Origin of the sequence: Nonomuraea sp. NPDC049709 (genome assembly GCF_040674815.1) — a bacterium.
Lineage (GTDB): Bacteria > Actinomycetota > Actinomycetes > Streptosporangiales > Streptosporangiaceae > Nonomuraea.
Genome location: NZ_JBFANM010000041.1, coordinates 55,476 through 111,173 on the forward strand (window position 1 = coordinate 55,476; position 55,698 = coordinate 111,173).

Consider the following 55,698-nt stretch of genomic DNA (forward strand, 5'->3'; position numbering starts at 1 on the left):
CCTCGTCCCAGGCGGCGGCGCCGTCCGGCACGCCGTCCAGCACCGTCGGCGCGATGGCCCGGCCGTCGCGGTGCCCGCCCGCGAGCACGCGGGCCCCGGACGCGGCGATCCACTCCAGCACGCGGTCGGTGGCCGCCTCGTCGACGAGCGGGGCGACACGGGTGCCGGGCAGGCGGGGGTCGCCGACGGTGACGTTCTTGACGCGTCCGGCCAGCAGGGAACCGAACTCCTCGCGTACGGGCTCCTCGACCAGCACCCTCTGCACCGAGATGCACGCCTGGCCGGAGGCGTAGTAGCCGCCGCGCACGACCGCGTCCGCGGCCGCCCCGAGGTCGGCGTCGGCCGCCACCACGAGCGCCGCGTTGGAGCCGAGCTCCAGCAGCACCTTGGTGGGGGCGGCGGCGCGCGCGATGGCGTGGCCGGCGGCGGCCGAGCCGGTGAACGAGACCGCGCCGATCCGCCGGTCCTCCACCAGTGTCCGGCCGACCTCGACGTCGCCGGTGACGAGCTGCACGCCGGCCGGGGGCAGGGCGCCGGTATCGCGCAGGAGGCCCACCAGCCGGAGCGTGGCCAGCGGGGTCGCCGGGGCGGGCTTGACGATCACCGGGCAGCCGGCCGCCACCGCCGGTGCGATCTTGTGCGCGGCCAGGAGCAGGGGGTAGTTGAAGCCCGTGATGCCCACGACGACGCCGATGGGCCGGCGCGTCCAGAAGCCGATCAGACCCTCGCCGGAGGGCAGCAGGTCGAGCGGCACGGTCTCGCCGTGCAGCCGGGCGACCTCCTCGGCGGCCGTGGCCAGCGTGACCAGCGTCCTGGCCACCTCCACCCGGCAGTCCACCAGCGGCTTGCCGGTCTCCAGGACGAGGAGCCGCTCGAACTCCTCCCGCCTGGCCGCCAGCGCGTCGTGGGTCCGCATGAGGGCGGCGCGGCGGGCGTGCGAGGGCAGCGCCGCCATGGCGGGAGCCGCGGCGAGGGCCTCGTCGAGGGCCTGGCGGGCGTGCGCCGCCGTACCCAGCGGGGCCTCGGCGACCCGGGACCCGTCGTAGGGGAAGATCACGTCCGTGGTGGCCGCGGTCCTCGTCCAGCCGTCGCCGATGGGCAGGCCGGTGGGGAGGTCGCGGGGCAGGTCGGGGGCTGGTGTCATGGCCGGCTCCGGAGGGCGCTGGGGAAGACGTCGAGGTAGGCGGGCGCGCCCTCGCGGCCGGTGGCGGCCAGGACGGCGTGGGCGACGGCGCGGCTGAACACGTCTGCCGCGGCCGCCAGCACGTCCTGGAAGGCGTCGTGACCGGGGGCGGGGCGGGCGCAGGTGGCCAGGCCGAAGACGGTGTCGCCGTCGGTCATGGTGTGGGCCGGTCTGATGGCCCTGGCCAGGCCGTCGTGGGCGACCGCCGCCAGCTTGCCGCACTGGGCCTTGGTGAGGGTGAGGTCGGTGGCGACGACGCCGATGGTGGTGTTGAAGGCGGGGGTCCGGTCCGGGTTCCAGGCCGTGGCCTCCTCGGGGGAAGGGGGCCCGAGGTGGTCGAACTCGCCGGGGAGGCCGTACCTGGTGCCCGCCAGGGTGGCGTCGCGGGGGTCGAGGACGGAGCCCGCGGCGTTGACGACGGCCAGCACGGCGACCGTGGTGCCGTCGGGCAGCACGGCGCTCGCCGTGCCCACGCCGCCGGCCAGCCCGCCCGCCACCGCCCCGGTACCCGCCCCGACGGATCCGCTGACCGTCGGGGGCGCGGTCGTCTGCGCGAACCGCCCGCCGCCGTCCGGGGCCGGCGTCCCTTCGAGGGAGGGGGAAGCGAGCACGCCGCCGCCCCCGCCCGCGGTGGGGACGGACGGCTTCGCGCCGTCGGGGGTCGCGGGCGCCTCGCCGGAGGAGCCGTCCCTCCCAAAGACCTCGGGCCCGGACGACAGGAGAGGCGGCGGGCTGTCGGCGGCGGCGCCGGTGGCGGGGTCGTACGCGGGGTCGTACGCGGGGTCGTACGCGGGGTCGTACGCGGCGTCTGTGGCGGCGTCGTAGGCGGCGGCGCCCAGGGTGGCGTCGGGGACGGCGCGGAAGGTGCCGCCGCGGCCCAGGTCGAAGATGACGGCGGCCGGGACGATCGGGACCGCGCCGCCGGCCACCGGATAGCCGGCCCCGGCGTCGGCGAGCCGGTCCATCACGCCGCAGGCCGCTCCCAGCCCGAACGCGCTCCCGCCGGAGAGCACCACGGCGTGCACCCGCTCCACCAGGTTGCGCGGGTCGAGCAGCTCCGTCTCGCGCGTCCCGGGCGCGGCGCCCCGCACGTCCACCCCGGCCACGGCCCCGTCCGGCGGCGCGAGGACGACGGTCGTCCCGGTACGGTGCCCGCCCCCGACCCGCCGGGCGTGCCCAACCCGCAGCCCCGCCACGTCCACCAGTGAGTTGGTGGCCCCCGGCCGCATCGGCAGCCGCATCAGAAGTCGCCGTTCAGGAACCGCCGTGCCGCCTCGGCGAACACCCGGGTGCACCGCACGATCTCCTCGACCTCGACGAACTCGTCCGCCTGGTGGGCGATCCACTTCCCACCGGGCCCGTAGACCACCGACGGGATGCCGCCCCAATGCGTCAGCACGGTCCCGTCCGTCGAGCCCGGCACCCCGCCGTACACCGGCTCCGCCCCCGTCACCGCCCGGTGGGCGGCGGCCAGCGCGGCCACGACCGGGTCGGTCACGGGCACGTCCACCGGCGGCCGGTCCACCAGCACCGACACCTCGGCGGCGATCCCGTCGAAGCCGGCGAGGGCGGCCACCCGGTCGGCGATCTCCTTGTGCTCGACGCCGGGGATCGTGCGCACGTCGACGAAGAGGGAGGCGACCGCCGGGATCACGTTGACCTGCTCCTCGGTGCCGGCCCGGAGCACGGTCGGGGTCACGTACACCTCGCCGAGGTGCTCGTGCGCCGGATGCCGGTCCTGCAGTTCCTGCTGCAGCGACCGCAGCGCCACCAGCAGGGATCCGGCGGCCTGGATCGGGTTGCGGCCGTGCTGCGGCATCGCCCCGTGCGCCATCTTGCCGGTGAGGTCCACCCGCAGCCGCAGGGCTCCCTTGGCGACGGCGCAGATCTCGCCCGCCTCCGGCTCGGCCACGATCGCGCCGTCCACGTCGGAGGTGAGGCCCGAGGAGACGAAGTGGTGCGCGCCGATCATGAGGCCCTCCTCGTCGGCCAGCGCGCAGACCTTGATCCGCCCGGGGAAGGGGCCGGCGAGCTGCAGGGCGCGGGTGGCGTACAGGGTGGCGGCCAGGCCGGACTTCATGTCCGCGCTGCCCCGCCCCCACAGCCTGCCGTCGCGGATCTCCCCGCCGAACGGGTCCACGGTCCAGGTGGACAGGTCGCCCTCGGTCACCACGTCCGTGTGGCCCTCGAACATCAGCGTCGGCCCGGCGCCGCCGCCGCCCTCGACGACGGCGACCACGTTCGGCCGGCCGGGCGCGGCCTCGTACACGACCGGCTCCCAGCCCCATTCCCGCATCCTCGCCTCGACGAGCTCTGCGGCGGGCCGCTCGCTGCGGCCCCGCGCCGGGTCGTTGGTGCTGGGGATCCGCACGAGCGCCTGCGTGAACTCCACCACTCCATCGGCATCGACGTCGATCACAGGAATCCCTCCAGAGTCGGTACGGCCCGCAGCAGCTCCTGCGTGTACGGGTGGGCGGGCGCCGCCCAGACGTCGTCCACCGGCCCGGTCTCCACGATCTCGCCCCGGCTCATGACCGCGACCGTCTCGCACACGTGCCGCACCACGGACAGGTCGTGCGAGACGAACACGAGCGTGAGCCCCAGCTCGTCGACGAGGTCGGCCAGCAGGTTGAGTATCTGCCCGCGTACGGAGACGTCCAGCGCGCTCACCGGCTCGTCGGCGACCAGCACCTTCGGCCGGGGCGCGAGCGCGCGGGCGATGGCGATGCGCTGCCGCTGCCCGCCGGAGAACTGGTGCGGGTACCGGTCGGCCGCCTCGGCCGGCAGCCCGACCGCCTCCAGCAGCTCCGCAACCCGGTTCCCGGCCGGCAGGCCGAGGGCGGCCAGCGGCTCGGCGACGAGGTCGCGCACGCGCATGCGGGGGTCGAGCGAGCTCATCGGGTCCTGGAAGACGATCTGGAGGTTCTCGCGCAGGAAGCGCAGCCGCCGCTCGGGCAGGCCGGTGATCTCCTGGCCGTCGAAGCGGATCGAACCGCCGGTGGGCTGGTCGAGGGCGCAGAGGAGGCGCAGCAGGGTGGACTTGCCGGAGCCGGACTCGCCGACGATGCCGTACCGCTCACCGCGCCGCACGGTCAGCGAGACGTCGCGCAGGGCGTGGACGGCGGCGCCCGGCCGGGTGAGGGAGGTGCGGGGGCGGTGGTAGACGCGGCTCAGCTCCCGTACCTCGATCAGCGGGGCCTCAGTGAGCGGGGTGCCAGCATGCGTAGGCATGTCCGTCTCCTGTCAGCTCCGGCACGGTCTCGCACGCGGGGGTGGCGTGCGGGCAGCGGTTCCTGAACACGCAGCCGCCGGGGAACCGCCCGGCCGGGGGCACGCTGCCCTTGATGGTGGGCAGGCGGGTGCCGCGCGGGGTGAGCCGGGAGGCGGCCAGCAGGCCCTGCGTGTAGCGGTGGCGGGGGCGGGTGAAGACCTCGCGGATGGGGCCGGACTCGACGACGCGGCCGCCGTACATGACCAGGACGCGCTCGCAGACGGAGGCGACGACGGCGAGGTCGTGGGTGATGAACAGCAGCGCGGGCGCCACCTCGGCGATCAGCTCCAGCATCTGCTTCTGCACGGTGACGTCGAGCGCGGTCGTGGGCTCGTCGCAGATGAGCAGCCGGGGCTCGTTGGCCAGGGCGATGGCGAGCATGACGCGCTGGCGCTGGCCGCCGGAGAGCTGGTGCGGGTACGCGCGGGCGATCTGGGCGGGCTCGGGCAGGCGGACCCGGCCGAGCAGCTCCAGGGACCGCTCGCGGGCCTCCTGGCGGGAGCGGCCGTGCAGGGTCATGACCTCGGCGACCTGGGCGCCGATCCGCATGAGCGGGTTGAGCGCGGTCATGGGCTCCTGGAACACCATGGACAGGTCGCGGCCGCGCAGGTCCTTGACCCGGCTCTCCGGCACGCCGACCAGGTCCCGGTCCGCCAGCCTGGCCCGCCCGGCCGCGGTGACGCCCTCGGGCAGCAGGCCCATGAGCGACAGCGCGGTCAGCGACTTGCCGGAGCCCGACTCGCCGATCAGCCCCACCCGCTCGCCGGGCGCGATGCCGAACGACACGTCCCGGACCAGCTCGACCGGGCCGGCGCGCACGGTGAGGTCCTCAACCTTCAGCACGGATCCTCCTGAGCTTGGGGTCGAGGAAGTCGCGCAGCCCGTCGCCGAGGAGGTTGAAGCCGAGCACTGCCAGCGCGATCGCCAGGCCGGGCCACAGGGCCAGGCGCGGGGTGGAGAACAGCAGCTCCTGCGACTCCTGCAGCATCCGCCCCCACGACGGGATCGGGGGGCGGGTGCCGAAGCCGAGGAACGACAGCGCGGCCTCGGCCAGGATCGCGATGGCGAACGACACCGACGCCTGCACGATCAGCATGGAGCCGATGTTCGGCAGCACGTGCCGCACCGCGATCGCCGCGCGCCGCCGCCCGGCGGCCCTGGCGGCCAGGATGTAGTCGGTCACCATGACCTGGAGCGTGGCGGCGCGGGCCACGCGGGCGAACGCCGGCACGGTGGCCACCCCGATCGCGATCATCGCGGTGAGCGTGCCCGGCCCGTAGACGGCGCCGAGCATGACGGCCAGCAGCAGCGCGGGGAAGGCGAAGACGAGGTCGTTGACCCGCATGACCAGCTCGGAGAGCCAGCCGCGCGGCGTCATCCCGGCGAGCACGCCGAGCGGGGTGCCGATGAGGGCCGCGATGCCGACCGCCACGATGCCGACGTAGAGCGTGGTGCGGGCGCCGACCATGAGCTGGCTGAAGGTGTCGCGGCCGAACTTGTCGGCCCCGAGGAGGTAGCCGCCGCCGGGTTCGCGCAGCCGGTGCGCGGCGTCCACGAGCGTCGGGTCGTGCGGGGTCCAGAAGAACGACGCCACCGCCGCGAGGACCACGAGCCCGACGAGCGCGCCGCCGACGAGGAGCCCGGCGTTCATCCGGCCCCTCATCGCAGCCTCGGGTCGAGCAGGTGGTAGAGCACGTCCACCACGAAGTTGATCAGCAGCACGGCCGCCACCAGCACCATCACCACGCCTTGGACGAGCAGCAGGTCACGGCCGGCGACGCCGTTGAGCAGCAGGTCGCCCAGCCCGGGGATGACGAAGACCCGCTCGACCACGACCGCGCCGATCAGCAGCGTGGCCAGCTGCAGGCCGAGCACGGTCACGACGGGGATCGAGGCGTTGCGCAGCCCGTGCCGCCACAGCGCGCCGGTGCGGCCCCGGCCCTTGGCACGGGCGGTGCGCAGGTAGTCCTCGCGCATGACGTCGAGCACGGCGCTGCGCACATAGCGGGTGAGCACCGCGCCCTGGACGAGACCGAGCGACAACCAGGGCAGCAGCAGGCTGCGCAGCCACTCCCCCGGGTTCTCCGCGATCGGCACGTAGCCGCCGGACGGCAGCGCCTGGGCCTGCACCGCGAACACGAACACCAGCAGGATGCCGGCCAGGAACGCGGGGATCGCGATGCCGAGCTGGCTGGCCGCGCTGATCGCCGCGCCGAGCGGGTCGCGGTGGTGCACGGCCGCGAACGTCCCCAGCGGCACCGCCAGCACCAGCGCCACGGCCATGCCGCCGAGCACCAGCACGGCCGTGACACCGAGCCGGTCACTGATCTGCGGGCCGATGGGGGCGCTGGTGACGTACGAGGTGCCGAAGTCGCCCTGGAGGAGGCCGCCCGCCCAGTCGAGGAACTGCGCCACCGGCGCCCGGTCGGTGCCGAACTGCCGGCGCAGCTCGGCCACCGCCTCGGGGGTGGCGTTGACGCCGAGCGCGATCTCGGCCGGGTCGCCGGGCAGCAGCGCCATGAACGCGAACACCGCGACCGCGGCCACGGCGGTGCTCGCGATCAGCACCGCCGCCCGCTTGACGAAGTACAGCGTCACTGCTTGGCGAGCGCGGTGAAGTCGAAGGACTCCGCGATGGCGTTCTTCGGCAGCCCGGTGACGCCCTTCTTCGCCACGATCAGGTTCGGGAAGAGGAAGAGCCAGTCGGCCGCGGCGTCGTCGGACAGCAGCTTGGCGGCCTGCTTGAGGGTGCCGGCCTGCTCCTGCTCGGTGCCCGCGTCGGCGGCGGCGAGCAGCTTGCCGAACTCGGGGTTGTCGTAGCGGAAGTAGTACGACTTATCGGCAAAAATTCCCATATCCCGGGGTTCCACGTGGTTGATGAGCGACAGGTCGTAGTCGCCCTTGGTGAACACCTGGTCCAGCCAGCGGGCCGGGAACTCCAGCGGCTCGATCTCCGCCGTGATCCCCACCTGGGCGAGCTGGGACTTGACGACCTGCGCGCTGTTGACCGCGTACGGCAGGTTGGGGATGCGCATCTTGACGTCGTACGTCTTCCCGCCGAGCAACTCCTTGGCCTTGGCCGGGTCGTACGGGTAGTCGCCGGTGCGGTCCTCGTACCAGGGGTCGGTGGGCGGCACCATCGAGCCGATGAGCTGGCCGCGCCCGGCCCAGGCGGTGTCGAGCAGCGCCTTGTGGTCGATGGCGTGCCGGACGGCCTGCCGCACCTTCTTGTCGTCGAACGGCGGGCGGCCGTTGTTCATGGACAGCACCACCTCGCCGTTCGTGGTGCCCTCGACCGTCTCGAAGCGGTTGGGGTCGGCGAACTGCTGCAGCGACTCGGGCGCCTGCACGCTGGAGATGACGTCGATGCCGCCGGTCAGCAGCGCGTTGTTCATCGCCGTGGCGTCCTTGAAGTATTTCAGGGTGATCGCCGTCAGCGGCGGCTTCGTGCCCCAGTAGGAGGGGTTGGCGTTGAGCTGGATGGAGTCGCCGCGCCGCCACGACCCCAGCACGTACGGCCCCGTGCCGACGGGCTTGTTGGCCAGGTCGGAGACGCCCGTGCGGCTGAACATGGCGCCGAGCCTGGTGGCCATCGAGTAGAGGAAGCCGTTGCTCGGCTGCTCGAGCGTGACGACAGCGGTCGAGTCGTCCTTCTTCTCCACCTTGTCGATGACGTCGAGCTGCGACTTGATCTTGAGCTTCCAGTCCGACTTGACCCGGTCGAGCGAGAACACCACGTCGTCGGCCGTGAACGGCGCGCCGTTGGTGAACGTGACGTTCTTGCGCAGGGTGAAGGTGTAGGTCCGGCGATCGTCCGAGACGTCCCACTTCTCGGCGAGCAGCGGCACGATCTGGCCGTCCTGGCCCAGCTTGACCAGGCCCTCGTAGACATTGACGAGCAGCGCCTGCGGGATGGCGGCACCTTCGGTGGAGGTGAAGTCGAGGTTCGCGGGCTCGGCCACGAAACCGACCGACAGCGACTGGGCCTTGGGGGTGCCGCCGGCGCCGCCGCTCCCGTTGCTCGGCGCGCCGCCACCGCAGGCCGCCGTGGCCAGCAGGAGACCGCCCGCGGCGATCAAGATTCCGATTCGCCTCATGCCTTACAGCCTCCTGGCTAGTGCACTGGTCGGACCAGTAGGCTACGCACATTGCCAGTCGGCGATGGCTCGGGTCAAGGGGGCTTGCATGGGTGGTCCGCGCTTCGAGCCGGTGCGCACCGTACGCGCTTACGAGCGGGTCGTGGAGCAGGTCGAGGAGGCCATCGAGAGCGGCGCTCTCTCACCGGGGCAGCGGCTGCCGAGTGAGCGCGAGCTGATGGTGCAGTTCTCGGTCAGCCGCTCCACCGTACGCGAGGCGCTGCGGGTGCTGCAGGCCCGCGGCCTGGTGCGCTCGCGGCCGGGGGACCCCAACGGGGCGGAGGTGCTGCCGTTCTCGCCCGCCGCATTACACAAGTCGATGACCACGCTGGCCCGGGTGGACGAGCTGTCGCTGGCCGAGCTGGTGCAGTTCAGGATGGTGCTGGACGCGGCGGCCATCCTGCTGGCCGCGCGCCTGCGCACGGAGGAGCAGCTCGCCGAGATGGGCGCGGCGGTCGAGGGCATGCGGGCGGCCGTGGACGCGGGCGAGGAGACCTTCGGGGCGGCCGACGTGGCCTTCCACGACGCCGTGGTGCGCGCGAGCGGCAACAAGCTCATCGAGATCTGCACCGACGTGGTCCGGTCGATCGTGCTGAAGCTGATCGCGGAGCGGATCGCGGGCGCGCCGGACCGGCGGGCGCTGATGCGGGAAAGCATCCGGCACCACGAGGAGGTCATCGCCGCCATTCGCGCCGGGGACGGCCCGCTGGCGGCCCGGCTGTCGAGAAAGGCGATGTATGACTACTACGCCGGGTATGTCAGTGAAGGTGAGAGAAGTGCCCTAAGGGCCTTGCTGGAGTGACCTGGCCCACAGGGTGTTATGTTGCCGAGGTGGCGCGCGTGGACGGGGACGGGCTGGCGGAAGCCTTCCTGCGCGAGCCGCGCCGATACACCAGTCACCAGGTCGCCGAGATGGCGGGGGTGCCGGTCTATCGCGCGCGGCGGTTCTGGCGTGCCCTGGGGTTCGCCAACGTGCCCGACGACGCGGTGGAGTTCACCGACTCCGACGTCGAGGCGCTCAAGACACTGGTCGGCATGGTGACCTCCGGGGTCTATGACGAGGAGCACGTGCTGCTCATGGCTCGCTCGCTGGGCCGGGCCACCACCCGCCTGGCCGAGTCGCAGGCCGAGCTGGGCGTGGAGGCCCTCGACCAGGCCGGCGTGCCGCTGGCGGAGCGGCCCAGGGCCTGGCGCAGGCGGGCCGAGCGGGTGGTGCCGGACCTGGCGCGGCTGCTGGTCTACGCCTGGCAGCGCCAGCTCGCCGCCGCCGCCGGGCGCATCGCCGACCAGGACATGAGTGCCGTGCGGCTTGCCGTCGGGTTCGCCGATCTGGTCGCCTTCACCCGGCTGAGCCGGCAGATCACCGCGAGCGAGCTGGCGCGGCTGATCGACCGGTTCGAGGGGCGCTCGGCCGACATCGTGACCTCCTCCGGCGGGCGGGTGGTCAAGACGCTGGGCGACTCGGTGCTGTTCGTGACCGACAAGGCGCACGTGGCGGCGGAGATCGCGCTGCGTCTGGTGGAGACGCACGCGCGTGGCCGGGACATGCCGGAGCTGCGGGTGGGGCTGGCGTCCGGGCCGGTGATCTGGCGCATGGGTGACGTGTTCGGCACCACGGTCAACCTGGCCAGCAGGCTGACCGCGCTGTCCCTGCCGGGCACGATCCTGGCCGATCCGCAGCTCGCCGAGGAGTTGGAGGGCGACCGGGCCTTCCGGCTGCGCGAGGTCAACCGGCTGTCGGTGCGGGGGCTGGGCGAGCTGGCGCCGTTCACGGTCACGCGGGCCGAGAGCCCCTGACCGTCACGCGGGCCGGGAGCCCCTGACCGTCACGCGGGCCGGGAGCCCCTGACCGTCACCCTCACGCGGGCCGGGAGCCCCTGACCGTCACCCTCACGCGGGCCGGGACCCGACCGCCTGCCGGGGGCCTCCTTCCCGGGTAGCCGGGCGCCGGGCAACCTGGCTCGGCGGTCGATGCGTCACTACCGTCAGCCGGTTCTCACAGGAGGCGCTTCAAGTTGGCGGATAGAGCGATATTTCAGGACTTCGTGGTGACGCGGTCGGATCGGTTGTTACGCACCGCGTACCTGCTGACCCGGGACTGGGGCGTCGCGGAGGACCTGCTGCAGGAGTCGCTGGCCAAGGCGTGGTTCGCCTGGCACGGCATCGACGAGCCCGAGGCGTACGTGCGCAAGGTACTCGTGACCACGTACACGTCCTGGTGGCGGCGGCGCTGGCGCAGGGAGCTGCCCAGCGACGACCTGCCCGAGCACGTCACGCCCGACCCGTGGGACGGCGGGCGCGAGGAGCTGTGGCGGGCGGTGGGCCGCCTGCCGGCCAGGCAGCGCGCGGTGATCGTGCTGCGCTTCTACGAGGACCTGCCGGTGAACGAGGTGGCCCGGCTGCTGGGCTGCCAGGAGGGCACGGTCAAGAGCCAGACCGCCAAGGCGCTGGCCAAGCTGCGAGTGGACGAGTCGATCGTGAAGGAGCTGCGCCGATGACCGTGCAAGACCTGCGTGACGTCCTGCGGGAGCGGGCCGAGGGCCCCTCCCCCGCGAACCCCCGCCGCCACGACCAGGTCCGCGCCCGCATCCGCAGGACCCGCCTGCGCAGGCGGGCGGCGGCGGGCACCGCGCTGGTCGCGGCGGTCGCGGCCGGCATGGTCCTGCTGCCGGGGACGGCCGCGCCCCCGGCCCGCGAGACCACGACGGCGGCCCGGCTGGCGCCCACCGCGACGGCGAAGGAGCTCCCGCTGCGCTTCACCGCGCCCGACGGAACCGAGTACCGCCGCCTGGCCACGGCCGCGCTGGAGGCGGACGGCGCCAAGAAGACGTCGGTGACGATCCCGGTCTCCGGCAGGCCGCTGGACGTGGCCGCGCTGTGCGACGGCGAGTTCGGCGCGAGCGCGCCGAAGATCCTCGTGGACGGCAACCACACCGGCCCCCGCGGGTTCACCTCGTGCCCCAACGCGATGGAGCTGCAGCCGCTGGTCGTGCCGCCGGGCGCGACGCGGGTCACGGTCACGTTCGACACGACGACCACCGGCTGGGGCTGCGTCGTCAAGAAGAAGGGCGGGCCGTGCGTACGCGTCCCGGAGAAGAGGGCCGGCTGGGACCTGGCCGTCTACGAGTGGACGCCGCCCTCCCGGCCGGTCACCCCGGAGCCGGTCAAGGCCTTCCCCGACCGGGCGGGCGGCAGGCGGCTGGCCTCCATGTCGACCGGCGTCTATCCGAACGACTCCACCATCGAGCTGGAGGTGGTGAGCACCGGCGGCAGGATCGGCATCGACCAGCTCTGCTCGGGTGACCTGGCCGCGCGGATGTGGTTCACGTACAGGGTCAACGGCGGGCAGTCCCCGTCGACCGTGATGTGCGGGGTCTGGAAGGAGGGCCCGTACCCGATGGCGATGAGCGAGTTCGAGGTGCCCAAGGGCAAGAAGGTCACCATCACCGGGCGGATGGGGCTCTGGGGCGAGCACACCAACCGGCCGGTCGACTGGGCGGTCGCGGTGTACCGGAACTGATCTCGTAGGCTGGCCCGCGACGACAGGAGGTGGCCGTGGTCGAGCGGGCCGCGATCGAGGGCAGGCTGATGGACGGCGACGCGCGCTTCGCGCTGGAGTCGCGCTATGGGCACTTCACCGCCATGCAGGTCAGAGACCGCCGGGTGCGCGGGCTCGGGCTGCATTTCGAGCGTCTGGACGAGGCGAGCCGCGAGCTGTTCGGCGGCGGGGTCGACCGGTCGGCGGTGCTCGCCTCGATCCGGACCGTGCTGGGCGACGACCTGCGGGACGCGAGCGTACGGGTCTACGTCTTCGACGCCGACCCGCCGCGCGTCGTCGCCTCGGCGGCCCCTCCCCACGAGCCGCTCAAGGGGCCGCTGAGCGTCAAGTCGGTCGTCTACCAGCGTTACCTGCCGCACATCAAGCAGGCCGCCGGCTTCCAGCAGGCGCACATCAACCGGACGGCCAGGCGCGAGGGCTTCGACGAGGCGCTGCTCACCACCGAGGACGGCCTGATCAGCGAGGGCTCGATCACGAATTTGGGCGGCTTCGCCGGCGGCCGGCTGGTCTGGCCGGACGCCCCGATGTTGCGCGGGGTCACGATGCGGCTGCTGGAGCGCATGGACGTGCCGCAGGAGCGGCGCCCGCTGAAGGTGGCCGACCTGACCGGGTTCGACCAGGTGTTCCTGTGCAACTCCTGGGGCGTGATGCCGGTCGGCGCGGTGGACGGCGTGCCGCTGCCGCAGGACGCCGGGCTGGTGGCGCGGCTGCTCGGCCACTACGAGGGCATCGCCTGGGACCCGCTGGATTGATCCGGGGATCGCGGGTGTTGCACGCATACGTGACCGCCTACTCGATCCTCGACCGCTCGCTCGTCCGCCAGGGTTCCACCCCGGCCGCCGCGCTGCGCGAGACCGTACGGTTCGCGCGGCAGGCCGAGGAGCTCGGATACCACCGGTTCTGGGTGTCCGAGCACCACAGCGTGCCCGGCGTGGCGGGCTCGGCCCCGACCGTGCTGGCGGCGGCCGTGGCCGCGGCGACCTCGCGGATCCGGGTGGGCACCGGCGGCGTGATGCTGCCCAATCACCAGCCGCTGGTGGTGGCCGAGCAGTTCGGCGTGCTGGAGTCGCTCTACCCCGGCCGCGTCGACATGGGTCTGGGGCGTTCCGTGGGTTTCACGGGCGGCATCCGCAGGGCGCTCGGACACGGCAAGGACGACGCGGACGGGTTCGGCGACCGGCTCGACGAGCTGCTCGGCTATTTCACCGGCACGCAGGCGGCGCATCCCGGGGTGCACGCGCTGCCCGCGGAGGGGCTGCGGCCGCAGGTGTTCGTGCTGGCCATGGGCTCGGGGGCGGAGATCGCGGCGGCGCACGGGCTGCCGATGGTGATCGGGGCCGGCGCGCGGATGGTGGACGCCGTGGCCCGGTACCGTGCCGGGTTCCGGCCGTCCGGGTGGGCGGCGCGGCCGTACGTGGTGATCGCGGTGAACGTCGCGGTCGGCGCGACGCGCGCGGAGGCGGCCATGCTGCAGTTGCCCGAGGCGTGGGCCACGGCGCTCTCGCGGACCAGCGGGGCCTTCCCGCCGCTCGTGCCGGCCGAGGAGGTCGCCCGGCTGGAGATGGGCACGCGGGAGCGGGCCTACCTGGAGGAGTCGCTCAAGGGGCAGATCCACGGGACCGGGCCCGAGGTCGCGGTGGCGCTCGGCTCGCTGGTCGAGGCGAGCGGGGCGGACGAGGTGCTGGTCACGATGAACACCTACGACCTGGACCGGCGGCTGGACTCCTACCGGCGGCTCGCGGCGGTCCTCACGGGTTAGGATCACCCGAACATCGTTCTGCGCGAATGAAGGGTGCCCGCATGATCCGCCAGCACGCCATCGGTGACCTCCTGCGGCGCACGGCCGCCCGCCACCCCGTGAAGACCGCCATCGTGTACGGCGACCTGCGGCAGAGCTACGCCGACCTCGACGTGGCGGTGAACAGGACGGCCAACGCGCTGGCCGCCCGGGGCGTGGGCAAGGGCGACCGGTTCGCCGTCTTCAGCCACAACAACCACGCGTTCGTGGTGACGTACTTCGCCTTGGCGCGGCTGGGGGCGATCTCCGTGCCGGTCAACTTCATGCTGGGGGCCGGGGAGGTGGCGTACGTCCTGGATCATTCCGGCGCGACCGGGATGCTGGCCGAGGAGGCGCTGCTGCCGGTGGCCGCCGCGGCGGTCACCGAGCGGGTCACGGTGCGCGGCGTGATCGGCGCGGCGCCGGAGGGCTGGGAGCCGTTCACCGCGTGGTCGTCCCATGACGACGCGTCGGAGCCCCGGGTGGAGATCGCCGACGACGACCCGATCCAGCTCATGTACACCAGCGGCACCGAGTCCCGACCCAAGGGCGCCACGCTGACGAGCCGCAACCTGATCGCCCAGTACGTCACGTGCGTGGTGGACGGCGAGATGAGCCACGACGACGTCGAGGTGCACGCCCTGCCCCTCTACCACTGCGCGCAGCTGCACTGCTTCCTGACGCCGGGCATCTATCTGGGCGCCACCAACATCGTCCTGCCCGGCGCCGGCCCGGCGGCGATCCTGGCCACGATCGAGGGCGAGCGCGCCACGAAGCTGTTCTGCCCGCCCACGGTCTGGATCTCGCTGCTGCGCCACCCCGACTTCGACCGCAGGGACCTGTCGTCGCTGCGCAAGGGCTACTACGGCGCCTCGATCATGCCCGTGGAGGTGCTGAAGGAGATCGCCGCCCGCCTGCCCGAGGTACGCCTGTTCAACTTCTACGGCCAGACCGAGATGGCCCCCGTCGCCACGATCCTCGGCCCGGAGGAGCAGCTGACCCGGCTCGGCTCGGCCGGGCGGCCCGCGCTGAACGTCGAGACCCGCATCGTCGACGACCGCGACGAGCCCGTGCCGCCCGGCGTGGTGGGCGAGATCGTGCACCGCAGCCCGCACGCCATGCTCGGCTACTGGAACGACCCGGAGAAGACGGCCGAGGCGTTCCGCGGCGGCTGGTTCCACAGCGGCGACCTGGGCGTCATGGACGCCGACGGCTACCTGTCCGTGGTGGACAGGAAGAAGGACATGATCAAGTCGGGCGGCGAGAACGTGGCCGGCCGCGAGGTGGAGGAGGCCATCTACCAGCATCCGGCGGTCGCGGAGGCGGCCGTGTTCGGGGTGCCGGACGAGAAGTGGATCGAGGCGGTGACGGCCGCGGTGGTGCTGCGCGAGGGTGCGGGGCTGACCGCGGACGAGCTGGTCGGATTCCTGCGGGGGCGGCTGGCGGCGTTCAAGACGCCCAAGCGGGTGGTGTTCGTGGACGCGCTGCCGAAGAACGCCTCCGGCAAGGTGCTCAAGCGGGAGCTGCGCGACACCCTGTCATGATCGGATCGTGACCAGGCGTCAGCCACGCCAATAGCGGGCATCCCCTCTCGGCGACGACTTCACCTCAAGCCCCGGGACAACTCCTCCGTCTCGACCGAGAGAGGCCGCATGCCAAGCCTGCCCGAGCTCATGCACCGCACGTTCTTCCGGACGCTGTCCCTGCTGTCGCCGGGGGCCCAGGGGACGATCCTGCGCCGCTACTTCGAGTGGCGGCACCGGATCCCCGACCCCTGGAAGCTGGCGACCGACAGCTACGAGCAGCACAAATACCACACCACGCTCAAGCACCTGCCGCCGCGGCCCTACCGGCGCATCATCGAGGTCGGATGCGCCGAGGGCGTCTTCACCGGCGCGCTCGCGCGGGCCTACCCCGACGCGGAGATCACGGGGGTGGACGTGTCCGCGCGGGCGCTGGAGCGGGCGCGGGCCCGCGTGCCGGAGAACGGCCGGGTGCGCTTCGTCCAGGCCGACATCCTCACCCACCGGCCCGAGCCCCGCTTCGACCTGGTGTTCTGCTCGGAGACCCTCTACTACCTGGGCCGCCACGACCGCCTGCGCCTGGCCTCGGCGCAGCTCAGCGGCCTGCTCGTGCCGGACGGCGTGCTGGTGGCGGTGCACCCCTGGCCCGAGGCCACCCGGCTGCACGGCTATCTGGACGCGCACGGGTCGCTGCACCGGCTCGGCGAGCAGGTCTACACGGCCCCGCCGCGGCCGTTCGCCATCACGATCTACGGGACGAAACCCGGCTAGCCCTTGCCCAGCAGGTCGGCGGCGATCTGGCGGACCACCACGCGCTGGATCTTGCCGGTCGCCGTCTTGGGCAGCTCGTCGAGGACCAGCACCTCGCGCGGGCGCTTGAACGAGGCCAGCCCGTCCCGGCAGAAGCCGATGAGCTCCCCGGCGTCCACCGTGCGACCCGGGGCGGGCACCACGCAGGCCACCGGCTTCTCCAGCCCCTCCCCGTCGAGGTAGGCCACGACCGCGCACTCCCCCACCGACTCGTGCTGGAGCAGCCGGGCCTCGACCTCCATCGGCGACACCCAGATCCCGCCCGCCTTGATCATGTCGTTGGAGCGGCCGAGGCAGCGGTAGAAGCCGTCCGCCTCGCGGACGTAGGTGTCTCCCGTACGCAGCCACTCGCCCTGGAACACCTGGCGGGTGGTGGCGGTGCGGCACCAGTAGCCGGTGGCGATCGAGTCGCCGCGGACGTACAGGTGGCCGGGCTCGCCGTCCCCGACGGGGACGCCGCGGTCGTCGAGGAGGCGGGCCTCGTAGCCGGGGACGACCGTTCCCGAGCTGCCCGGCCGTACCTGGCCGGGATGATTCGAGATGAAGATGTGCAGCGCCTCGGTGGAGCCGAGCCCGTCGATGACGTCCACGCCGAACCGCTCGGTGAAGCGCCGGTAGATCTCGGCGGGCAGCGCCTCGCCCGCCGAGACGCCCAGCCGTACGGACGCGAACGCGTCGTCGGGCGCGCCCCCGGAGTCATGGGCGGCGAGCAGGGCGGCGAAGAACGTGGGGCCGGCGAAGAACAGCGTGGGGCGCTCCTCCCTCACCCGGGCGACCACGCCCGCGGGGGTGGGCCGGGCCGGGTCGAGGATCGCGGTGGCCCCGGCGGCCAGGGGGAAGAACAGGGAGTTGCCGATGCCGTACGCGAAGAACAGCCGCGCCACCGACAGGCACCGGTCCTCCTGGCGGATGCCGAGCACCTGGCGGCCGTAGGTCTCGTAGACGTCCCGGATCGCGCCGTGGCGGTGCATGGCCGCCTTGGGGGCGCCGGTGGTGCCGGAGGTGTAGAGCCACAGGGCGGGCGAGTCGCGCCAGCTCTCGTACGGGGGCTCGGCCGGCCGGCCGGCGGCCAGCACCTCGGCCCAGGAGCGGGCCGGCGCGACCGCCTCGCCCACGAGGACGAGCGTCTCCACCTCGGGGGCGCCGTCCAGGGCCGCGCGCACGACCGGCTCGAACTCGGGGGTGGCCACGACCACCCGCGCCCGGGAGTCCCTGACGAGGGCGCCCAGCTCGGGCCCGTTGTACATGGTGGACACCGGCACCGCGACCGCGCCCATCCGCATGACGGCCAGGATGGTGATCGCGGTCTCCGGCCGGTCCGACATGACGAGCAGGACGCGCTCCTCCGGCCGCACGCCCAGCTTCCGCAGCCCGGTGGCCAGCTCGGCGACGTGCGCGGCGAGCTGGGCGTAGGTGAGGGTGCCCGCCGGGCCGGTGATCGCGAGGTGGTCGCCCCGGCCCGCTTCGACCTGGCGGTCGGTGAGAAAGACGCTGGCGTTGAACGACTCGGACGTCATGACCGTCCCCCATCCGCAGGCGGGCAATAGTAGCTGAATCTTCCACACGGAATCTGGAGCCCGTCAATGACGTGTAGAACTTCACGGTCGGCGGTCGAGCGCCTGCGCCCACTTGACGGCCACCGCCGCCACCTGGATGAGCTCGGCCCGCAGCCGCTCCGGGTCCGACTCGGCGAACGCCTCCCGTACCTCCTCCTCCAGGATGTGCCGCCAGGTCAGCCCGCCGGCCTCGGCCGCCTTGTCGGTCAGCCGCCGGGCCAGCTCCGACTCTGCCGCCATGCCCTCGCCTCCGGTGCCGTCCGGCAGCACCTGCATGCCGAACTTCGCGTCCTGGGCCGCCCGCTCGGCCGCCACCTCGCCCAGCACCCGCGCCAACGAACCCGCCACGCCCGCGTCACCGTCGTGTGTCATGATCCCCAGTCTCGCGCAGGTCATGGGACCGGGGAGCCGGGTGGGGCCGGCGGAAGGCGGGGCCGAGGTCGGTGCGGCCCGAGCAGACGTGGTCGCGGAACGAGCGGGCGGCCGGGGTGAGCCGCTCGCCGGCCGGCCAGGACACGCCCACCGTCCTGAACAGCGGTGGTGACAGCGGGATCTCCACCACGCCACCGGTGGGCGCCTGGTCGGAGCGGGGCAGGACGGCGACCCCCAGGCCCGCCGCCACCAGCCCGCGCACGGTCTCCGACTCCTGCCCCTCGAACGCGATCCGCGGCTCGAACCCCGCCGCCGCGCACAGGTCGTCGGTGATCTGCCGCAGCCCGTACCCGTGTTCCAGCGTCACCAGCTCCTCCCCCGCCAGGTCGGCCGCCCGCACCCGGCTCCTGGCCGCGAAGCGGTGGGACGGCGGGGCCGAGAGCACCAGCTCCTGCTCGGCGAGCGGGCGGCTGACCAGGTCGGGGTCGTCCAGCGGCAGCGGGGCCACGAACACCAGGTCGATCTCGCCCTCGCGCAGGGCCCGCAGCATGTCCTGGCGCGAGCCCTGCGCCAGGCTGAAGCGGACCCCCGGGTTGCGCTCGCGGAAGCCACCGATGAGGGACGGCACGAGCGTGCGGCCGAGCAGGTGCAGGAAGCCGAGCACGATACGGCCGCTGCCCGGGTCGATCTCCTCGCGTACCTCCCGGGCGGCGGCGGTCACGGTGGCGAGCGCGCGGGTGGAGGCGGCGGCCAGGGTGCGGCCCGCCCTGGTCAGGCGGATGCCGCGGCCGGACGGGAGCACCAGCGGGGCACCGACGAGGTCCGAGAGGGCGGCGAGGCGGCGGCTGGCGGTGGGTTGCGGGATGCCGAGGAGCTCGGCGGCGCGTGTCACGTGGCCGGTCTCGCCGACGGCGGCCAGCAGCGCGAGGGCCGGGGCCAGGCGGGCGGCCAGCGCCTCATCGGATTCATCCATCACGGTATGAATTATCGCCTATATCCGCATTGGACGTATTTATTAGCCTTGCTTAGCGTTTGGTGGGTGGTTGTTCTCGAAGCTTCCCCTCTCGCCGACACGCGGCGGGTCAGTGCGGCCGTCGCGGCGGCCGGGCTGTCGTCGTTCGCCCTGCTGTACGCGCCGCAGCCCGTCCTGCCGCAGCTCGCGGCCGCGTACCGGCTGGATCCGGGCACCGCGTCGCTGGCGATCGGGGTGGCGACCGCCTCGCTCGCCGTGGCGGTGCTGCCGCTGGCGTGGATGGCGGGGCGGGTGGGGCGGCGCCGGGTGATCGTCTGGTCGGTGGTGGCGGCGGCGGTCCTCGGGCTGCTGCTCCCGCTGGCGCCGTCCTTTCCGGTGCTGCTGGCGATGCGCGGGGTGCAGGGGGTCGCGATCGCCGGGTTCGCGGGGGTGGCGGCGGCGTACCTGGCCGACCAGGTGGGCACGGCGCGGCTGGCCGGTGCGGTGGGAGCGATGATCGCCGGGAATTCGGTCGGAGGGATGCTGGGGCGGCTCGGGGCCGGGTTCGCCGCCGAGCCGCTGGGGTGGCACGGGGCGCTGGTGACGGTCGCCGGGGTGTCGCTGTTGTGCGCGCTGTTCGCGGTGGCGACGCTGCCCCGCGCGGAGGCAGGCACGGAGGCAGGCACGGAGGCAGGCGCGGCGGGCGGGGGCGCCGGCAGGGGACCAGGTGCGGCGGCTCGGGTGACGGTGGAGCTGGTGGTGCCCGTTCTGGTGGGGGCGCTGGGCATGGGGGCGTTCGTGGCGCTCTACAACGCGGCCGGCTTCCGGCTGGCCGCGCCGCCGCTCTCGCTCGCCCCGGCCGCCGCCTCCCTCGTCTTCCTGTCCTACGCCATGGGCGCCGCCTCCTCGGCCGCCGCCGGTCGGCTGGCCGGTCGCCTGGGCCGTACGCCGGCGCTGGTCGCGGCGCTGGTCGTCACCGTGGCGGGCTCCGTACTGACCGCCCACCCGTCGCTGCCGGTCATCGCCGTGGGCTTCGCCGTGCTGACCGCCGGATTCTTCGCCGCGCACGCCATCGCCAACGCCTGGGTCACCGCCGCGGCGCCCCCGCCCGCGCGGGGCCGGGCCGCCGGCCTCTACACGCTCTGCTACTACCTGGGCAGCGGTGCGGGCGGCACGGCGGGGGCCGTGGTGTACGGCCACGCGGGCTGGAGCTGGCTGGTGGCCATGACGTCGGCCTGGCTGCTGCTGGCCGCCCTCGCCGTCCTCCTGGCACACCGCAAGGCACCGAGAGGCACCCTCCGGAAGGGCCGGCGGATCAGGACGGCCGGCGGGTGACGTCTCGTCCGGGGGTCACGTGACGGAGCGCTCCAGGGAGTCGGTCAGCCAGGTGAGCGTCGCGCCGATCGTCGCCTTCTCGCCGCTGACCTCGCCCACGAGCCGCCAGTAACGGACCACCCTCGGGTCGCGGTCCAGCTCCACGGTGGCCAGCAGCTCCCGCCGGAACTCCGGGGTGTCCCGGCAGCCCCGGACCGTGGCGTGGGCGGCCACGAAGCGGTCCAGTTCGGGCCCCTCGCGCGGTGCCGCACCGGCGATCACCAGGGGCTCGGCCAGCATGACCGCCTCGCCGACGCCGGACATCAGCTCGTCCTCGTCGCGGATCACCCGCATGTTGGCGCGCGCCCGGTCCAGCAGGCTGCGGGTGAGCGCCCGGTCGCCGGCCAGGACGACCAGCTCGGCGTACGCGACCACCTGCGTCGGCGTCGGCTCCGGGGGCGGCGCGGGCGCGGCCATGGCCACGAACGAGGCGAACAGCTCGCCGGAGACGGGCGAGACCAGCTGCCGCCGCCAGAACTCCACCAGCACGTCGTGGGCGGCCGGGCCGCGCTCCACGGCGGCCAGCAGCTCCAGCCTGGCCGCCCGCTCGGCGGGGCCGGCCTCCTCGATGGCCCGCAGCGAGGCGCGCCGCCAGGCCAGGTTCGCGAGCTGGACGTCGAGGGCGGCCCGCTCGGCGGAGACGGCGTCGGCCACGGTGCACTCGCCGCCGAGCACGCGCGCGATCGCGGCCAGCCCGAGGCCGAGCCCGCGCAGCCGCCTGACCAGGCCGAGCCGCTCCACGGCGGCCCCGTCGAACCTGCGGTGGCCGCCGACGCTGCGCACCGACGCGATGATGCCCTCGTCGCAGTAGAAGCGGATGGTCCGCACCGGTACGCCGGTCAGCCGGGCCAGGTCACCGATCCCGAGCGTCTCGTCGCGTAACGGCACTTGAACCTCCACGGGAACTGGATGTCTCCATGACACCAATACCTTCGTCGGCCGGAAAGGCCCTTCCACGTTCATGCCGCCCGCTCTCGTCGAGAACCAGGCGCTCGCACGCTCCGGCCCTCGACAGGGCGCTTCCGCGACAGCCACGACGGGCGCAGTCCCCATCATGGAGCGCACCGTGCGAGTCCGCGTCCACATCACCGGGGGCCGGCGCGCCGCCCTGGTCGCGGTGCTCGACCGCTCCCCCGAGGAACGGGTGCGCGTCTCAGTGTTCACGGTCTCGTTCGACCTCGATAATCCGGCCGCGTGGCGATTTCCCGCGAGCCAGCCTGTACGCGGTCCAGGATCTGACCGATGTGCAGTGGGAGCCGATCGAGCCGTTACTGCCCGGGCCGAGCATCGGCGGACGTCCGGAGAAGCATCCGCGCAGATCACAGCGCGCCATGCGAAATTCGCACTTACCAACAATCGGAAGAAGCAAGATCCCAAAGTGTCGCGCAGGGTCATTTGACGGTAGTTCGTACCGCCCCCGCGCACATTGCGTGTCAAGCGGTGCCAGCCCCTGACGACGCGTGGCTGGGCGTACGAGCACGCATCGAGCACGGCGATCACCCTGATTGATCATGCAGGTGGTGCCCCGCGATGAACGCCCCAGCACAGAGCACGCTGAGCCGCATACAGCAGACGATCGCTGTGCTCGGCACCTGCTCCAACCTGTACACCTCACCCGTGGACCCAACGACGGAGGAACCGTCATTCATCGGCGGCGAGGTCGAGCCCACTCCAGCAGGGCCAGATTCTGCACACGGAGCCTCCAGCCCAACTACTGGACCTTTCGTTCTCCTGACAGCCGCAGCGCTCGGACGTACCAGTACCGTCGAGGCGTGGCCAACCAACGATGCCGAATGCTCAGCTGAGGCACGCGCGAACAACTTGCCCACCTTCCTCTGGCGGCACTTCGGCAAGCGCCTCGCCGGAGCCCATCGCATCCAGCCGCCTCTGCCACAGCGAGCCGTCGCGTTGCCGTGGTCGCAAGGTCTCAGCTCGCCGGGGCCGGCCCCACGCACGTTTCTGGTAATCGCCGCGTACTCGAGGCCGGACCTGCTGGAGGCGGGCTGCACGGTCACGAGCCGGCTCGTGACCTGGACATCAGTGCCCAGACGATCCACAAGTTCGGCTCGACAAGTGGAGCCGAACGAAACCGTCCTGGCCATGCATACCCATACGAATATCGAACCCGGCCCGGCAGCCGGACCGCGCTCCCCGAACCGGCCGGTAATCGCGCTGTCCCTGCTCAGGAGCTCTCGCTGCTCAGAGCAGATCTGCCCCAGGCAGATCGTGTCGACGCCGGTCCGGATCGCCTCACAAGATGGACGCATGAGCGAAGAATCGAAACCTCCGCTGTTCAACCCACGAATGAGACGCGAACTCTATGAGCAGCGTGTTCTCGTTCTCGACGGCCCTCTCGACGACGACAATGGGACGCTGCTGGCCACCCAGCTGATGGCACTCGCCACGCAGGATGCGTCGTCCGATATCGCCTTGTGGATTCATTCCCCAGGTGGCTCGGTCCCGTCGATGCTTGCGATCCGCGACATCATGCGCCTCATTCCCTGTGACGTATCGACCCTCGTCCTGGGTATCGCTTACAGTGCCGGGCAGTTCTTGCTGTCGTCGGGGGCCCGTGGGAAGCGCCGCGCTCTACCGCACTCACGAGTCCTGATGCACCAAGGCTCGGCGGGAATCGGTGGCACCGCGGTCGACATCGAACTGCAGGCCGGCGACCTTCGGCATACGCGCGACACGGTGCTCAGTCTGATTGCCGAGGACACAGGTCAGCCTGTCGAGCGCATATTCGAGGATTCTCTGCACGATCGTTGGTACACGGCACAGGAAGCACTGGACTACGGCTTCATCGACGCCATCGTGCAGAACTTCGACGAAATCGCGCCACAAAACCGCCCACGGCTCGGATTCGGCGTCACCCAAGGAGTCGGCCAGTGACCACATATACGATCCCGAACGTCATCGCCTCGAACCCTCGTGGCGAGCGGATCATGGATGTCTACTCGCACCTGCTCACCGAGCGGATCGTCTACCTGGGCACCGCAATCGACGCGGGCGTCGCGAATGCTCTCATCGCGCAGCTGATTTTTCTGGAATCAGACAACCCCGAGGCGGAGATCCAGTTCTATATCAACTGCGAAGGCGGAGACCCGAGCGCGATGCTCGCGATCTACGACACCATGCGCCATATCCGCCCGCGGGTTTCCACGACCTGTGTGGGACAGGCCGTCGCGGTGGGTGCCGTACTTCTCGCCGCGGGCGCCGAAGGCAAACGTGCCGCTCTCCCACACGCACGGATCATCCTGCACCAGCCGGCAGCCCAGGGGCGCGGAGCGATCCCCGATCTCATCTTGCAGGCCGACGAGGTCGTACGTGTCCGCGCGGACATCGAGCGCATACTTTCACGGCACACCGGCCAGACGGTCGAGACCCTGCGCGCCGACACCGATCACGATCGCGTGTTCACCGCTACCGCGGCCTTGGAGTACGGGCTCCTCGATCAGATCATCGAGGAGCGTTCATAGGCCCGTGGACAACCCCGGCAAGCCGCGCTACGCGGCCAGAGCATACGCCGCCGAGCAGGTGGCACCTCTCGACGCACCCTGCTGAGCAGGCCGCAAACTCTCGGCAACGGCAAGGGTCAGATCGACCAGGGTCACATCCAGCGCCCCGGCGACCGCGGCGATCATTTCGCTCGACGGCTCCTTGACGCCTCGTTCGATCTCGGAGAGATATTGCGGCGAGACTCCGGCGCGGCTTGCCGTCTCGCTCAACTTCTCGCCCCGCTCATGGCGAAGCCCTCTCAAGCGCTCACCGAGCACCTGCCGCCACAGCGGCTCGCGAGCCGGAGACGGCTCGGGGGCGGTCCGACTGATCGCTGGGCGCGACGGCATGGATGAGGCCATACCTCACCATAGGTCGATGGCGCGTTCGGGTTCTGCCGGCTTCGCGCAGAGCAGAACCGTCTCGGCTTACCCTTGCCCAGCCTCAGGCCATTCGCGCGCTCACCGAGCGGTCGTCGCGGCGGCGACCACTCGGTGAAGCCGAAGACCAGCCACGTGAGCACCGCTTACGCAGGTGGTGTTCCTCCATGATGAGGATCCGGTCGAGTCCAGCCGGAGCTTAGCCGCCGAACGCAGCAAACCCAGATCAAACCCTGTGACCCACTATTTGTCGCTTGCCAGGGAGAAGGGACCACCTGGTTGCCACGAGGAAGGGACCACCTGGTCGTGTAGTCGATCATAGTGATCTCCCTTGGTTCGTCCCCGCCGACACCCCGGTGACCGGCGCGTTCGCGGGCTGGATGGTGGGTCGCTGACGCATCCGGTAGGACTCGCCTTCGACGATGAGGACGTGTGCGGCCGAGACCAGCCGGTCGACGGCGGACTGGGCCAGCAGCGGGTCGGCCATCATCGCCAGCCACTCGCTGGGCTCGCGGTTGGAGGTCACCACGGTTGCGGCCTTGCGGTGGCGTTCCACGACGAGCTCGTAGAAGTCGGCCGTCTCGATCTGGTCCAGCCCTTTGAGCGCGAAGTCGTCGATGATGAGCAGCTGCACGTGGGCCAGGCGGCGCATCTCGGTCTCGACGCTGTTGTCGAGCCGGGCGGCCTTGAGTCGTTTGAACAGCTTGTCGGCGCGGGCCATGACGGTGCTGTAGCGGCGACGGACGGCGATATGCCCGAGCGCGGTGGCCAGGTGCGTCTTGCCGGTGCCGACCGGCCCCAAGATCAGCGCCCCGTTGCTGCCGTCGATGAAGCGCAGCGTGGTCAGCTCGCTCCAGAGCTGCCGGTCGTAGCTGACGGCGGCGCTGTCGTCCCAGGTGTCCAGGCGCATGGCGGCGTCCAGTCCGGCGGCGCGGGCGCGTAGCGCGGCCGAGCCGGTCTCCCGGCGCGAGACCTCATCGGCCAGCACCAATTCCAGGAAGTCGGCGTGGGCCAGGTGCTGCTGCTTGGCCAGTGCGAGGCGTTCGGGCAGGGTGTCGAGCATCTTGCCGAGTTTGAGCGCGCGCAAGACAGCCTTGAGGTCGGCGCTGATCGGGTCGCGAACCGACCGTCCGGCCTGGCTGCCTGCACTCGACGCCGGTGAGGCGGTGGCGGTTGTCGCCGTCATGAGGGCCGTCCCGGGGTGTCGATGGCGCTGGGCGCGGCGGCGGCCGAGATGTCAGTGGTGGCGGTGATGTCAGCGGTGTCGGCGCCGACCAGGGCCAAGTGGGCGCGGCGGGGCAGGTTGAACTCGGCGGGATCGCGGGCGAAGCGGCCCGCGGCACCCGCGGCCGGGCGCGGCGCAGGGATCGGGACGTGCTCGGTGCCGGCCGCGAGCATCGCCGAGATCTTCGATACCGACAGCACGTCCAGCTCCAGGGCCTTGCCGCAGGCGGCGTCGACAGGTTCGGCGCCGTAGCGGCGCACCAGGCCGAGCAGCCGGTAGACCTGCCGCATGCGCGTCCAGGGCAGGCTGTCATCGAAGTGCCGTTCCGCATAGATGCCCACGTTGGTGCCGGCCCGATGGGCGGAGCGGATCAGCGTGTCGATGTCGCGCATCGCATAGGTGGCCCGCTCGGCGGGCAGGTCGGCCCGGTCGGTGCTGCGGCCGCCGGCGGCCTGGCGGGGGTGGGTTTTGATCAGCCGCCCGCGGTCGAACAGCTTGACCAGCGCTCCGTCGGCGCGGGCCAGCAGGTGCCGGCCGATGTATTCGCCGGGCACCGAGTACAACGCCTTGCCGATCTCGACGTGGTAGTCCTTGTGCACCTTCACCTTCTTGAAGATCGGCACGTCATAGGAGCGTTCGGGCAGAGCCAGCAGGCAGGCGGCCTCCCGCTCGGCGAACACCTCGGCCGGACGCGCGCAGGTGGTGCCATGCAGGCGCAGTCCCGCCGTGGTGCGGCACCAGGCCTCGGCGCGGGCCTGGGCATCGGCCAGATCGGCGAAGTCCTCCCCGGCGAAGAAGTTGCCGCGCACGTACTGCACCATCCGCTCCACCTTCGGCTTGTCCTTCGGCGCGCGGACCCGCGCTGGGTCGGTGGCGAACCCGGCGTGCTGGGCGTAGTCCAGCCAGCCGGCGGTGAAGGTCGGGTTGATGGCGTCGGCATCGCAGATAACCGGGCTCAGATTGTCCGGGATGAGCACCTGGAACACCCCTCCGAAGAACCGCCACGCCTGCTCACAGCCGGCAATCACCGCCTCCAGCGTCTGGGAGAAGGTCAGCCAGATGAACATGTGCCGCGAGTAGACCGCCGTGAAGATCAGCACATGCGCGGCCCGCCGCCGCCCGGCCGCCGGGTCATAGATCAACCCGAGCCGGGCGAAGTCGACCTGGCACTCCTTGCCCGGCGCCCCGTCCAGCACTCGGACGGTGGTCTTACCCCGGCCGAACGCGCACCGCTCCACGCAGAAGCGGTGCAACGTGCGATACGGCACCTCCACGCCGAGCCGGACCAGCTTCAGACGGATCTTCTCCACCTGCAGGCCCTGCCCGACCCAGCCGCGGATCTGCTCGTGCCGGGCCTCCAGCGCCGCCCAGCTTGCGCCGTGCCGCCCATCGGTGCGCACCGGCCGCACCCGATCGACGACCTGACCGATCAGCTCATCGGTCAATTGCCCGGCGCCGCCCTCGCGGATCAGGCCTGCCATCTGCGCCGCCTCGACATACCGGCGGGCCGTCTTGCGGTCCACCCCCGCCTGCTCGGCCACCTTGCGCAGGCCGACCCCCGTCAGCCACGCCCGCAGCACCTCGCGTACCTCGATCACCGAAACCTCCCGGAACGCCATGCCCCCGAACCCCCGCCATGTCGGATGACCTGGCAGAAGTCGTAACCGGAAGGGATCAACCACCTGAACGTGACACGCCGGGTGGTCCCATCACTGGCAACCGGGTGGTCCCATGCTCGTGGCAGAAACTCCTCCCAAGTGGTCCCATGAAGCTGGCCGGCGACAACTATTCGGCTCCCACAGTCCAGAACAGTCGTTGATCTTTGAGATGCTGCGGCAGCACGCATCGCCGGGACGGGCGCTTTGCTGCTCGCCATCGCCGAATGCGTTCACTACGCCATGCCCGACGTGTTGTGCGGAGAGTCAACGCATGTGGACATGGCGAGGCAGTCCGGTGATGGTTGTCGCGGTTCTCATGGTCTGAAGGGCACTTCCCCCTGGTTGGTGATGGACGACCTGCGCAACAACGCGGTACTTCGGAGCTCTCACAGCATGCCGCTCCACCATGCTGCGGTCAGGTCGGCCGCCATGGAGACCGTCACCGGCGAATGCCGTTGCTCGAAGCACCACGACGTGGACAGGTCGACCGCTTGATCCTCCAGAGTGCGCCAGCAGAAGTCGCCGTGGTCGCCGTCGCCGAATGCGGCGGCCAGCGACGTGCGCAGGCCCAGCCGGCTCGTCGCGGTGGCCGCCCGTCTGCGCAGCCACCAGTGTTCGGGCACCTATCCTTGCTTGCATGGGTGACGTACTGAAGGGGCGAGGTTGCGCGTGGGAGTTCGAGGACGGAGGGCTGCGCATTACGCCTGAGCCGGGCAAGGCGTCGAAACTGAGCATGGAGCTCGGTGAGCGGTTCGTGCCGTACGACGCGCTGGCCGATGTCATCCTGGAGACTGGTGCACGCGGCAGGGTGGTGTTGCGGGTGGTTCCCCGGGAGGGAGCCGACCCGGTCATGTCCGCGGCAACGGGGCAGCTCCAGGAGTCGCTCGATCCGTACCGGCTGGTGCTGCCCGCCGCCACGAAGACGCTGGCCGACCAGTATGCCGACGAGATGCGCGCGGCCCTGTCCGAGCGCGGTCCGGCTGAGCGGTTCCTGATCGCCGGTCCTTCGGTGCCGCGTAGCTTCAAGGCATGGGACGGTGAGGCCGCCTTCGACGGGCAGGCTGTCACCTTCACCTGGTTCTCGTCCGGAGCTTCCCCGGCCAAGTACACGGCAGGTGACCAGCGTTACCCGATCACCGAGATCGAGGGCGTCGATTGGCATGCACTGGAGGACGCTCGCGGGTCGTTGCGGCTGCGCATCCGTGGGCACCAGGCCCTCTCCAATCCCAACAACGATCCCGCCTCCGTGGTGTTCGGCATCGGCTGGGGAGCCACGCATCACTCCCTGCCCTTCGCCGCCGCCGTGCTCGCCGCCGTACAAGGTCCCATGATCGAACAGGTCGCGGCGGAAGGCTGAGCTGCTGTCCCGTATGTAACTTTGGTGCGCGTTGGCGCCTTGGAACTCAAGGCACCCGACGGCGCGCTTCCGTCCAGGAAGAACCGCACCATCAGCACGGTCACGATGTTGGTCGTAGCGATTGACGCCTGGATAGACGTTGTTCGGGCGTTTGCCCAGGGCGAAGTGGAGGTGCGTGGGAACGCCGCCGATCCTGTCCCGCTCGAAAACACGGTTTCGTGCTCTGAACTGGGTCGAGCCCCACACGCTGGGGCCACCGGCGTATCCACGGTGAACTGGCCCGCCTCGGCCACAAGATCTCGGCTTCTGCATGAACACCGACACGACAAAGCTGAAGTTCCTGATCCGCGACCGCGGCGGCCAATTCACCGATGCCTTCGACGCGGTCTTCGCCGACGCCGCCCTGCGCGTCATCAAGAGCCCACCGCAGCGCCCGAAAGCGAACGCACACTGCGAAAGGATCATCGGCACCCTACGCCGCGAACTCCTGGACAGAGTGCTCATCCTCAACAAGCAGCATCTGCGCCGAACTCTCCCCCGCTACCTGGCGCACTACAACACGGCCCGACCTCACCGCGGCATCGGACAGCTGTCCCCATCGCAAGCCGAAACAAGCCCTCCCGTGGCGTCCGTCCACAGCTCGGGGACCGTCGCGAACCCCACGGTCTCGGGCACGGCCATCCGCGCGTACGCGATGCGGCGGGCCTCCACACCCGTCAGGAACGCCTCCGGGACCACGACGACGACGTGATCTCCCGGCGTGGGCAGTGACGCGGCGTCGCGCACAGCCGGATGCTCCTTCAGCGCGCGGACGACCGCTTCCAGGTCGGGCATCAGCGTTCTCCTCCTGGCGGATAGCGGGCCTGCCAATCTCCGTGACGTCGCCGCACGATCTTGCCGGTGGCCGTGCGGGGGATCTCGCTCAGGAAGCGGATCGCCTTCGGCACCCTGTTCGGGGTGAGGCGATCCGCGCAGTGCCGCAGGATGGCCTGCTCGCCGACCGGCTCCCGCCCGGCCACGACGTAGGCGACCGGCCGCTCCCCCCGCAGTTCGTCCGGCACCGCGGCCACCGCCACGTCCGTCACGGCCGGGTGCCCGCGGATGACCGCCTCGATCTCCGCGGGGTACACGTTCTCGCCGCCGACCAGCATGAGGTCGTCGGTACGGCCGCTCAGGTAGAGATAGCCCGCCTCGTCCAGCCGGCCGAGATCCCCCAGGCTGACGAAGCCCGTCGGCGTCGCCCGCGACGGCGATCCCCCAGAGGCCCAGCCCGCCCGGGACGCCGATCCGCCGGAAGCCCCGCCCGCCCGCGACGGCGGCCCGGCCTGGCTCCGGCGCCCCGGCACGCGCATGAACACCTCGCCCACCTCCCCGGCGGGCAGTGGCCTGAACGCGTCGTCGAGGATGCGCACCTGCGTGAACACCCCGCGGCCGACGGAGCCGGGACGGGCCAGCCATTCGTCCCCGCGGATGAGCGTGCTGCCGGTCCGCTCGGTGCCGGAGTACATCTCGAAGACGTTGCGCGGCCCGAGCAGCTCGATCCACCGGCTTTTGAGGTCCGCCGGGCATTCCGCCGCCGTGTGCAACACGGTCAGCGTGCGCGACAGGCGGGGCGGTCTGACCGAGGTGGCGTCGATGAGCCGCATGTGGGTCGGCGTGAGCAGGCACCAGTCGATCCGGCAGCGTTCGGCGGCGGTCCAGAACTCGTGCCCGATGATCTCCGGGCAGAGCATCAGCGTGTTGCCGCTGAGCAGGCCCTCGATGAAACCCATGAACCCGGCGGCGTGGTGGATCGGCATGGCCACGAGCTGCGTCTGCCGGTCGTGCCAGTTCGCGGCCCGCAGGACCGGGTTCGGCACGGTGACGGGATCGTAGACCACCGGTCCCGGCCGCGCCACGATCTTCGGCGCTCCGGTGGAGCCCCCGGTCAGCAGCAGGTACGCGGGCGCCGCCCCGCCCCCGGGGTCCGCCCGGCACCCCGCCCTCTCGCCGTCGCGTTGGCCGTCTTCGTGGTGCACGCAGTAGCCGTGTGCGGCCAGGGCGTGCGCCGGCACGTCACCGCGCGGGTCCGTGAGCAGGACCGTCACGCCCGCCCGCAGGCAGCCCAGCACGCTCACGACCGGCTCGATGTCGTTGGCCGCCCGTACCGCGATGACGCACCGGCTGCCGAGCCCGGCCAGGCCCTCGGCGCGCTGCCGCGTGAGGCGCTCCAGCTCGGCCCAGCTCAGGCGCCGCTCTCGGCGCCAGACGAGCATCGCCTGTTCCGCGCCCCGCGATCCGGCCAGCTCCCCGAGACGTGCGCCCAGCCCCGTCATGACGACTCCGCCGCGAGCCGCCCGCCCGGGCCCGTCATGGCAGCTCCGCCGCGAGCCGCCGCTCGAAGTCGCGGTAGACCGGGTGCTCGAAGAAGGTCCGCAGGGTGAGGGACACGCCGAAACGATCGTGGATCCGGCAGAGGAGCAGCACGGCCGAGACGGACGTCCCGCCCGCCAGGAAGAAGCTGGTGTCGGGCCCGATCGGGCGCTCCAGCACCTGCGCCCACATCTCCCGCAGCTCGCCGCCGTCCCTCATCGCATCCTCTCCTCATCAGCGGGCTCCTCGTCCGGCCGGACACCGTCCTGCGCCGGCACCGCGACCTGATGCGACGGCGCCATGCCCGTACCTGCCGCCCGAAGCGGCCTGGCCGCCCGCCTACCGTCCAGTCCCATCCGCGCTCTCATTCTGCGCCTGGTTCGGGAGAACCCGAGCTGGGGCTACCGGCGGATCCACGGAGAGCTCACCACGCTCGGCACCAAGGTCGCACCGTCCACGGTCTGGGAGGTCCTCAAGCAGGCTGGTCTTGACCCGGCAACCCCTTCACCTCTTCGCACTCTGAACTCCAAGGTCAAGGCCTACACCCACGCTTCGGCGGCCCGTTTCCGGCGTATTGCCAGGGCCGCACCCTAACTTGATCGATCGATGTTGATGTTATGATCAGAAACGATTAAATCATCAAAAGGTCGATACGGAGGTAGGGGATGGAGACGCCGCAGGATCCCGCAGATGGAGCGGCCAAGGGGGGCCGCTTCGTCTCCCGCCGACGGCTGCTGATCGGTGGCGCCGCCGTGGCCGGAGGCGCGGTGCTGGTCCGCTCGAGCGTCCGGGAAAGGCCGGGACGCGTCGTGATCCCCGCCGCTCCGCCGCTGCGGATCGACCATGTGACGGTCGTCGATCCACGTGACGGCAGCAGGCGGGAAGACAGGTCCGTTGTCGTCGGAGGCGGCCGGATCACCGAGGTGACCGACACGGCCGGCGGCGCCTCGGGGGAGGGCGTCAGGCGGGTCGACGGCGCGGGCAGGTTCGTCGTCCCGGGTTACAACAACATGCATTCGCACGCGCTCGGCGCCGAACGTCCCGCACTCGTACTGGCGGCCATGCTGGCCGAAGGCGTGACAGGGTTCCGGCAGATGTCCGGGTCGCCGGAAATGCTGGAGGATCGGGCGGACGGCCGTCTGCCGCTGGGTGTCCACGCGCCTGCCCTGCTGGGTATGCCGGGCGACCTGCTGATGCCGTTCAACGCCGGGTCGGCCGAGGAGGCGGAGGAGGAGGTCGCGCGGCAGAAGGAGCAGGGGGCTGACTTCATCAAACTGATCCTCGTCGAACGGCCGGTCTTCTTCGCCGCGATGGAGGCGGCCAAAGCGCGGGGACTGAAGGTCGCGGGGCATCTGCCGCCGTCGATTTCACCGCTGGAGGCGGCGCGGGCCGGCTTCGGTTCGATCGAGCACTTCGGGGCCGGGGACAACCTCTGGATTGCCTGCTCGGCGAATTTCGCGGCGTTGCAGGCCCGGGCGGACACCGGTCTGCCCGTTCCGTCGTTCGTTGTCGACATGCCGTTCGCCGAGGACGTCTTCATGTCGCGGATGGAGAAGCGTCTCATCAATCCTTCCGCCTACACCGAGCCGGAGGCGGCGGCGTTGCTGCGCGACGCGCTGGATTCCTACGACGAGGCCAGGTGCCGGGAGCTGGCGCGGGCGTTCAAGGCCTACGGGACGTGGCAGGTGCCGACTCTCGTCCGTCTGCGTACGCAGGAACTGGCGGACGCGCCAGAGTACGAGACGGACCCGTGGCTCGCGCACATGTCGGATGCGGCGGTGGCGGACTGGCGCGAAGCCACCGCCCGTTTCCGTTCCCTGCCCGCCGCGACACGCGAGACCTTCCGCCGGGCGTACGACCTGCGCCTGCGCGTCGTCGCGCTGTGGCACGAGGAAGGTGTGCCGATGCTGACCGGGACCGACGGTCAGGGGAAGGTGCCGGGGCAGACCATGCGTCAGGAGTTCGGGGAACTGGCGAAAGCGGGGCTGTCGCCGCTGGCCATCCTGCGTATGAGCACCGCGGCCGCCGCCGAATATCTCGGTCGCGCGGACCGGATGGGACTGGTCGCTCCGGGGATGGAGGCGAACTTCCTGCTGCTCGATGCGGATCCGGTGCGAGACGTCGGGAATCTCACCTGCGTCTCCGCCGTGGTGCGAGCCGGGCACTTCCTTCCGCTGCAGGAGTTGCAGGCGGTCATGTCGCAAGTCGGCAAGGGATGAGGGTCGGTCGTGGGTCACCCGACTCCCACCTGCAGCAGGTCGTCTCCGACGACGAGGCGGCCGGAGAAGCCGTTGCCCGCCGTCAGCCAGCGTTCCCGGGGATTGTCGGTCGGGGAGAGGTGGGTGAGGACGAGTGCCTTCACCCCGGCGCGTTCGGCGAGCGGGCCGACCTCGCCCACGGGGGTGTGGGACCGGATCAGGTGGTCCCGTTTGGCCTGCTGTTCCGGGGTGCGGGGGGCGGGGAGGAGCCGGTCGACCCACTGGGGGTCGATCACCTCGTGGACGAGCACGTCGGCTCCGGCCGCCAGTTGTACGAGGTTGTCGCAGGCGCTGGTATCGCCCGAGAACACAACGGATCCGTCCTCGGTGTCGAACCGGTAGCCGAAGGCGGGAAAGGCGGGCGGATGGTGGACGAGGGTGGCCCGCACCCGTACCCGATCGTCCTCGAAGACGACGAACGGGTCCATGCGCGGGGCCGGGTCGGTGTCGGGGCGGACGTCCAGGCCGTCCGGCAGCTCGATATCGCGTACGCGCAGCAGGGCGTGCGGGTCGGGTTTGAGGCTGTCGCGGATGTTGTCGTTGAGATCGGCGGCGAGGGCGCTGTAGAGGTACTCGACGGTGTCGGCGAGACCGGGGGTGGGATTCTCGCGGTTGATCACCGATGGTTCCGCGCCCGCCTCGCCCGCGAGGGGCGCCAGCGATCCCCGGCCGCCGGGGCCGAACATCGCCACCGGCCGCGCCCGGGATCCGAGCCCGTCGGTGGGGCCGAAGGCGACCAGCGGCGATAGGCCCACGACGTGGTCGGAGTGCAGGTGGGTGATGAAGACGGCGGCGAGGTTCTCCAGGCCGAGCCCGGTCCGGCGCTGTCCGAGCCCGGCCTGCAGGTAGCGGCGTCCCCACCCGTCGCCGCAGTCGACGAGGTAGACGGCGTCCCCGACCACGACGGCCGAGGAGATTCCCTGACGGTCGGATCCGCCGGACCATGAGCGGCCCGCGGCGGTGCCGAGGAGCACGAGCCTGGTCCGGGAGCGGGCGGCCGCAGTACGCGCCGTACGGGCGTCCGGTAGCGGTGGCGTGCCGGTGGACACGCAGCCCGCCAGGACGGCGGCGCCACCGGCGGCGGTGGCGGCGGCCCGCAGGAACGACCGGCGGCTGGTGGACTCCGGGCGGGTGATCACGTCGCACATCGGCTCTACTCCTCATGGACGGGGGGGTGGGACGTGCGGGAACGATGAGTGGCCAGGTCAACCGCTGCCGAGCAACGCGCGGGCGTTCGCCGTCGTCAGCCCCCGCCAGGTACGGCCGGCGACCGGTGCCCGGGCCGCGTCGATTGACGCCACCTGGGCGGCGACCACGGGCGGCGGGGTGAAGCAGAAGTCGCTGCCGTAGACGATGCGGCCGGTGCCGACGGCGTCGGCGAGCGCGGGCAATTGTGACGGGAACGGGGTGCCGGCGCTGTCGAACCAGAACTTGGCCAGCATCGCGGCCGAGTTGAAGGCACGCCCGCCGGACGACTGGGACGCGAACAGGTCGATCCGGGCGGTGAGCAGCGGCAGGACGCCGCCGCCGTGGGTGAAGATCCAGCGGATGCGGGGGAAGCGGGACAGCCGGTCCGACAGGACGAGGTCGACGGCGGCCCGGGCGGAGTCGAACAGGAACTCGATGAGCGGAAGCGGGCGTCCCCGCGCCACCGCGGCGGCGTTCGGCGGCGCGACCGGATGGACGAAGACGATGGCGGCGCGCCGGTTCAGCTCTGCCAGCAGCGGGTCCAGGGCGGTGTCGCCGGGGTAGCGGCCGGCGGCGTTGGACAGGATGGCGACCCCGTTCGCGCCGAGGTGGTCCAGCGCGTACGCAGCCTCTTCCGCGGCTCCGGCTACGTCGGGAAGCGGGAGGATGGCGAAGTGGCCGAAGCGGGAGGGATGTGCCCGGGCCACCTCCGCGGCGAACTCGTTGACCTCGCGGGCCAGGCGGCGGGCGGCGTCGTCGTCCCCGAAGTGGACTCCGGGTGACGACAGGGACAGGATCGACTTCTCGATGCGGGCCGCGTCCATGACCGCCATGTGCGCCTGGACGTTCCAGGACGGCCACGACGGCATCCCGTCGGGTGTGCGGTGCCCGGCCGCCACGGCCGCGGCCACATACGTGTCGGTCACGAAGTGCGCGTGCAGGTCGATGAGGCTCTCACCGGCGGTGGACGGCGAGGATACCGGCTGGGAGGGCGAGGACACCGGCTGGGAGGGCGTCTTGGAAAGCGGGGTGGCGCAGGCGGAGACAGCGAGCAGCGCCGCCGCCGAGGCGCCGGTCGCGGCCAGGAGACCGCGCCGCCCGAGGGCGGGCTGTTCTGTGTTCAATCGGGCTCCTTCGGTGGTCGGCGCGGGCGGTGGGGCAGGCGGCAGCAGGCGGGAGACGTCCGAGGCGCGGCGGGCGACCGCGCACACCACCCGGTCGGGACGGACGAGCACGGCGCGGGCGTTCATCCGGATGAGCCAGTGCCCGAGCGCGCTGTCGCGGCCGACGGGCACGATCCGGACCCCAGGTCGGGCGGTGCCGACCGGATTCAGGGTGACCAGGGCGAACCCGTCGCCGAGCATGTCGTCGAACCAGCCGCCGTCCCGCGTACGCGGCTGCGGGCACAGCAGCCCGACCGGCGGCCGCGTACCGGGACGCAGCCGCAGACGCGGCGACGACGCGCCGAGCACGACCCCGGAAACCCCGGGCATCCGGCACACACCACGCACCAGCGCGCGCCGCAGCGCGGCGGTGCGCCCGCCGCCTCCGGTCAGCGCCCAGCCGATGCCGATCGCGGCGCGGATCAGCCGCAGCGTGTGCGGCGCGCGTTCGGCCTGGTAGGTGTCCAGCAGGGCGTCATCGGCCTTGCCACGCAGGACCAGGTCCAGCTTCCAGGCCAGGTTGTGCGCGTCACGCAAGCCCGCGCCGAGCCCCTGGCCGATGAACGGGGGCGTCTGGTGGGCCGCGTCGCCCAGGAGGAACACGCGGCGGTCGCGCCACCGCTCGGCGATGCGGGCACGGAAGGTGTAGGCGGCGGAGCGGACGAGTTCGAATCCGGCGGCGTCGCCCCACGGCGCGAGCAGCCGTGCGATGCCCTCGGGCGTGGTGAGATCCTCGATCCGGTCGGTGTCGAGGACGCGGAACTCCCAGCGGTAGCGCTCCCCCATCAGGTGCATGAACGTCGCCGCCCGCCGCGGGTCGCAAACCTGGTGCACGCCCTCCCACATCGGCAGCGGCTCGGCGGCGCGTACGTCCACGACCAGCCAGTCCTCACTGAAGCCCAGGTCGCGCAGCGGCACGTCCAGCGCCGTCCGCACGGTGCTGCCCGCCCCGTCGCAGCCCAGGACGGCGGCGGCGGGGATCTCGTGGACGCGCCCGTCGTGGTGGTAGCGGACGGCCGCGCCGCCGGGCCGGTGCTCGACCGCCGTGACGACCCCGCCACGCAGCAGGGTGATCGCGGGTTGCCGCGCGGCGGCCTCGGTGAGCAGCCGCTCTAACTCGGGCTGGTCGAACATCGACGCCTCGGGGTGCCCGTACACGCCAACCACGTTCGCGCGCCGGAACTCGGCCATCGTCCGCAGCCGGCCGTCGACCAGGCGCAGCCCCGGCATCGGCCTGCTGACGGCGTGGAACCCGTCCGCCACGCCCGCCTCCTGCAGGATGCGCACGCCCTCGCCGTCCAGGTGCACGGCGCGCGGCAGCGGGTACGGAGCCGGGTGCCGTTCCAGCACCAGGCATGGGATGTCACGCCGGCCCAGCAGCAGCGCGGCGGTCAGCCCGACCGGCCCCGCGCCCACGATCACCACGGGAGCGCCCTCGTACGCAGTCGTCACGGCGATCCCTTTCCGCCCTGGTTCCGGGCGCTCAGGTGCGGGCCGTTCCCAGCGCTCTCCCCGATGGCGACGTGCCAGTCGATGGCGTAGTGCCCGAGCAGGTCGCGGACCCGGTCCGCCTCCTCCGCAGGGGCGACGATCCCGATCGATCCCACTCCCCGGTCTGGAGCCAGGCGGGCCCGGCCGCCGAGAGCGGCCAGTTCGCGGGCGACGAGGCGACGTGCGGCATCGTCCCGCAGCGCCAGCTTGAAGACCTTGCCCACCTCGGTGAGCGGAATCCGGTCGACCACGATCACCTCCTTCGGCGCGGCGGCGGCCTCGGGCACGCGAGCCGCGGCCCACTCGCGTAGCTCCTCCGGCGTCGGCCCGGCCGCCCGGAGAGTGACGTAGGCAACGGGGACCTCGCCGGCGTGCCGATCCGGCCTGCCGACCGCCGCTGCCGCGCTGACCTGCGGATGTGTGAGCAGAGCGGTCTCGATCACCGCCGGATCGATGTTGTGACCGCCGCGGATGATCAAATCCTTGACCCGTCCGGTCAGGTAGACATAACCGTCGTGATCGACGCTGCCGTGGTCGCCGGTGTCCAGCCAGCCGTCCCGTACGACGCCGTCCCGGCTCGGCTCGCCGTCGCGCAGGTACCCGGCGAAGACGGCGGGACCCGAGATCACCAGCAGTCCCGCCGCGCCGGCGGGCAGATCGCTCCAGTCGCCGCTCCCGGGATCCACCGCGACGGCCTTGATCCGCTGGTACGGCAGCCGCAACCCCACTGACCCAGGACGCGCCCGGCCGGCGGGCGTGACGGCGCTCGCGCAGGTCGCCTCCGTCATCCCGTAGCCCTCCAGCAGTTCGGCGCCGGTGTGGGCGGCGAACCTGTGGCGCACGGCCGCGGGCAGCGGCGCCGCCCCGACGAATGGCGCGCGCAGACTTGAGATGTCGGCGTCCACCGGCACCTGAGACAGTGCCGCGTACACGGTCGGCACCGCCGACATCGCCGTGATCCGGTAGCGCTCGACGAGCCTCCAGAAGACCGGGTAGAGACCGGGGTCGCGGTAGCCCAGCGGGGGTCCCCACACCACCGGCCGGCCCGACAGCAGCGGCGCCAGGCAGGTGACCAGCAGCGCGTTGACGTGGAACAACGGCAGCGCCGCGAACACCGGCCCGCCCTGCGTCCCGTCGCCGGAGCCGAGGTGCCCGGCGAGCGACCACGCCATCACCACCTCGTTGGCGTGGGTGTGCACGGCGATCTTCGGATCGCCCGTCGTCCCGCCGGTATGGAAGTAGGCGGCCGGCTCACTCGCCCGGGGCGGCGGCGCCACGAGCTCCTCGTGCGGTTCCCGGCCGATGAGTTCGGCCAGGTGGGCGGCGCGTGCGCCGGCCCCGCCGGGCAGTTCCGGACCGGGCCCGGTCGCGTCGTCGGGGCGCAGCGCCAGCACGGTTTCCACGCTGTGCCCGGCCGCCACGCGGGTGGCGATCGGCCACACGGCCGGGTCGAGCTCCGGCCCGGCGGCGATCACGACGCGCGCGCCCGTCGCGCCGACCAGCGCCCGGATCTTGTCCTCGGCCAGGCCGGGGTTGATCGGCGCCACCACGCCCGCGGCCTGCGCCGCCAGCATCGCGCACGCCACGTCCGCGGTGTTGGGGCTGATCACGGTGACCGCGTCGCCGCGGCCGATGCCGAGCCGGACCAGCGCGTTGGCGATGCGTGCCACCCGGGAGCGCAGGTCGGCGAAGGTGAGCGTCACCGGGGCGTCCCACCTGGCGGCCGACGGCAGCGCCAGGATCGCCGTACGGTCGGGCCACAGCGTGGCGGCACGCTCGACGAGCGCCCAGGTGTCGGCCGGGATCCCACGCTCGGCCAACGGTGTCGCCTCGATCGCGGCCAGATCCTCCGGCGTGCGGATCACGGGCAGTGGCAGTTCCGGTATCACGCCCATCACAGATGCTCCACAGGGGTGCGCTGGGTGCCGAGGTCGATCGCGCCGTCGTCGGTGGCGATGGTGGCGGTGTCCTTGGCATGCGAGCGGAAGTTCACCATCTGCGCGACCACCCGGCACGGGGTGGTGACGGGGGACTCCAGCTCCAGCCCGGCCACGTCCACCGCCTCGGCGGAGGTGGCGACGGCGGCCGCCGTCTTGTCCACGGCCTGGCGGTCGGCCAGCAGCTCGGCCGTGGTCCGGGCGGAGGTGGCGATCCGCAGGGCGCGGCCGGACCGGGGGTCTTCGGCCCACCATCGGCCTCCCGCGCGCAGCACGGTGACGGTCATGAGGACATCGCTTTCAGCAGGGCCAGCAGGCGCGACGTGGTCAGTTCGGTGTCGGCCGCGCGCAGCGCCTGGAAGGCCTCGCGGAGCCGCGCGGGGGACGGGGCGGTGCCCAGGAAGTCGCGGGTCACGGGCGGGCCCCACTGCGCCAGGCCGGAGGCCGTCATGGGCGCCCATCCCGGCTCGACCGTGCAGTCGAACAGGTCGCCGTCGGCGAAGTGCTCGACCATCAGCCGGTCAGGGTCCCGCCAATAGTCGAAGAGCTGGCTGCCCTGGATGTGCCGACCGATCCCCCAGGTCCGGCGGTAGCCGCGCTCGGCCAGATACTCCCCGCCCGCAGCGATCGCGTCGAGGTCGGTCACCTGGTAGGCGGAGTGCACGTACCCGCGTCCCGGGCTCAGGTGCATGGCGAGGGTGTGGTGGTCGGCGGGGGTGGTGCCGCGGTCGCAGCGCAGGAACGCCATGGTCGGGCCAAGATCGCGTTGCCCGGGCAGGAACAGGAAGTCGCTGACGATCATCCCGAGCGCTTCGACATACCAGTCCAGCGCCGCCGCGAACCGGGGCGTCTGGAGCACGAGGTGGCCCAGCCGCTGTACGCGGGCCGGTTCGCGGGCGGGCCGCTGGGCGGCGTTGATCCGAGCCGGTCGGGTGCCGGTGTTGAGCGGCAGCGCCACCTGCTCGGGCAGGGCGTCGTAGCTCTGCGCGCCGTACACCACGCCGACGGGGACACCGGTGGGGTCGGTGAGATCGACCACGGCTCCCGGCTGTCCGGGGCCCAGCGGGCGTACCCGCGCGCCGGTGTGCCGGGCCAGCCGCTCCAGGTCGGCGTGATCGTCGGCCTGGAACACCGGGCCGACGAACCTCGAGACGGCCCCGCGGCGGATCACGATGGCGTCGGTGCCCTCCAAGGTGCCCCGCAGGCGCAGCTCGTCGCGGGTGCGGGTGGCGACGGTGAGCCCGAAGTCGCGGGCGAATCTCTCCGCGCGGTCGAGGTCGGGCTTCTCGAAGCTCAGCCAGGCCAGGTCCCGGACCTTGATCACGGGATTGGCCGCACGACCAGGGTGCTCTCCGCGCCGGGCACCGTGTTCGCTGTGCAGGCCGCTGTGGGCGGACTGGAGCGGGCCGGGGGGTGCCGGGATCTCTGGGCTCACGCGCCATCCCCTTCCTTGTGCAAATTAATCAAGGCTGATGAAATAATCAACTCATGGTGGCACCAAGTCAAGAGCCGCTTGCTGATGAAACGGTCAGCATTGTGATCGCGTACGATATGGGTCATGTCCTCAGCTCGCGCCAGCACCGGATCCAGGACCGAGAAACGCAAGGCGCAGACCCGCCAGAAGCTCATCGGCGCGGCACGGGCCATGCTCGCGGACGGCACCGTCCAGCAGGCCAGCATCCAGGACATCACCGAGGCCGCCGACGTCGGGTTCGGCTCGTTCTACAACCACTTCACCAGCAAGTCCGAGCTGTTCGAGGCCGCGGTAGCCGACGTGCTGGAGGAAACCGGCGCACTCCTGGACGAGCTCACCGGCGACATCGACGACCCGGCGGCCGCGTTCGCACAGTCCGTCAGGCTCGCCGCCCGCCTCGCCCGGACAAGACCGGAAACCGCGAAAGTGCTAGTGCGGCACGGGATGACCTACCTCGGCTCCGACCGCGGCCTGGCTCCACGCGCCCTGCGCGACATCACCGCGGGCATCGCATCCGGCCGGTTCCAGGCGAGCAACCCCAGGCTGGCGCTGGCCGCGGTCGGCGGATCACTCCTGGCGACCCTGCACCTGATGCTCTCCGATCCCGGCGTCCCGCTCCAGAAGACCTGCGACCAGCTCGCCGAGCACTTGCTGCGCCTGCTCGGCCTCCCCGCCGACGAGGCGCGGGAGCTGTCCCTGCGCCCCCTGCCCGAGGCCGGCCCCATCGGCTGAACCCGACGTCGTATTGACGAACATCCGGCTGCCCAGGATCGACGGGATCGAGGCCACCTGTCGGCTCACCACGCTCCCAACCACCCCAAGATCCTCATCGTGACCACATTCGACCTGGATCAATACGTGTATTGCGCCCTGCCTTGTTCAGCGACCCGGCCACGGCCCTACGGCACTTGCAGGAGCTCAAGGCGGCCGACGACCAGGCGGTGGATCCGTACGGAATGGTCGATCAGCCACCTCGGATCAAGGCACCGCTGGCATTACGACGCTGGGCGGGTCGGCCTGAGCAGTTGTGACCCCCACCTATTAGATGGCCGTTCTCAGCTGTTGTCGGCGGGAGCCTGGCGCCGAGGACGATCCGATGAGACCAAGCTCCGTGCTCACGCCCGGCAGTCGGGGGTTGGCCGAGTCCAGAGCGTGAGGTCGCTGCTGGTAGCGACGGCGAGGGTGAGACCCGAGGGGGAGAATCCGGCGGCGCGAAATGTGGAGTAGTTGGAGTGGAAGATGTGCCACCAGCCTTCTCCCGGCGGGTCCTTGAAGATGTCGCCGTCCGCAGAAAGCAGGACGCGGTCGTTGGGCCATTCGGGGCTGACGACGTCGAGGGCCCAGCCGTCCGGGGTGGTGCTGTGGAGGCCGCCACCGAAGAGGCCGGCGATGTGCACTCGGGTGCCCGCGATTGGCCCGAGACCGGGGCAGGTGAGGTCTGGGGCGGCGTCGGGTGTGCTGGTGTCGGGGTCTGGATCACGGTCTCGGGCAATCTTCTCGCCGGTGACCGCGTCGAAGAGTCCGTGGCCGTCGTGGGAGACGACCATGACCAGATCTCGTCTGCTCTCTGGATGGACGGCGAAGCCGATGCCCAGCAGGCCGCCGATGGGCGTTCTGTTGTCCAGCACTGGTTGCCAGGGCGCTGGGGCCTGGACGACGGGAGCCGACAGAAGATGCTGGCGCAACCGTTGCTGGTAGTCCGAGATCAACACATCTCCCTACGTGGCCGCGATCCGTGATCAGGTACGAACCCGCCAAGTAGACCTGGGGACTTCCGCCAACTGAAGTTGGTCACTCCGGAGAATCGCGAGCTCAATCTTCCCTCAGCCGCCATCTGCAGCTGGGAGTCGCAGCAATGTCACGATGATCGGCTCCGGCTGCGCTGGCCGATTGTGTCGGGCAACTCAGGAAGGTGAGAGTGGTCCTGTGCCGTTGACGCATCGTGCCGCGAGGTCGGCGGCGTACTGGTTCAAGCGGTGACGGAGGACGGTCGATCCTGCCCTCTGGCGGCTGGGAGTCAGGAGTTGGGCGACCCGGTCGCCGACTCTGCGGGCCTCCGGACCATCGCTTTGGCGCAGGGCTTTCAGGGGTGGGCATTGCAGATGTTCTGCTTGAGTGACTTCTGACCACACAAGTGCGGTGCCGAACTCCTGCCACATCCCGTCCTCGGGGATCTGGTCTCGTAGGACCGCCTGTGTTCGCGATGCGCTTCCCTGGAGCATGCCCAGGGCGTCGGCGCTTTGGACCCAGTGGGTGCCTGAGGTCATTTCGACGAGCTTGCGGGAGGCTGCCCTGCGCAGGTGGCGTATGGTCCAGTTATTGGTGTTGATCATGCGCTCGCGCGCGCAGCAGCCGGGCCAGGTGCCGGGCTCCGGCCCTGGCGGGACCGCGTGCCGCGCTCACCCGTCGCCGGCCGGTGGGGCGATGACGATGGTGGGGTGGAAGCGGGCGGGCGGCTCGTCGATGGGACGGCCGTCCGCCTCGATCCAGGCGTGGGCGGCGAATGGGTGTACGCGTACTCCCGTACACCAGGTGGGCCAGGCCCCGTGCAGCCGGCACAGGAGCGCGGCGGCGATTGAGCGCGGCAGGCACCCCTGCCCGGCACAGAACAGGCTGACCGCGATCACCGCGTCCCGCGCCCGCTTGGCCTGAACGGCGGTGGCCGGGACGGCGCCGCGCCGGGCGAGCTCCAGCACGGCCCGGATCCGGGCCGGCGGCAGCCGGGCGATCAGGCGCGCGGCGGCCACCGCGGCCAGGGCGGGCGGACGACGGCGCCAGGACAGGCGCGGCCGCTCAGCGGGCAACATGGGAACGCTCACCGCTGCTCCTCCTCGATCAGACCGGCTTCGCGTAGCTGGGCCAGGAATGCGGCGACGTCGGCCTCGGCGGTGGGTGCGGCGGCGGGATGGGCGCGTGCCAGGTCGCCGGCCGCTCCGGCGGGGTCGCCGCCCGCCAGCAGGCTGCGCAGCACCAGCGTCGCGGTGGCGTTGAGCTGTAGGTAGCGGCCTGTGCGCTCGTCCAGCAGCACGGCGGCCTCGTCGACGGAGGTGAAGGTGACACCGGGGCGAAGTCTCATGGTCGCCTCTCATGGTCGGGGGCGGGCAGGGCGCGCAGCCAGTTCTCCATGGCGGCGAACAGCTCCAGGTCGCCGCCGGGATCGGCCTGTGCCGGGGTGCGCAGGCAGGCGCGGCGCAGCGCGGTCTCGTCGGCCAGCCCGAGCGCGGCCAGCCGGGAGCCGTCGGCGAGTGCGACGAGCTGGTCGCGGTGACGGCGCAGCCCCTCGAAGAGGGTGCTGGAGAACTCGCCCTTGGTGGTGCGGCGCAGGCACTGCTCGGGGACGCGGCCGGCCATGGCCGCGACCGTCAGAGGTTTGTAGGCGCCGGGGCGGGCGCGCTGGTCCAGGCGGGTGGCCAGGCAGGCGTCGATCACGGCGGTGTCCAGGTACGGTGCGTGCACGGCGGCTCCGTGGCGGGCGGTCAGGCGCTGCAACTGGCGCAGGTCGGCGGCGCTGTCGTGGATGACGGCGGCGATCTGGTGCTGGGCCCGCCGCCCCGCCAGTGGCCGGGCATCGGCGGCGGCCCGGCGCAGCATCGGGCCGAGGGCGGCGGCGACGTCAGGGTGGGCCCATGAGGGCAGCCGCATCGGCCCCTCCCAGCCCAGCTCCGGCCGGTACCGCAACGGATGCGGCGCGGTGAGCAGGTCGGCCTGGGAGGCCAGCCAGCCGGGATAGGAGCGGTGCTCGGCCAGCGCGGCCAGGCTGGCGGCGAGCGGCCAGCGGGCCAGCGCCCGGTACTCGCGCAACCGCGACCACCACGACAGGGGCCGCGCCCGTACCAGATCGTGCAGGTGGCACGGCGGCACGAAGGTGACCTCGTCCCCACCGTGCCCGGTCAGGTGGACGCGGGCTCCGTGATCGGCGAGCAACGCGGCCACGGCGACATCGCGCCGTACCGTGGTGATCACGCCGAGCGGCTCGTCCAGGCCTGTCACCGGTTCGGCCACGCCGGCGTACCGGCCGGGCACCGAGCCGGGGGCGAGCACCAGGTGGTCACCCGTCAGCAGGCGGGCCGCCTTGGAAGCCCACTGTTCGTCGTCGTGATCGGCTTGGTCCACGCCGGTCCGTACGGTGACCAGCCGGCCGCCGCCGTCCTGGACGGCGCTTTGGGCCAGGAAACACAGCGGGGTGGAGTCCAGCCCGCCGGACAGGTCGGCCGCGATCGTCTCCCCCGCGCGGGTACGGCAGGCCACCGCCTCGGCCAGCGCCCGCCCCACCAGCGGAGCGGCTTCCCACAGGTCCATGACGGGCTCGGGCGGACGCCACCACCGGGTCAGCCGTACCGGCCCGTTCGCGGGCAGGTCGGCGGCGTAGCCGGGCGGAACGGCGTGCACGTTCCGCCACATCGAGCCGGACAGGACGGGCGAGGTGGATTGCAGCAGGCGCACCATGAGCCGGTCGAGGTCCACCTCGGAGCCGTGCCAGACGGCCAGCAGGTCGGCCCGGTCGGCGGCCACCGCCGACGCACCGACGCTGGTGTGGAAGACCCTGCGCATTCCGGCGGCGTCGCCGCGCACACGCACTTCACCATCCACCGCCGTGACCAGGTGGAAACTGCCGGGCAGCCCGGCCACCAGCTCGTCGGCCAAGCCGAGGCCGGTGAGCCGGGCCGCCCGGCGTTCCAGGCCGGCGGCGGTGACCGGACAGCACCCGATCACCGCCACCCGGACCGGGCCGGCGACGGCGCAGACCGGCGCCCCAGCGGTGAAGGCTCCGATCAGGCACGGCCGGCCGGAGGCGTGCCGCAGCGCCACGTCCGCTCCCGGCCGCGCGGCCAGGCTGGCCGCGCAGTCCTGGGCCGCGGCGCTGTCAGGCAGCACCGCGAACCACTCACTCCCGTGAACCGGCACCGATCACACCTGGCCGTCAACCCCAGAAGCCGCGGCCACGGGAGTCCCAGCCGTAAAACCCCTCGCCACGGGTCACCTCGGCGAGGGTACCGGCTTCCTCCATGGTCGGCGGCTCGTACGGAGCCTGCTGGATCTCGTACTGATCCATGATGTTCTCCTCTCTTCGGTTTGGCGCGCCTGGTTGGCGCTCCCTGTCTTCCAACTAGCCCATCTACCTCCATAAATAACGCAAAGCGACAGTTATGTCACTCTAAGTAATGAAACGCTCACCGCTCCTGTCCAGGCAGCGCGGGCGATGGCTGAGCAGGTCCCCGGCTGACAGCCGAAGGCGTCATCGAGGCCAGCATGCAGGTGATCGAACCGGTGGCCGTAATCCTGCAGGACCTGCCGGAGCAGGACCGGCAAGTCCTTTGCCGATCTGATCAACCAGTCCTCGCAGCAGGAAACCGACCCCGACCGGCATCTGACGGCCTGGGAAGCGCTGGAAACGCTGGGGCTTCTGATCGACGATCGCGCGCGTTCATAGCCCGAAGGCTCGCTCTTGCGTGAGAACGACCTCTCAGCGCCCAGGTCCTGATGCTTCCCTGACGTCGCCCGCGGCCCGATCCGAGACGCGGAAGGTGCGCCGGTACGCCGATGGGGCGACCCCCGTCTCCGCTGCCAGGTGCCGCCGCAGCGAGGTGGCGGTGGCGAAGCCGACCTCGTGGGCGACCCGTTCCACCGGCAGGTCGCTGGACTCCAACAGGTGCCGCGCCCGCCTCAGCCGCTGCTGGGTCAGCCAGCGGCCGGGGCTCAGACCGGTCTCTTGCCGGAAGCGTCGGGCGAAGGTGCGGGTGCTCATCGCCGCGTGCGCGGCCAACTCCTCCAGCGACAGCGGCAGTTCCAGCCGCTGCAGCGCCCAGTCGCGGGTCGGTCCTGTGCCGGTTTCGCTCGCCGGCGGCAGCGGCCGCTCGATGTACTGCGCCTGCCCGCCGTCCCGGAACGGCGGCACGACGCAGCGGCGGGCGACCTGGTTGGCGACCTCGCTGCCGTGGTCCTGGCGCACCAGGTGCAGGCAGATGTCGACACCGCTCGCCGCCCCCGCGGAGGTCAGTACGTCACCGTGGTCGACGAAGAGCACGCCGGCATCCAGCTCGACCCGGGGGAACAGTTCCTGGAAAATGTCGGTGAGCTCCCAGTGGGTGGTGGCTCGGCGTCCGTCCAGGAGACCGGCGGCGGCCAGCAGGAAAGCGCCGGTGCAGATGGACACCAGGCGGGTGCCGGGGCGGACACGGGACAGGGCGGTCAGGGCCTGCGGGTCCGGGGCGGCGGCCGAGGCCGGCGAGATCCCGTACGGAGGGATGATCACGGTGTCCGCCTCGGCCAGCACCTCGGGACCGTGTCCGGGGGTGACGGTCAGGTCCGTGTCGGTACGTACGGGTTGCCCGTCCACGCTCGCGGACAGCACCTCGTAGCGGCCATCGGCGGATCCCAGGACCCGGTGCGGGATGCCGAGTTCGAAGGGGTAGACGCCGTCGAGGGCAAGGACGACGACCTTGTGCGCGCCGGGCCGCGGGGCCGGGTCCAGTTCGGCCGCGCGATCAGCGAGGTCACGGGCCCGGGCGGGCGCGGCAGACGCAGGGCGGGCGCGGGGAACGCGGTGGGCGGCAGGGTCGACGGACATGGCAAGAATGTATCGGAGGCTGACCTTCTTGCCATCGCCCCGGGCTAGACCGTAGGGCCAGGATCGAGGCATGACTCCGCCGGACACCCCTGACAATCTCAGCTCCCCGGGCCCCGCTGCCCCGCACAGCGCGCCTGTCATGCTCGCCCTGCACCAGACGGCCCTCGGCGGCCCTGAGGTTCTGCGGTTGACCGAGCTTCCGCGGCCCGCGCCCGGCCCCGGGGAGATCCTCGTCGCCGTGCACGCGGCCGGACTCAACCCCACGGACTTCAAGCACCGCGCCCTGAGCATTTTCCTGCCACCCCCGCCGCTGATCCTCGGTTGGGACGTCTCCGGCACCGTGGTGGAGACCGGCCTGGGCGTCACCCTCTTCCAGCCCGGTGACGAGGTGTTCGGCATGCTGCCCTACCCGCATGGAGCCGGCTCCCACGCCGAGTACGTGACCGGCCCCACCCGCGCCTTCGTCGCCAAGCCCACCGGGATCGACCACATCCAGGCGGCCGCTCTGCCGCTGGCCGCGCTCACCGCCTGGCAGGCCCTCGTCGAGACCGCGGGCCTGCGGGCCGGGCAGCGGGTGCTGATCCACGCCGCGGCCGGCGGTGTCGGTCACCTCGCCGTACAGATCGCCAAGGAACGCCGGGCTCATGTCACCGGGACGGCGAGCGCCCCCAAGCATGCTTTCCTGCGCGAGCTCGGCGCGGATGCCTGCATCGACCACCGCTCCGAGGACTTCACCGACACCGAGGAACGCTACGACGTCGTCCTCGACGCCCTCGGCGGGGAGACCGCCACCCGTTCCGTGGGCGTGCTCCGCCCCGGCGGCGTCCTCATCTCCCTGGTGCCGGGCACCGAGGACACCCGAGCCGCGGCCGAGAAGGCACAGGTCCGCGCCGTCGCCCTGATCGTTGAACACGACCAGGCCGGGATGCGTGCCATCGCCGACCTCGTCGACCGGGGTAGGCTCCGCGCCCACGTCTCCGCCACCTTCCCCCTCGCTGAAGGCGCCCGGGCCCACGTTCTGGGGGAGACGGGCCGCACCACGGGCAAGCTGGTCATCACCGTGCGCTGAGGCGGGATGGCTCCGGCGCAGGCGGTGGACGTGTCCCGTGCCGAGCGTGCTCCGACGGTCCGCGCCCACGCCTCAGGAGAGGAGAAGGCTCCCGACGCCTCAAGACGGCAGGGAGCTCGAACCGGACGCCCCTCCCGCGGCCGGGACTCCATCGGGCCGTCGATGTGCAGCAGCAGCGTCGCACCTGCCGGGCGTCGAGTTCGACAGCCTCGAAGTCGGCGCCACCCCATGCCCTCCACAGGGCGTACATCCAACCAACCGTAAAGGTCCAAGCTCAGCAGCGGTTTGGCGGCTCATCGCGGAGTTCTTAGCGGCACCCCAACTCAGATGCCTCTGTGAGCCACCGCAACGCGGGTCTTGCCTCCAGGCAACACGACCTCACACAACACCACGATCTTCCGGGGAACCGCTTCCTTGTCCATCGGTGTGTGCTTGCTCATGCCCGTGGCCGTACCCGACGGCGAGCCCAGTGAGGAGGCAATGTGATCAAAGACTTCGGCAAGGAGACGCCCACGGTCACGAATACGAAGGAAAGAGCCGCTCGGCGGCCACGCCCAGCGCAGCCACCTGACCGGCCTCCAACCGGGCCGGACGGCGCAGGATCCATCCGCAGACCCGGCCGGCCCGCAGCAGTGTCACGCCGGAGACGGTCAGGGTGCCCCAGCGGGGCAGGCGCGCGCCGTGCACCGCGACCACCGGCGTCACCGGCACCGTCCAGCCTGCCGCGCGCAGCAGCTCGGCGACGCGGCGCGCCTCGAACGCGGCCGCCTTCACCAGCGCGTCGGCCGGGCGCCGTCCGATCCACAGCTGGCCGTGGCGGCCGGAGATGCGGGTGTTGCGGTGCCACTGCTTGGAGTCGATCACGATCACGCCTGCTCGGCCGATGACCAGGTGGTCCAGGTTCGCCTTCGATCGCGGCAGTCTCCGGTCGTGCAGCACCGCGTACCCGGCCAACTCCAGCGAACGCAGCCGGCGGGCCGTGGCCCGCTCCCCACGCGCACCCTTGCGCCAGGCCGCCGCCGGCGAATGCACCCGCCACCGCTGGAGGGTGTCGGCCAGCGCCACCACCGCGGCGGCCGCCAGCCCCGCCTGCCAGCTCCACGCCCAGGCCACCACCGTGAAGGCGGCCGCCGACAGGGCCAGCCGGACCAGCAGCCGGCGCGGCCGCCCGGCCCGCCACTGGGCGCGGTACTGCGCCAGCGCTGAGGCGCCGGCGCCCGATGTTCCCGGACGTGCCACCCCGACCTCCCCAGGCTTGGATCGCCACGGCAAACGCCCTCACGGTACACATGCGTCACCGCCATGGTCGGCAGAAACACCAGACCCGGCATAACAGCCTGCCGAACCGGGTGTGCTAAGGGCGACGCAGAACGGCGGCGATGGCTTCCTGGACGGTGGCATGACCAGGCAGATACTCAGCGACGCCGGTGACCTCGAGCACGCGGACGGGAACACCATAGGTCGCGGCCAGATGCAGGCTCGCGCCCTCGGCGAGGCAGGTTCGATGGCAGTCCAGCAGGATGTGCAGACCGGAGCTGTCCATGAAGGACAGGTCGGCCAGGTCGGCGACCACGTGATCACCAGGGCGGCGGACCCGCTTCAGGTAGGCGGTCAGCTCGCCGCTGTTGGTGCGGTCGAGCTCGCCGGCCAGCGCGAGCACGCACACGCCGGGCAGGTACTGGTGATGCAGCAGCAACGCCGGGGTCATCGCGCGGGATCGCTGCGGCGGGGGACGGGCTGCCACGGGAGGCCCATAGGGGCAACGGTAGACCTCCAGCGCGGACGCGGACACCCCTGGTGAAAGCCGAAAGGTGCTCACGAAGTGGGGTCGCTTACCGCCCGCCGGAGGTCCCTGCGCGTGTGCCTGGCCGACCGGTCCAGCAGCACGACCGTGGCGGGCCGGCCGGACATGTGCAGGCTCAGCGGGGAGCCCAGCCCGGTCTGTTCCACGGCGACCTCATCGCACAGGTGCTGGATGATCCACAGGCCGAACCCGTGGTTGCCGGCCGGGTCGACGATGGCGGCGGCGAGGTGCTCAGGGGTCAGCCCGCCGCCGGCGTCGAGGATCTCCACGGTGACGCCGTGCTCGTGGTCGCGAGCGGTGATCAGGCCGGCCCGGCCGCCGTGGTCGAACACGTTGGTGACGGCCTCGTTGACCGCGATCGCGAGGTCGTCCAGCCGCTCGCCGGTCAGTCCGTGGTGCTGGCCGTGAATGCGGACCAGATCCCGGATGTAGCCCAGGTCAGGGCCGATAGGACAGCGCAGCTCGAACTCCGTGTTCATGGTCACTGGCCCGAACCTGGGCCGGGGATGAGGGGAAGACGAAGCACGGGACCGCTTGACCGAGTTACCAGCCAGCTGATCGTTGAACGGGGTGCCCGATCCCGCCTGGAATTGACCAGGAGCGCCTCAACCCCCTTCGGGAAAGCCGTGCACATGTTCGGTGCAGCGAGGAGTCATGGTCGATCCGCCAACGGTCACGATCGCGCCAGACCGCGGGCAGGACAGGTTGTTAGAGGGCTGTCGGCACGGTTAGGGACCAGTGGTCGAGGCCTGAGACGAGACAGGCCGTGGAAGAAGGTGATGGTTGTGCGGGTGTTCGTGGCAGGCGGCAGCGGCGTCGTCGGGCGTCGGCTGGTGCCGCAGCTCGTGGCACGGGGCCACCAGGTGCTGGCCACGACCCGGGACCCGGCGAAGGCGGGCTCGCTGGAGACGCTGGGCGCTGAACCGGTCGTGATGGACGGGCTGGACGCGGCATCGGTCGCCGAGGCTGTCTCCAGCACCCGGCCGGAGGCGATCGTGCATCAGATGACCGCCATCTCCGGCCAACAGCCCGATTTCAAGCACATGGACCAGTGGTTCGCCATGACCAACCGGCTGCGCACCGAGGGGACCGACCACCTCGTGGCTGCCGCCGAGGCCAGCGGCGTGTCCAACCTCGTGGCCCAGAGCTACGGCAACTGGAACGGAATCCGCCGGGACGGGTGGGTGAAAACCGAGCAAGAGCCGCTGGATGCGCACGAGGGTACGAGGATGCAGGCGGTGTCGGCGGCCGTGCACCACCTTGAGGATGCGGTCGTCAAGGCCGGTGGAGCGGCTCTGCGATTCGGCGGGCTGTACGGGCCGGGCGCCACCGACGAGCAGGCCGAGCTCATCCGGGCGAGGAAGTTCCCGCTCATCGGGCACGGCACCGGGTACGCCTCCTGGGTCCATGTCGACGACGCCGCCAGTGCCACCGTGCTGGCGGTGGAGCACCAGGCCAAGGGCGTGTTCAACATCGTCGATGATGAGCCGGCCCCGGCCGGCCAGTGGCTGCCCTACCTCGCCGAGGCCGTGGGCGCCAAGCCACCGATGCGGGTTCCCGCATGGCTGGCCAGGCTCCTGGCCGGCGAAGTAGCAGTGATCATGATGACCGAGGGCCGCGGCTTCTCCAACGCCAAGGCCAAGCAAGAACTCGGCTGGCGGCCACGCTACCCCTCCTGGCGCCAGGGCTTCAGGGAAGGACTGGCGTAACCCGAGCCGGGTAGGACGCTGCAAGACGGCACCGGCTAGGAGCTACGGTTCCCGCCGCGTGACGGCCGGGGTCAGCCCGGCCAGGACCACGAGACGCGGGTGTGCGCGGGCTGGCCGGCTGCCACCACGGCACCACGCTTTGGCGGTCCGGGCCGCGCTGGCGACCGGGCTGCTCAGCGTCGCGGACGCGCGGGCCGTCGAGACCTACGCCTCCCCCGTGCCGCTTTGCGCCTCCGGCACGCGGGCGGCCGAGCATGGCCTGGCCGACCTCGATGCGCCGAGCCTCGAGGCTGTCCGCGCGATCGCCAAGGTCGACCGCAGACGAGCGGCCATGACCGTGCAGGACGAGGCTACAGGCGGCAAGACACCGCGCCACGGCGCCATCCCGACGATTTCGACGTTGCCCCCTGGCAGCGGCAGGCCGGCGACCCGCGGTGGCCGACTTCGCGGTTCATGAGGCGCTGGAGACCTATCAGGCAGTCCCAGGCCGCCCGGTCTGGGATCCCCATGACAGTCCCCACGGGTTCACGATTGAGGTGAGCTGGCAGATCAGCGGCATCCTCACCGAGGCTGGCCGGTGATGAAGCGGATGTGGGAGCCGCGAAGGCTGTTCCCACGTTCTCCCGCGACACGATGGCGATTGCGCACGATTCTGTACCCAGGAGGGGGTGGGACGCATGGGACGGATAGAGCAGGCGGCACGAGTGTTGGGCGTCACACCGTCGCTGCGGGAAGTGGCGAACGCGGTGTGCCGGCTCGCCGATCGAAAGATGCCTGACCCGGGCCCGGCCAGGCGGCATTCCACCCTCGGCTACCTCTGTCCGATCGACTACGAGCAGCAGGCCATCGATAGGGTGCTGCCCGCTGCATGACAACCTGTGTCCACACTCTGGGGTGAGCCCCCATCACGAGGCGACCGCGAAGGACGGACGGCAGCGAGCGGTGGATCATCCGGCAGCGGACCTGGAAGAACTGCAACGTCTACGCCTGGCCTTGCGACAGGCCATCTCCGCTGCTCCGGGACAGTCCCCTCTCCGCCACGTACAGCCCTGGCTATGGAACCTCACAACCAGCGGCGGTCGCGCACTCACGGCCTCCGGCCAAGACACAGGGTTCGAGCTGCGCCTTTCCCGATACGAAAAGCCAGTGTGCTAACGACCGCGGGGGCGCAGCCACCCGTCGCGAAACCTCCCACCCTCACCATGGCTCAGGCAAGCCGTTCGACGATGGCACGACAGATCCGCTGCAGTTCCTCGTCGTTGTCGATGCTCGCGAACCGGCCTCCGCGCTGGGGACGGTTCAGTTCCGAGCGGAGCCGCGGCAGGGCGGGTGCAGCGGCGGGGCCCATCCGGTCCAGGCACGCCACCACATGATTGGCCGTTGCCGGGTTCTGCTCCCATGCCTGGAGCAGGGTATCCAGAACAACCCGCGCCTCAGCCTCACCGCAGATCTCCCAGAGCGCCGCCGCGCCATGGACCCGGACCCATTCATAGTTGTCGGTCAGCAACTCCCGCAGGCGCGGCAGCGCGGCCGTAACAGGTGGGCCGATCTCGCCGAGCACATCGGCTGCCAGCGTCTTCCAGAAGAAGACGCTGCTCCCAAGCAGATCATGAAGGAGCGGCATCACCTCCTCCTGGTCGCCGCTGACCGCCCACAGCGCGCCAACGGCAGCGTGCCGCACGTGAGCGTCGGAGGCCGTGGTCAGTGACCGGACCGCCGGGAGTGCGGGTGCCGCCGCGGGACCGAACGCCGCCAACGCCTTCAGGGCCGAGCGCGTGGTCGACCGCTGCTCGTGACGTACGGCCGCAACGAGGGTGTCGGTGATCACGGGCAGCGCTGTCTGATCGTCGAGCGCGGCCAGAGCGGACAGCAATGAACCGGCGCTCATCCCCAGCCGCTGCTGAGCATGGTCGATGCGGCGCATGTGGTCGCACAGCCGAGGCACCAGCTCCTGCGACGCCTCCTTCAGGCCGCCCGCGACCTCCACCGCGCGCCAGTCGTCGACGCCGCAGTCCAGCGCCGCCAGAAGACTGGGCACCGCGCGCGCATCACCGAGGCGGGCAAGGGCCCGGACCGCGTTCTGATAGGCCCGGCGCAGCTGCTGCTGTGGCGCGGTCCACATGTCCGGGGCGTGCGGGGCGACATACGCGGCGAGCGGTTCGCGGGCCGGCTCGGCGATCGGGTGGCAGGTCTCAAGGACGGCTGCTGCCTCGGCCGCGACTTCGTGGTCGTCTGTGCGGAGTTGTCTGGCGACCTGGGTGATGAGCCGGGTGTGGTCACCCCGCCAGGACGTCATGAGCTCCTGGCTCATCCGGATCGCGTCCAGACGGGAGCCGGGATCAGGGTTGACCAGTTGCTCCGTGAGCAGCGCCGTACGCTGGGGCACCCGCGTCGCCAGCGCCTCGTGGAACGTGCGCAGCAGTTCCGTGGTCGGCGCGTGAACGCGCCCTTGCCGGTCAAGGGTCTTCGAAGGCGGCGACGACCTGCGGCGGCACTCCGTCCGCCGAACCCGCTGAAGGCTCCTGCCCGGGAGAATTCCGCCACGCCGGATAGGCCGCCGCCCCGTGCGCCATCTGCCGCAACAGGTCGATCGCGGTCGGGACGACATCCTCGCCGATCTGTTCCGGAGCACAGCGGGACTGCTGCACCACGGCCGCCAACCTGATCCCCGGGTCCACAGTCGCATCGGCGGCCAGCCCGGCGAACCACGCCATCACCTCGTCCGCCGACGCAGGCAGGCGCAGGGCCAGCGTCCCCATCGCCTCCACGATCAGCAAACGCTCGACCAGCCCCGCCTCGGCCGACAGCCGATCGCGCAGCACCGCCCCGGCCCGGCCCGCGTCATCGAGGAACAGCCCCAGCCCCGGAATCGCGGCCCGGCGCACGTGGCGATCGGTATCCGCGGCGAATGCGACGAACGTCTCCGCCCGCTCGCGCACCACCACCGCGGCTGCGGCGAAGTCCACCAGGTCGGCGTATTCTTCTTCGCACTCCTCGACGGCTACGCGCCCGATGCTGACCAATAGCTCGACGATCGCGGCCCGCTCGTGGACGGCGGGATCACCCGCCAACTCGAACAGAAACGGCAGACTCGCCGTCGTGCACGGGACCACCGCCCCCTGATGATGGACGGCACTGTAGAACCTGCTGAGAGCCTTGTGCCGCTCTCCCCGATCAGTGGAACGCAAGGCCAGTAACAGCTCCGGAACCTCATGCGCCGAGCCGTACGCATGCTCCATCGATGCCCAGTCAATGTCGTGGAGTCCCTCGAACATGCGGATCATCATGCCCGATCACCCCGGCACTGTGGACCGCGCCGAACGCCGGGGCAACGGCCACAGGCATGGATCTCCTGGCCGTACCGTGCTCAGGGTCCGCACCATGGTCTCCAAACGAACCTGGCGCGGTTCGGACGCCTGCGATCGGGCGAGCAACGCGATCCAGCTGAATACCCGTAAAACGATCAAGTACAGAAGCCGCAGAGCCCTCCCGCGATCCTGCCGGAGCCGAGCCATCGAACACAGCAAAATCCCAGATCAAAGCCCATGACACAATATTCGGCACCTATACCTCACCGGGGCATGACCTGGACGGATGTAATTATCGGCAGGCACAATTCGTCAGGCAGTTTTGCCGATGGCTCGCGCAGTGAACTCTCACGATTTCGGCTACTTTTCTGCGAACAGCTTGCGGATTGGGCAATTCGGCCGGATTTTGAAATGTGCACCCTCCAAGGACGCCACGTATGGAATCGAGGCCCCGGTGAAAGTGGACGGGAAGATCGCTGTTTTCTGCCGCGAAATTGATCACGTTGACCTGCTTGAACTGGCCCGCGACCACGGAATGGAAGACACCTGGCGCCGAGTGATCGAATCCCTCCGGGCGGGCCGTACCGCAGGAGTGGAAGAGGATCTCGACGCCCTAGATAGGATGGTGGCTCGCGTCGAGCCCGGCGGGCTCTTCTCCGGCAGCCGTGCCTACGGGCCTTTTCCGGGCGAACGTTCCTCGTTGGGAGGCGCCTGGTGGACCTGCCCGCTCGCCCTGTGTGCGGGTC

55 protein-coding genes (2 of these 55 running past the window's edge) are annotated in these 55,698 nt (G+C 71.5%); 21 read left to right on the plus strand and 34 right to left on the minus strand.

Features of this window, described 5'->3' with window-relative positions; translation table 11 throughout:
• The 8 genes in view from AB0J69_RS35315 to AB0J69_RS35350 are tightly spaced (at most 8 nt apart) and all read right to left on the minus strand, a layout consistent with a single transcriptional unit that may run on beyond the window.
• Window positions 1–1,144, minus strand: partial view of an aldehyde dehydrogenase family protein gene (locus AB0J69_RS35315; protein ID WP_364126491.1) — the 5' portion only. 296 nt of this gene lie to the left of the window's left edge; the window shows 1,144 of its 1,440 coding nt (coding positions 1–1,144); the start codon lies at window positions 1,142–1,144; its stop codon lies off the left edge, out of view.
• Window positions 1,141–2,424, minus strand: a complete 1,284-nt coding sequence (locus AB0J69_RS35320) for a P1 family peptidase (RefSeq protein ID WP_364126493.1) — start codon at window positions 2,422–2,424, stop codon at window positions 1,141–1,143. The genes AB0J69_RS35315 and AB0J69_RS35320 overlap by 4 nt, the downstream gene beginning before the upstream one ends.
• The gene (locus AB0J69_RS35325; protein WP_364126496.1) at window positions 2,424–3,602 is read right to left on the minus strand and encodes a M20 family metallopeptidase; all 1,179 of its coding nucleotides are present in this window, start codon (window positions 3,600–3,602) and stop codon (window positions 2,424–2,426) included. The genes AB0J69_RS35320 and AB0J69_RS35325 overlap by 1 nt, the downstream gene beginning before the upstream one ends.
• Window positions 3,599–4,414, minus strand: a complete 816-nt coding sequence (locus AB0J69_RS35330; RefSeq protein ID WP_364126499.1) for an ATP-binding cassette domain-containing protein — start codon at window positions 4,412–4,414, stop codon at window positions 3,599–3,601. The genes AB0J69_RS35325 and AB0J69_RS35330 overlap by 4 nt, the downstream gene beginning before the upstream one ends.
• Window positions 4,383–5,297: an ABC transporter ATP-binding protein gene (locus AB0J69_RS35335; RefSeq protein ID WP_364126502.1), complete on the minus strand. Its 915-nt coding sequence runs from the start codon at window positions 5,295–5,297 to the stop codon at window positions 4,383–4,385. The genes AB0J69_RS35330 and AB0J69_RS35335 overlap by 32 nt, the downstream gene beginning before the upstream one ends.
• The gene (locus tag AB0J69_RS35340) at window positions 5,284–6,105 is read right to left on the minus strand and encodes an ABC transporter permease (RefSeq protein WP_364126504.1); all 822 of its coding nucleotides are present in this window, start codon (window positions 6,103–6,105) and stop codon (window positions 5,284–5,286) included. The genes AB0J69_RS35335 and AB0J69_RS35340 overlap by 14 nt, the downstream gene beginning before the upstream one ends.
• An 8-nt stretch (window positions 6,106–6,113) precedes the next feature.
• Window positions 6,114–7,052, minus strand: a complete 939-nt coding sequence (locus tag AB0J69_RS35345) for an ABC transporter permease (RefSeq protein WP_364126507.1) — start codon at window positions 7,050–7,052, stop codon at window positions 6,114–6,116.
• On the minus strand, window positions 7,049–8,551 hold the full coding sequence (locus AB0J69_RS35350) for an ABC transporter substrate-binding protein (protein WP_364126509.1): 1,503 nt from the start codon (window positions 8,549–8,551) through the stop codon (window positions 7,049–7,051). The genes AB0J69_RS35345 and AB0J69_RS35350 overlap by 4 nt, the downstream gene beginning before the upstream one ends.
• Window positions 8,552–8,639: 88 nt before the next feature.
• Between AB0J69_RS35350 and AB0J69_RS35355 the strand changes: the two genes are divergently transcribed.
• The 8 genes from AB0J69_RS35355 to AB0J69_RS35390 all read left to right on the plus strand — a co-directional run bounded on the left by AB0J69_RS35355 (window position 8,640) and on the right by AB0J69_RS35390 (window position 16,220).
• Window positions 8,640–9,392, plus strand: coding sequence for an FCD domain-containing protein (locus AB0J69_RS35355; RefSeq protein WP_364126511.1), 753 nt, complete (start codon window positions 8,640–8,642; stop codon window positions 9,390–9,392).
• A 29-nt stretch (window positions 9,393–9,421) separates the two neighbouring features.
• Entirely contained in the window at window positions 9,422–10,387 is a 966-nt protein-coding gene (locus AB0J69_RS35360) for an adenylate/guanylate cyclase domain-containing protein (protein ID WP_364126514.1), read from the plus strand.
• A gap of 218 nt (window positions 10,388–10,605) precedes the next feature.
• Window positions 10,606–11,088 (plus strand): SigE family RNA polymerase sigma factor, encoded by a 483-nt coding sequence (locus AB0J69_RS35365; RefSeq protein WP_364126516.1) that lies wholly within the window; start codon window positions 10,606–10,608, stop codon window positions 11,086–11,088.
• Window positions 11,085–12,110, plus strand: a complete 1,026-nt coding sequence (locus AB0J69_RS35370) for a hypothetical protein (protein WP_364126519.1) — start codon at window positions 11,085–11,087, stop codon at window positions 12,108–12,110. Before AB0J69_RS35365 ends, AB0J69_RS35370 begins: the two co-directional genes overlap by 4 nt.
• A 35-nt stretch (window positions 12,111–12,145) precedes the next feature.
• On the plus strand, window positions 12,146–12,901 hold the full coding sequence (locus AB0J69_RS35375; RefSeq protein ID WP_364126522.1) for an aminotransferase class IV: 756 nt from the start codon (window positions 12,146–12,148) through the stop codon (window positions 12,899–12,901).
• 14 nt (window positions 12,902–12,915) lie between these two features.
• Window positions 12,916–13,908 (plus strand): LLM class flavin-dependent oxidoreductase, encoded by a 993-nt coding sequence (locus AB0J69_RS35380; RefSeq protein ID WP_364126525.1) that lies wholly within the window; start codon window positions 12,916–12,918, stop codon window positions 13,906–13,908.
• Window positions 13,909–13,949: 41 nt separating this feature from the next.
• The gene (locus AB0J69_RS35385) at window positions 13,950–15,470 is read left to right on the plus strand and encodes an acyl-CoA synthetase (RefSeq protein ID WP_364126528.1); all 1,521 of its coding nucleotides are present in this window, start codon (window positions 13,950–13,952) and stop codon (window positions 15,468–15,470) included.
• 108 nt (window positions 15,471–15,578) lie between these two features.
• Entirely contained in the window at window positions 15,579–16,220 is a 642-nt protein-coding gene (locus tag AB0J69_RS35390) for a class I SAM-dependent methyltransferase (RefSeq protein WP_364126530.1), read from the plus strand.
• Here AB0J69_RS35390 and AB0J69_RS35395 read toward each other — a convergent pair.
• The 3 genes from AB0J69_RS35395 to AB0J69_RS35405 form a co-directional block, all read right to left on the minus strand.
• Window positions 16,217–17,776 (minus strand): benzoate-CoA ligase family protein, encoded by a 1,560-nt coding sequence (locus AB0J69_RS35395; RefSeq protein WP_364126533.1) that lies wholly within the window; start codon window positions 17,774–17,776, stop codon window positions 16,217–16,219. The genes AB0J69_RS35390 and AB0J69_RS35395 overlap by 4 nt on opposite strands.
• Before the next feature lie 81 nt (window positions 17,777–17,857).
• A complete protein-coding gene (locus AB0J69_RS35400) occupies window positions 17,858–18,187 on the minus strand; it encodes a hypothetical protein (RefSeq protein ID WP_364126536.1) in 330 nt (109 codons plus the stop codon).
• Window positions 18,171–19,160 carry a LysR family transcriptional regulator gene (locus AB0J69_RS35405; RefSeq protein WP_364126638.1) on the minus strand — a complete coding sequence of 330 codons (990 nt, stop codon included), beginning with the start codon at window positions 19,158–19,160 and terminating at the stop codon, window positions 18,171–18,173. Before AB0J69_RS35405 ends, AB0J69_RS35400 begins: the two co-directional genes overlap by 17 nt.
• Before the next feature lie 66 nt (window positions 19,161–19,226).
• On the opposite strand from AB0J69_RS35405, the gene AB0J69_RS35410 reads away from it, so the two are divergent.
• The gene (locus AB0J69_RS35410; RefSeq protein WP_364126539.1) at window positions 19,227–20,474 is read left to right on the plus strand and encodes an MFS transporter; all 1,248 of its coding nucleotides are present in this window, start codon (window positions 19,227–19,229) and stop codon (window positions 20,472–20,474) included.
• 15 nt (window positions 20,475–20,489) lie between these two features.
• Here the strand turns inward: AB0J69_RS35410 and AB0J69_RS35415 are convergent, their stop codons facing one another.
• Window positions 20,490–21,401, minus strand: a complete 912-nt coding sequence (locus tag AB0J69_RS35415; RefSeq protein ID WP_364126542.1) for a MerR family transcriptional regulator — start codon at window positions 21,399–21,401, stop codon at window positions 20,490–20,492.
• Between the two features lie 1,377 nt (window positions 21,402–22,778).
• On the opposite strand from AB0J69_RS35415, the gene AB0J69_RS35420 reads away from it, so the two are divergent.
• Together AB0J69_RS35420 and AB0J69_RS35425 are read left to right on the plus strand one after the other, a co-directional pair.
• Entirely contained in the window at window positions 22,779–23,405 is a 627-nt protein-coding gene (locus tag AB0J69_RS35420) for an ATP-dependent Clp protease proteolytic subunit (protein ID WP_364126545.1), read from the plus strand.
• Window positions 23,402–23,992, plus strand: a complete 591-nt coding sequence (locus tag AB0J69_RS35425) for an ATP-dependent Clp protease proteolytic subunit (protein ID WP_185101837.1) — start codon at window positions 23,402–23,404, stop codon at window positions 23,990–23,992. Before AB0J69_RS35420 ends, AB0J69_RS35425 begins: the two co-directional genes overlap by 4 nt.
• A gap of 27 nt (window positions 23,993–24,019) precedes the next feature.
• On the opposite strand, the gene AB0J69_RS35430 is transcribed toward AB0J69_RS35425, so the two are convergent.
• The 4 genes from AB0J69_RS35430 to AB0J69_RS35445 all read right to left on the minus strand — a co-directional run bounded on the left by AB0J69_RS35430 (window position 24,020) and on the right by AB0J69_RS35445 (window position 27,897).
• Window positions 24,020–24,373 carry a helix-turn-helix transcriptional regulator gene (locus AB0J69_RS35430; RefSeq protein ID WP_364126550.1) on the minus strand — a complete coding sequence of 118 codons (354 nt, stop codon included), beginning with the start codon at window positions 24,371–24,373 and terminating at the stop codon, window positions 24,020–24,022.
• A 334-nt stretch (window positions 24,374–24,707) separates the two neighbouring features.
• The gene (istB, locus tag AB0J69_RS35435; protein ID WP_364126553.1) at window positions 24,708–25,577 is read right to left on the minus strand and encodes an IS21-like element helper ATPase IstB; all 870 of its coding nucleotides are present in this window, start codon (window positions 25,575–25,577) and stop codon (window positions 24,708–24,710) included.
• Entirely contained in the window at window positions 25,574–27,235 is a 1,662-nt protein-coding gene (gene istA, locus AB0J69_RS35440; RefSeq protein WP_364126556.1) for an IS21 family transposase, read from the minus strand. Before istA ends, istB begins: the two co-directional genes overlap by 4 nt.
• A 425-nt stretch (window positions 27,236–27,660) precedes the next feature.
• Window positions 27,661–27,897 carry a hypothetical protein gene (locus tag AB0J69_RS35445; protein ID WP_364126559.1) on the minus strand — a complete coding sequence of 79 codons (237 nt, stop codon included), beginning with the start codon at window positions 27,895–27,897 and terminating at the stop codon, window positions 27,661–27,663.
• A gap of 14 nt (window positions 27,898–27,911) precedes the next feature.
• Between AB0J69_RS35445 and AB0J69_RS35450 the strand changes: the two genes are divergently transcribed.
• Entirely contained in the window at window positions 27,912–28,631 is a 720-nt protein-coding gene (locus AB0J69_RS35450) for a DUF4429 domain-containing protein (protein WP_364126562.1), read from the plus strand.
• A gap of 310 nt (window positions 28,632–28,941) precedes the next feature.
• Window positions 28,942–29,382 (plus strand): transposase, encoded by a 441-nt coding sequence (locus AB0J69_RS35455; protein ID WP_364126565.1) that lies wholly within the window; start codon window positions 28,942–28,944, stop codon window positions 29,380–29,382.
• 82 nt (window positions 29,383–29,464) lie between these two features.
• Here the strand turns inward: AB0J69_RS35455 and AB0J69_RS35460 are convergent, their stop codons facing one another.
• Window positions 29,465–30,946, minus strand: a complete 1,482-nt coding sequence (locus AB0J69_RS35460; RefSeq protein ID WP_364126568.1) for an AMP-binding protein — start codon at window positions 30,944–30,946, stop codon at window positions 29,465–29,467.
• Between the two features lie 34 nt (window positions 30,947–30,980).
• Window positions 30,981–31,202, minus strand: coding sequence for an acyl carrier protein (locus tag AB0J69_RS35465; RefSeq protein WP_364126571.1), 222 nt, complete (start codon window positions 31,200–31,202; stop codon window positions 30,981–30,983).
• Between the two features lie 81 nt (window positions 31,203–31,283).
• Between AB0J69_RS35465 and AB0J69_RS35470 the strand changes: the two genes are divergently transcribed.
• Entirely contained in the window at window positions 31,284–31,577 is a 294-nt protein-coding gene (locus AB0J69_RS35470) for a hypothetical protein (RefSeq protein WP_364126574.1), read from the plus strand.
• A gap of 71 nt (window positions 31,578–31,648) precedes the next feature.
• Window positions 31,649–33,202, plus strand: coding sequence for an amidohydrolase family protein (locus AB0J69_RS35475; RefSeq protein ID WP_364126577.1), 1,554 nt, complete (start codon window positions 31,649–31,651; stop codon window positions 33,200–33,202).
• A gap of 14 nt (window positions 33,203–33,216) precedes the next feature.
• Here the strand turns inward: AB0J69_RS35475 and AB0J69_RS35480 are convergent, their stop codons facing one another.
• Genes AB0J69_RS35480 through AB0J69_RS35500 form a run of 5 tightly spaced genes read right to left on the minus strand, consistent with a single transcriptional unit; the run spans window position 33,217 to window position 40,455 of the window.
• Window positions 33,217–34,389, minus strand: a complete 1,173-nt coding sequence (locus AB0J69_RS35480) for an MBL fold metallo-hydrolase (RefSeq protein WP_364126580.1) — start codon at window positions 34,387–34,389, stop codon at window positions 33,217–33,219.
• 57 nt (window positions 34,390–34,446) lie between these two features.
• Window positions 34,447–37,044, minus strand: a complete 2,598-nt coding sequence (locus AB0J69_RS35485; protein WP_364126583.1) for a bifunctional 3-(3-hydroxy-phenyl)propionate/3-hydroxycinnamic acid hydroxylase — start codon at window positions 37,042–37,044, stop codon at window positions 34,447–34,449.
• Window positions 37,041–38,978: an acyl-CoA synthetase gene (locus AB0J69_RS35490; RefSeq protein WP_364126586.1), complete on the minus strand. Its 1,938-nt coding sequence runs from the start codon at window positions 38,976–38,978 to the stop codon at window positions 37,041–37,043. Before AB0J69_RS35490 ends, AB0J69_RS35485 begins: the two co-directional genes overlap by 4 nt.
• Window positions 38,978–39,307, minus strand: coding sequence for a hypothetical protein (locus tag AB0J69_RS35495; protein WP_364126588.1), 330 nt, complete (start codon window positions 39,305–39,307; stop codon window positions 38,978–38,980). The genes AB0J69_RS35490 and AB0J69_RS35495 overlap by 1 nt, the downstream gene beginning before the upstream one ends.
• Window positions 39,304–40,455, minus strand: a complete 1,152-nt coding sequence (locus AB0J69_RS35500; RefSeq protein WP_364126591.1) for a VOC family protein — start codon at window positions 40,453–40,455, stop codon at window positions 39,304–39,306. The genes AB0J69_RS35495 and AB0J69_RS35500 overlap by 4 nt, the downstream gene beginning before the upstream one ends.
• Window positions 40,456–40,578: 123 nt before the next feature.
• Here AB0J69_RS35500 and AB0J69_RS35505 point away from each other — a divergent pair, with 123 nt between their 5' ends.
• On the plus strand, window positions 40,579–41,226 hold the full coding sequence (locus AB0J69_RS35505; RefSeq protein ID WP_364126594.1) for a TetR/AcrR family transcriptional regulator: 648 nt from the start codon (window positions 40,579–40,581) through the stop codon (window positions 41,224–41,226).
• A gap of 383 nt (window positions 41,227–41,609) precedes the next feature.
• On the opposite strand, the gene AB0J69_RS35510 is transcribed toward AB0J69_RS35505, so the two are convergent.
• From AB0J69_RS35510 to AB0J69_RS35535, 6 genes are all read right to left on the minus strand, one after another.
• A complete protein-coding gene (locus AB0J69_RS35510) occupies window positions 41,610–42,203 on the minus strand; it encodes a hypothetical protein (protein WP_364126597.1) in 594 nt (197 codons plus the stop codon).
• A 690-nt stretch (window positions 42,204–42,893) separates the two neighbouring features.
• Entirely contained in the window at window positions 42,894–43,313 is a 420-nt protein-coding gene (locus tag AB0J69_RS35515) for a lasso peptide biosynthesis B2 protein (RefSeq protein WP_364126600.1), read from the minus strand.
• The gene (locus AB0J69_RS35520; RefSeq protein WP_364126602.1) at window positions 43,310–43,570 is read right to left on the minus strand and encodes a lasso peptide biosynthesis PqqD family chaperone; all 261 of its coding nucleotides are present in this window, start codon (window positions 43,568–43,570) and stop codon (window positions 43,310–43,312) included. Before AB0J69_RS35520 ends, AB0J69_RS35515 begins: the two co-directional genes overlap by 4 nt.
• A complete protein-coding gene (locus AB0J69_RS35525) occupies window positions 43,567–45,399 on the minus strand; it encodes an asparagine synthase-related protein (RefSeq protein WP_364126605.1) in 1,833 nt (610 codons plus the stop codon). Before AB0J69_RS35525 ends, AB0J69_RS35520 begins: the two co-directional genes overlap by 4 nt.
• A gap of 16 nt (window positions 45,400–45,415) precedes the next feature.
• A complete protein-coding gene (locus AB0J69_RS35530) occupies window positions 45,416–45,547 on the minus strand; it encodes a lasso RiPP family leader peptide-containing protein (RefSeq protein WP_364126608.1) in 132 nt (43 codons plus the stop codon).
• Between the two features lie 411 nt (window positions 45,548–45,958).
• Window positions 45,959–47,062, minus strand: a complete 1,104-nt coding sequence (locus tag AB0J69_RS35535; RefSeq protein WP_364126611.1) for a helix-turn-helix domain-containing protein — start codon at window positions 47,060–47,062, stop codon at window positions 45,959–45,961.
• A gap of 139 nt (window positions 47,063–47,201) precedes the next feature.
• Here AB0J69_RS35535 and AB0J69_RS35540 point away from each other — a divergent pair, with 139 nt between their 5' ends.
• Window positions 47,202–48,131 carry an NADP-dependent oxidoreductase gene (locus tag AB0J69_RS35540; protein ID WP_364126641.1) on the plus strand — a complete coding sequence of 310 codons (930 nt, stop codon included), beginning with the start codon at window positions 47,202–47,204 and terminating at the stop codon, window positions 48,129–48,131.
• A gap of 516 nt (window positions 48,132–48,647) precedes the next feature.
• Here AB0J69_RS35540 and AB0J69_RS35545 read toward each other — a convergent pair.
• The 3 genes from AB0J69_RS35545 to AB0J69_RS35555 all read right to left on the minus strand — a co-directional run bounded on the left by AB0J69_RS35545 (window position 48,648) and on the right by AB0J69_RS35555 (window position 50,414).
• The gene (locus AB0J69_RS35545; RefSeq protein ID WP_364126614.1) at window positions 48,648–49,370 is read right to left on the minus strand and encodes a nuclease-related domain-containing protein; all 723 of its coding nucleotides are present in this window, start codon (window positions 49,368–49,370) and stop codon (window positions 48,648–48,650) included.
• Window positions 49,371–49,485: 115 nt separating this feature from the next.
• Window positions 49,486–49,839 (minus strand): STAS domain-containing protein, encoded by a 354-nt coding sequence (locus AB0J69_RS35550; RefSeq protein ID WP_364126617.1) that lies wholly within the window; start codon window positions 49,837–49,839, stop codon window positions 49,486–49,488.
• Window positions 49,840–49,946: 107 nt separating this feature from the next.
• Complete coding sequence (locus AB0J69_RS35555; protein WP_364126644.1) at window positions 49,947–50,414, minus strand: ATP-binding protein; 468 nt, start codon at window positions 50,412–50,414, stop codon at window positions 49,947–49,949.
• A gap of 306 nt (window positions 50,415–50,720) precedes the next feature.
• On the opposite strand from AB0J69_RS35555, the gene AB0J69_RS35560 reads away from it, so the two are divergent.
• From AB0J69_RS35560 to AB0J69_RS35570, 3 genes are all read left to right on the plus strand, one after another.
• Window positions 50,721–51,644: an NAD(P)-dependent oxidoreductase gene (locus tag AB0J69_RS35560; RefSeq protein ID WP_364126620.1), complete on the plus strand. Its 924-nt coding sequence runs from the start codon at window positions 50,721–50,723 to the stop codon at window positions 51,642–51,644.
• A gap of 139 nt (window positions 51,645–51,783) precedes the next feature.
• Window positions 51,784–52,101: a hypothetical protein gene (locus AB0J69_RS35565; RefSeq protein ID WP_364126623.1), complete on the plus strand. Its 318-nt coding sequence runs from the start codon at window positions 51,784–51,786 to the stop codon at window positions 52,099–52,101.
• A gap of 220 nt (window positions 52,102–52,321) precedes the next feature.
• Window positions 52,322–52,516, plus strand: a complete 195-nt coding sequence (locus AB0J69_RS35570; protein ID WP_364126626.1) for a hypothetical protein — start codon at window positions 52,322–52,324, stop codon at window positions 52,514–52,516.
• Between the two features lie 335 nt (window positions 52,517–52,851).
• Here AB0J69_RS35570 and AB0J69_RS35575 read toward each other — a convergent pair whose 3' ends face one another.
• Complete coding sequence (locus tag AB0J69_RS35575; RefSeq protein ID WP_364126629.1) at window positions 52,852–54,030, minus strand: HEAT repeat domain-containing protein; 1,179 nt, start codon at window positions 54,028–54,030, stop codon at window positions 52,852–52,854.
• Between the two features lie 70 nt (window positions 54,031–54,100).
• Window positions 54,101–54,931 carry a hypothetical protein gene (locus AB0J69_RS35580; protein WP_364126632.1) on the minus strand — a complete coding sequence of 277 codons (831 nt, stop codon included), beginning with the start codon at window positions 54,929–54,931 and terminating at the stop codon, window positions 54,101–54,103.
• Window positions 54,932–55,280: 349 nt separating this feature from the next.
• On the opposite strand from AB0J69_RS35580, the gene AB0J69_RS35585 reads away from it, so the two are divergent.
• Window positions 55,281–55,698, plus strand: partial view of a hypothetical protein gene (locus AB0J69_RS35585; protein WP_364126635.1) — the 5' portion only. It continues 77 nt past the right edge of the window; 418 of the gene's 495 nt are visible here — the first part of the coding sequence; the start codon lies at window positions 55,281–55,283; its stop codon lies off the right edge, out of view.

Bases quoted from the DNA above. Each gene is read 5' to 3' on its own strand.
- AB0J69_RS35330 (WP_364126499.1), bottom strand. From the start codon at position 4,414: ATGCCTACGCATGCTGGCACCCCGCTCACTGAGGCCCCGCTGATCGAG.
- AB0J69_RS35405 (WP_364126638.1), bottom strand. From the start codon at position 19,160: ATGGATGAATCCGATGAGGCGCTGGCCGCCCGCCTGGCCCCGGCCCTC.
- AB0J69_RS35390 (WP_364126530.1), top strand. From the start codon at position 15,579: ATGCCAAGCCTGCCCGAGCTCATGCACCGCACGTTCTTCCGGACGCTG.
- AB0J69_RS35550 (WP_364126617.1), bottom strand. From the start codon at position 49,839: ATGACCCCGGCGTTGCTGCTGCATCACCAGTACCTGCCCGGCGTGTGC.
- AB0J69_RS35495 (WP_364126588.1), bottom strand. From the start codon at position 39,307: ATGACCGTCACCGTGCTGCGCGCGGGAGGCCGATGGTGGGCCGAAGAC.
- AB0J69_RS35530 (WP_364126608.1), bottom strand. From the start codon at position 45,547: ATGGATCAGTACGAGATCCAGCAGGCTCCGTACGAGCCGCCGACCATG.
- AB0J69_RS35395 (WP_364126533.1), bottom strand. From the start codon at position 17,776: ATGACGTCCGAGTCGTTCAACGCCAGCGTCTTTCTCACCGACCGCCAG.
- AB0J69_RS35570 (WP_364126626.1), top strand. From the start codon at position 52,322: ATGGGACGGATAGAGCAGGCGGCACGAGTGTTGGGCGTCACACCGTCG.
- AB0J69_RS35580 (WP_364126632.1), bottom strand. From the start codon at position 54,931: ATGATGATCCGCATGTTCGAGGGACTCCACGACATTGACTGGGCATCG.
- AB0J69_RS35450 (WP_364126562.1), top strand. From the start codon at position 27,912: ATGGGTGACGTACTGAAGGGGCGAGGTTGCGCGTGGGAGTTCGAGGAC.
- AB0J69_RS35455 (WP_364126565.1), top strand. From the start codon at position 28,942: ATGAACACCGACACGACAAAGCTGAAGTTCCTGATCCGCGACCGCGGC.
- AB0J69_RS35350 (WP_364126509.1), bottom strand. From the start codon at position 8,551: ATGAGGCGAATCGGAATCTTGATCGCCGCGGGCGGTCTCCTGCTGGCC.
- AB0J69_RS35340 (WP_364126504.1), bottom strand. From the start codon at position 6,105: ATGAACGCCGGGCTCCTCGTCGGCGGCGCGCTCGTCGGGCTCGTGGTC.
- AB0J69_RS35535 (WP_364126611.1), bottom strand. From the start codon at position 47,062: ATGTCCGTCGACCCTGCCGCCCACCGCGTTCCCCGCGCCCGCCCTGCG.
- AB0J69_RS35520 (WP_364126602.1), bottom strand. From the start codon at position 43,570: ATGAGACTTCGCCCCGGTGTCACCTTCACCTCCGTCGACGAGGCCGCC.
- AB0J69_RS35320 (WP_364126493.1), bottom strand. From the start codon at position 2,424: ATGCGGCTGCCGATGCGGCCGGGGGCCACCAACTCACTGGTGGACGTG.
- AB0J69_RS35465 (WP_364126571.1), bottom strand. From the start codon at position 31,202: ATGAGGGACGGCGGCGAGCTGCGGGAGATGTGGGCGCAGGTGCTGGAG.
- AB0J69_RS35475 (WP_364126577.1), top strand. From the start codon at position 31,649: ATGGAGACGCCGCAGGATCCCGCAGATGGAGCGGCCAAGGGGGGCCGC.
- AB0J69_RS35370 (WP_364126519.1), top strand. From the start codon at position 11,085: ATGACCGTGCAAGACCTGCGTGACGTCCTGCGGGAGCGGGCCGAGGGC.
- AB0J69_RS35420 (WP_364126545.1), top strand. From the start codon at position 22,779: ATGAGCGAAGAATCGAAACCTCCGCTGTTCAACCCACGAATGAGACGC.
- AB0J69_RS35355 (WP_364126511.1), top strand. From the start codon at position 8,640: ATGGGTGGTCCGCGCTTCGAGCCGGTGCGCACCGTACGCGCTTACGAG.
- istB (WP_364126553.1), bottom strand. From the start codon at position 25,577: ATGACGGCGACAACCGCCACCGCCTCACCGGCGTCGAGTGCAGGCAGC.
- AB0J69_RS35385 (WP_364126528.1), top strand. From the start codon at position 13,950: ATGATCCGCCAGCACGCCATCGGTGACCTCCTGCGGCGCACGGCCGCC.
- AB0J69_RS35540 (WP_364126641.1), top strand. From the start codon at position 47,202: ATGCTCGCCCTGCACCAGACGGCCCTCGGCGGCCCTGAGGTTCTGCGG.
- AB0J69_RS35490 (WP_364126586.1), bottom strand. From the start codon at position 38,978: ATGGGCGTGATACCGGAACTGCCACTGCCCGTGATCCGCACGCCGGAG.
- AB0J69_RS35400 (WP_364126536.1), bottom strand. From the start codon at position 18,187: ATGACACACGACGGTGACGCGGGCGTGGCGGGTTCGTTGGCGCGGGTG.
- AB0J69_RS35460 (WP_364126568.1), bottom strand. From the start codon at position 30,946: ATGACGGGGCTGGGCGCACGTCTCGGGGAGCTGGCCGGATCGCGGGGC.
- AB0J69_RS35555 (WP_364126644.1), bottom strand. From the start codon at position 50,414: ATGAACACGGAGTTCGAGCTGCGCTGTCCTATCGGCCCTGACCTGGGC.
- AB0J69_RS35430 (WP_364126550.1), bottom strand. From the start codon at position 24,373: ATGGCCTCATCCATGCCGTCGCGCCCAGCGATCAGTCGGACCGCCCCC.
- AB0J69_RS35480 (WP_364126580.1), bottom strand. From the start codon at position 34,389: ATGTGCGACGTGATCACCCGCCCGGAGTCCACCAGCCGCCGGTCGTTC.
- AB0J69_RS35470 (WP_364126574.1), top strand. From the start codon at position 31,284: ATGCCCGTACCTGCCGCCCGAAGCGGCCTGGCCGCCCGCCTACCGTCC.
- AB0J69_RS35505 (WP_364126594.1), top strand. From the start codon at position 40,579: ATGTCCTCAGCTCGCGCCAGCACCGGATCCAGGACCGAGAAACGCAAG.
- istA (WP_364126556.1), bottom strand. From the start codon at position 27,235: ATGGCGTTCCGGGAGGTTTCGGTGATCGAGGTACGCGAGGTGCTGCGG.